The 57,341-nt window shown below is 67.3% G+C and carries 50 protein-coding genes and 4 pseudogenes (1 of these 54 only partly in view); 23 read left to right on the top strand and 31 right to left on the bottom strand.

The genetic code is table 11. The features are described 5' to 3' along the window. The 12 genes and pseudogenes from IPM60_01570 to IPM60_01515 all read right to left on the bottom strand — a co-directional run. Window positions 1-373: the 5' portion of a hypothetical protein gene (locus tag IPM60_01570; GenBank protein MBK8906627.1), read on the bottom strand. 104 nt of this gene lie to the left of the window's left edge; the window shows 373 of its 477 coding nt (coding positions 1-373); its start codon is at window positions 371-373; its stop codon lies off the left edge, out of view. 5 nt (window positions 374-378) lie between these two features. Further along, complete coding sequence (locus IPM60_01565) at window positions 379-1,533, bottom strand: ABC transporter permease (GenBank protein ID MBK8906626.1); 1,155 nt, start codon at window positions 1,531-1,533, stop codon at window positions 379-381. A gap of 22 nt (window positions 1,534-1,555) precedes the next feature. Beyond that, complete coding sequence (locus tag IPM60_01560; protein MBK8906625.1) at window positions 1,556-2,554, bottom strand: ABC transporter permease; 999 nt, start codon at window positions 2,552-2,554, stop codon at window positions 1,556-1,558. A gap of 33 nt (window positions 2,555-2,587) precedes the next feature. Then, the gene (locus IPM60_01555; protein ID MBK8906624.1) at window positions 2,588-4,510 is read right to left on the bottom strand and encodes an ABC transporter substrate-binding protein; all 1,923 of its coding nucleotides are present in this window, start codon (window positions 4,508-4,510) and stop codon (window positions 2,588-2,590) included. 58 nt (window positions 4,511-4,568) lie between these two features. Beyond that, window positions 4,569-6,458 carry an ABC transporter ATP-binding protein gene (locus IPM60_01550; protein ID MBK8906623.1) on the bottom strand — a complete coding sequence of 630 codons (1,890 nt, stop codon included), beginning with the start codon at window positions 6,456-6,458 and terminating at the stop codon, window positions 4,569-4,571. Next, window positions 6,455-6,985, bottom strand: coding sequence for a hypothetical protein (locus IPM60_01545; GenBank protein MBK8906622.1), 531 nt, complete (start codon window positions 6,983-6,985; stop codon window positions 6,455-6,457). The genes IPM60_01550 and IPM60_01545 overlap by 4 nt, the downstream gene beginning before the upstream one ends. Next, a complete protein-coding gene (locus tag IPM60_01540) occupies window positions 6,982-7,734 on the bottom strand; it encodes a polysaccharide deacetylase family protein (protein MBK8906621.1) in 753 nt (250 codons plus the stop codon). The genes IPM60_01545 and IPM60_01540 overlap by 4 nt, the downstream gene beginning before the upstream one ends. A 25-nt stretch (window positions 7,735-7,759) precedes the next feature. Beyond that, on the bottom strand, window positions 7,760-8,944 hold the full coding sequence (locus IPM60_01535; GenBank protein ID MBK8906620.1) for a glycosyl transferase: 1,185 nt from the start codon (window positions 8,942-8,944) through the stop codon (window positions 7,760-7,762). 2 nt (window positions 8,945-8,946) lie between these two features. Continuing rightward, complete coding sequence (locus IPM60_01530; GenBank protein ID MBK8906619.1) at window positions 8,947-10,083, bottom strand: glycosyltransferase family 4 protein; 1,137 nt, start codon at window positions 10,081-10,083, stop codon at window positions 8,947-8,949. After that, the gene (locus tag IPM60_01525) at window positions 10,056-11,309 is read right to left on the bottom strand and encodes a glycosyltransferase family 4 protein (protein ID MBK8906618.1); all 1,254 of its coding nucleotides are present in this window, start codon (window positions 11,307-11,309) and stop codon (window positions 10,056-10,058) included. The genes IPM60_01530 and IPM60_01525 overlap by 28 nt, the downstream gene beginning before the upstream one ends. 29 nt (window positions 11,310-11,338) lie before the next feature. Then, window positions 11,339-12,558: pseudogene (locus tag IPM60_01520) on the bottom strand (hypothetical protein). 101 nt (window positions 12,559-12,659) lie between these two features. After that, the gene (locus IPM60_01515; protein ID MBK8906617.1) at window positions 12,660-13,241 is read right to left on the bottom strand and encodes a class I SAM-dependent methyltransferase; all 582 of its coding nucleotides are present in this window, start codon (window positions 13,239-13,241) and stop codon (window positions 12,660-12,662) included. 945 nt (window positions 13,242-14,186) lie between these two features. On the opposite strand from IPM60_01515, the gene IPM60_01510 reads away from it, so the two are divergent. From IPM60_01510 to IPM60_01495, 4 genes are all read left to right on the top strand, one after another. Then, window positions 14,187-15,323: an HAD-IIIC family phosphatase gene (locus IPM60_01510; protein ID MBK8906616.1), complete on the top strand. Its 1,137-nt coding sequence runs from the start codon at window positions 14,187-14,189 to the stop codon at window positions 15,321-15,323. 10 nt (window positions 15,324-15,333) lie between these two features. Continuing rightward, window positions 15,334-17,985 carry an ABC transporter ATP-binding protein gene (locus IPM60_01505; GenBank protein MBK8906615.1) on the top strand — a complete coding sequence of 884 codons (2,652 nt, stop codon included), beginning with the start codon at window positions 15,334-15,336 and terminating at the stop codon, window positions 17,983-17,985. Between the two features lie 75 nt (window positions 17,986-18,060). Further along, window positions 18,061-18,561: a cyclic nucleotide-binding domain-containing protein gene (locus tag IPM60_01500; GenBank protein ID MBK8906614.1), complete on the top strand. Its 501-nt coding sequence runs from the start codon at window positions 18,061-18,063 to the stop codon at window positions 18,559-18,561. Between the two features lie 113 nt (window positions 18,562-18,674). Beyond that, a complete protein-coding gene (locus tag IPM60_01495; protein MBK8906613.1) occupies window positions 18,675-20,549 on the top strand; it encodes an SLC13 family permease in 1,875 nt (624 codons plus the stop codon). Window positions 20,550-20,553: 4 nt separating this feature from the next. Here the strand turns inward: IPM60_01495 and IPM60_01490 are convergent, their stop codons facing one another. Together IPM60_01490 and IPM60_01485 are read right to left on the bottom strand one after the other, a co-directional pair. Next, window positions 20,554-20,766 (bottom strand): hypothetical protein, encoded by a 213-nt coding sequence (locus IPM60_01490; protein MBK8906612.1) that lies wholly within the window; start codon window positions 20,764-20,766, stop codon window positions 20,554-20,556. 24 nt (window positions 20,767-20,790) lie between these two features. Next, complete coding sequence (locus tag IPM60_01485) at window positions 20,791-21,204, bottom strand: hypothetical protein (GenBank protein ID MBK8906611.1); 414 nt, start codon at window positions 21,202-21,204, stop codon at window positions 20,791-20,793. 111 nt (window positions 21,205-21,315) lie between these two features. On the opposite strand from IPM60_01485, the gene IPM60_01480 reads away from it, so the two are divergent. From IPM60_01480 to IPM60_01450, 7 genes and pseudogenes are all read left to right on the top strand, one after another. After that, window positions 21,316-22,530: an ABC transporter substrate-binding protein gene (locus tag IPM60_01480; protein ID MBK8906610.1), complete on the top strand. Its 1,215-nt coding sequence runs from the start codon at window positions 21,316-21,318 to the stop codon at window positions 22,528-22,530. 106 nt (window positions 22,531-22,636) lie between these two features. After that, window positions 22,637-24,502 (top strand): ABC transporter permease, encoded by a 1,866-nt coding sequence (locus tag IPM60_01475; GenBank protein MBK8906609.1) that lies wholly within the window; start codon window positions 22,637-22,639, stop codon window positions 24,500-24,502. Then, window positions 24,499-25,267, top strand: a pseudogene (locus IPM60_01470) (ABC transporter ATP-binding protein). The gene IPM60_01475 and the pseudogene IPM60_01470 overlap by 4 nt, the downstream one beginning before the upstream one ends. A 3-nt stretch (window positions 25,268-25,270) precedes the next feature. After that, window positions 25,271-25,972: an ABC transporter ATP-binding protein gene (locus IPM60_01465; GenBank protein MBK8906608.1), complete on the top strand. Its 702-nt coding sequence runs from the start codon at window positions 25,271-25,273 to the stop codon at window positions 25,970-25,972. A 984-nt stretch (window positions 25,973-26,956) separates the two neighbouring features. Beyond that, window positions 26,957-27,943, top strand: coding sequence for a peptidoglycan-binding protein (locus IPM60_01460; protein ID MBK8906607.1), 987 nt, complete (start codon window positions 26,957-26,959; stop codon window positions 27,941-27,943). 364 nt (window positions 27,944-28,307) lie between these two features. Then, window positions 28,308-30,044 (top strand): dihydroxy-acid dehydratase, encoded by a 1,737-nt coding sequence (gene ilvD, locus IPM60_01455; GenBank protein ID MBK8906606.1) that lies wholly within the window; start codon window positions 28,308-28,310, stop codon window positions 30,042-30,044. 81 nt (window positions 30,045-30,125) lie between these two features. Continuing rightward, complete coding sequence (locus IPM60_01450; protein ID MBK8906605.1) at window positions 30,126-30,290, top strand: type II toxin-antitoxin system RelE/ParE family toxin; 165 nt, start codon at window positions 30,126-30,128, stop codon at window positions 30,288-30,290. Window positions 30,291-30,432: 142 nt separating this feature from the next. On the opposite strand, the gene IPM60_01445 is transcribed toward IPM60_01450, so the two are convergent. The 3 genes and pseudogenes from IPM60_01445 to IPM60_01435 form a co-directional block, all read right to left on the bottom strand. After that, window positions 30,433-31,323 carry a Gfo/Idh/MocA family oxidoreductase gene (locus IPM60_01445; protein ID MBK8906604.1) on the bottom strand — a complete coding sequence of 297 codons (891 nt, stop codon included), beginning with the start codon at window positions 31,321-31,323 and terminating at the stop codon, window positions 30,433-30,435. A gap of 99 nt (window positions 31,324-31,422) precedes the next feature. After that, a pseudogene (gene gltA, locus IPM60_01440) lies at window positions 31,423-32,744 on the bottom strand (citrate (Si)-synthase). A gap of 2 nt (window positions 32,745-32,746) precedes the next feature. Then, a pseudogene (locus tag IPM60_01435) lies at window positions 32,747-34,185 on the bottom strand (glutamate--tRNA ligase). A gap of 193 nt (window positions 34,186-34,378) precedes the next feature. Between IPM60_01435 and IPM60_01430 the strand changes: the two are divergent. Both IPM60_01430 and IPM60_01425 read left to right on the top strand, forming a co-directional pair. Further along, entirely contained in the window at window positions 34,379-34,816 is a 438-nt protein-coding gene (locus IPM60_01430; protein MBK8906603.1) for a YjbQ family protein, read from the top strand. 29 nt (window positions 34,817-34,845) lie between these two features. Continuing rightward, entirely contained in the window at window positions 34,846-35,109 is a 264-nt protein-coding gene (locus IPM60_01425) for a hypothetical protein (protein MBK8906602.1), read from the top strand. 64 nt (window positions 35,110-35,173) lie between these two features. Here IPM60_01425 and rpoH read toward each other — a convergent pair whose 3' ends face one another. Both rpoH and IPM60_01415 read right to left on the bottom strand, forming a co-directional pair. After that, a complete protein-coding gene (rpoH, locus tag IPM60_01420) occupies window positions 35,174-36,058 on the bottom strand; it encodes an RNA polymerase sigma factor RpoH (GenBank protein MBK8906601.1) in 885 nt (294 codons plus the stop codon). Between the two features lie 191 nt (window positions 36,059-36,249). Then, window positions 36,250-37,221, bottom strand: a complete 972-nt coding sequence (locus IPM60_01415; protein ID MBK8906600.1) for an RluA family pseudouridine synthase — start codon at window positions 37,219-37,221, stop codon at window positions 36,250-36,252. Here IPM60_01415 and IPM60_01410 point away from each other — a divergent pair. The 4 genes from IPM60_01410 (at window position 37,220) to moaB (ending at window position 40,008) form a co-directional block, all read left to right on the top strand. Further along, window positions 37,220-37,561: a hypothetical protein gene (locus IPM60_01410; protein ID MBK8906599.1), complete on the top strand. Its 342-nt coding sequence runs from the start codon at window positions 37,220-37,222 to the stop codon at window positions 37,559-37,561. The genes IPM60_01415 and IPM60_01410 overlap by 2 nt on opposite strands. Next, window positions 37,558-38,022 carry a M67 family metallopeptidase gene (locus tag IPM60_01405; GenBank protein MBK8906598.1) on the top strand — a complete coding sequence of 155 codons (465 nt, stop codon included), beginning with the start codon at window positions 37,558-37,560 and terminating at the stop codon, window positions 38,020-38,022. The genes IPM60_01410 and IPM60_01405 overlap by 4 nt, the downstream gene beginning before the upstream one ends. A gap of 31 nt (window positions 38,023-38,053) precedes the next feature. Beyond that, window positions 38,054-39,406: a DUF4921 family protein gene (locus tag IPM60_01400; GenBank protein MBK8906597.1), complete on the top strand. Its 1,353-nt coding sequence runs from the start codon at window positions 38,054-38,056 to the stop codon at window positions 39,404-39,406. Between the two features lie 62 nt (window positions 39,407-39,468). After that, window positions 39,469-40,008, top strand: coding sequence for a molybdenum cofactor biosynthesis protein B (gene moaB, locus IPM60_01395; protein MBK8906596.1), 540 nt, complete (start codon window positions 39,469-39,471; stop codon window positions 40,006-40,008). On the opposite strand, the gene IPM60_01390 is transcribed toward moaB, so the two are convergent. Then, complete coding sequence (locus IPM60_01390) at window positions 39,974-41,482, bottom strand: hypothetical protein (GenBank protein MBK8906595.1); 1,509 nt, start codon at window positions 41,480-41,482, stop codon at window positions 39,974-39,976. The genes moaB and IPM60_01390 overlap by 35 nt on opposite strands. Before the next feature lie 257 nt (window positions 41,483-41,739). On the opposite strand from IPM60_01390, the gene hspQ reads away from it, so the two are divergent. Further along, complete coding sequence (hspQ, locus tag IPM60_01385) at window positions 41,740-42,069, top strand: heat shock protein HspQ (protein ID MBK8906594.1); 330 nt, start codon at window positions 41,740-41,742, stop codon at window positions 42,067-42,069. Here the strand turns inward: hspQ and IPM60_01380 are convergent. Then, on the bottom strand, window positions 42,063-42,683 hold the full coding sequence (locus IPM60_01380) for a TIGR04282 family arsenosugar biosynthesis glycosyltransferase (protein MBK8906593.1): 621 nt from the start codon (window positions 42,681-42,683) through the stop codon (window positions 42,063-42,065). The genes hspQ and IPM60_01380 overlap by 7 nt on opposite strands. 20 nt (window positions 42,684-42,703) lie before the next feature. Further along, window positions 42,704-43,378 (bottom strand): TIGR04283 family arsenosugar biosynthesis glycosyltransferase, encoded by a 675-nt coding sequence (locus IPM60_01375; protein ID MBK8906592.1) that lies wholly within the window; start codon window positions 43,376-43,378, stop codon window positions 42,704-42,706. A 149-nt stretch (window positions 43,379-43,527) separates the two neighbouring features. Between IPM60_01375 and IPM60_01370 the strand changes: the two genes are divergently transcribed. After that, window positions 43,528-44,655 carry a PA0069 family radical SAM protein gene (locus IPM60_01370; protein MBK8906591.1) on the top strand — a complete coding sequence of 376 codons (1,128 nt, stop codon included), beginning with the start codon at window positions 43,528-43,530 and terminating at the stop codon, window positions 44,653-44,655. A 109-nt stretch (window positions 44,656-44,764) separates the two neighbouring features. After that, window positions 44,765-45,166, top strand: coding sequence for a DUF3775 domain-containing protein (locus IPM60_01365; GenBank protein MBK8906590.1), 402 nt, complete (start codon window positions 44,765-44,767; stop codon window positions 45,164-45,166). Between the two features lie 94 nt (window positions 45,167-45,260). Here the strand turns inward: IPM60_01365 and IPM60_01360 are convergent, their stop codons facing one another. The 4 genes from IPM60_01360 to IPM60_01345 form a co-directional block, all read right to left on the bottom strand. Next, complete coding sequence (locus IPM60_01360) at window positions 45,261-45,803, bottom strand: DUF1013 domain-containing protein (GenBank protein MBK8906589.1); 543 nt, start codon at window positions 45,801-45,803, stop codon at window positions 45,261-45,263. Window positions 45,804-46,058: 255 nt separating this feature from the next. After that, window positions 46,059-46,997, bottom strand: a complete 939-nt coding sequence (locus tag IPM60_01355; GenBank protein MBK8906588.1) for a cobalamin-binding protein — start codon at window positions 46,995-46,997, stop codon at window positions 46,059-46,061. 56 nt (window positions 46,998-47,053) lie between these two features. Next, window positions 47,054-48,031, bottom strand: coding sequence for an NAD(P)H-quinone oxidoreductase (locus IPM60_01350; GenBank protein ID MBK8906587.1), 978 nt, complete (start codon window positions 48,029-48,031; stop codon window positions 47,054-47,056). A 147-nt stretch (window positions 48,032-48,178) separates the two neighbouring features. Continuing rightward, complete coding sequence (locus IPM60_01345; GenBank protein MBK8906586.1) at window positions 48,179-49,120, bottom strand: 2-dehydropantoate 2-reductase; 942 nt, start codon at window positions 49,118-49,120, stop codon at window positions 48,179-48,181. A 106-nt stretch (window positions 49,121-49,226) separates the two neighbouring features. Here IPM60_01345 and IPM60_01340 point away from each other — a divergent pair, with 106 nt between their 5' ends. Beyond that, window positions 49,227-50,111: an NAD(P)-dependent oxidoreductase gene (locus IPM60_01340; protein MBK8906585.1), complete on the top strand. Its 885-nt coding sequence runs from the start codon at window positions 49,227-49,229 to the stop codon at window positions 50,109-50,111. Between the two features lie 75 nt (window positions 50,112-50,186). On the opposite strand, the gene IPM60_01335 is transcribed toward IPM60_01340, so the two are convergent. From IPM60_01335 to minC, 5 genes are all read right to left on the bottom strand, one after another. Continuing rightward, window positions 50,187-50,348 (bottom strand): hypothetical protein, encoded by a 162-nt coding sequence (locus IPM60_01335; protein MBK8906584.1) that lies wholly within the window; start codon window positions 50,346-50,348, stop codon window positions 50,187-50,189. 215 nt (window positions 50,349-50,563) lie between these two features. After that, complete coding sequence (locus tag IPM60_01330) at window positions 50,564-52,135, bottom strand: DUF2914 domain-containing protein (GenBank protein ID MBK8906583.1); 1,572 nt, start codon at window positions 52,133-52,135, stop codon at window positions 50,564-50,566. Between the two features lie 220 nt (window positions 52,136-52,355). Continuing rightward, window positions 52,356-52,724: a cell division topological specificity factor MinE gene (gene minE, locus IPM60_01325; protein MBK8906582.1), complete on the bottom strand. Its 369-nt coding sequence runs from the start codon at window positions 52,722-52,724 to the stop codon at window positions 52,356-52,358. 11 nt (window positions 52,725-52,735) lie between these two features. Continuing rightward, window positions 52,736-53,548: a septum site-determining protein MinD gene (gene minD, locus IPM60_01320; GenBank protein MBK8906581.1), complete on the bottom strand. Its 813-nt coding sequence runs from the start codon at window positions 53,546-53,548 to the stop codon at window positions 52,736-52,738. 54 nt (window positions 53,549-53,602) lie between these two features. Next, window positions 53,603-54,370 (bottom strand): septum site-determining protein MinC, encoded by a 768-nt coding sequence (gene minC, locus IPM60_01315; protein ID MBK8906580.1) that lies wholly within the window; start codon window positions 54,368-54,370, stop codon window positions 53,603-53,605. Between the two features lie 411 nt (window positions 54,371-54,781). On the opposite strand from minC, the gene IPM60_01310 reads away from it, so the two are divergent. Continuing rightward, window positions 54,782-55,750, top strand: coding sequence for a D-glycerate dehydrogenase (locus tag IPM60_01310; protein MBK8906579.1), 969 nt, complete (start codon window positions 54,782-54,784; stop codon window positions 55,748-55,750). Window positions 55,751-56,032: 282 nt separating this feature from the next. Beyond that, on the top strand, window positions 56,033-57,208 hold the full coding sequence (locus tag IPM60_01305; protein ID MBK8906578.1) for a TRAP transporter substrate-binding protein: 1,176 nt from the start codon (window positions 56,033-56,035) through the stop codon (window positions 57,206-57,208). Window positions 57,209-57,341 lie beyond the last annotated feature (133 nt).

Below are 57,341 nucleotides of genomic sequence, written 5' to 3'. Positions count from 1 at the left end.
CGCACTTGCGGAGGATCGCCACATCCGCGCCGTCGGGCACGATGTCGATGCGGTCGAGTTCACGGAACACCTGGAGAGCGACGGCGAAGGTGATGCCGATGGCGCGCGCGCTCCCGGCCGCCACGAGCACGAGCCGCCCGCCGACCGCGAGACGCGGCCACGCCCACACAGCGAAGATGAGCCGGCGCTCCAACGGCCCGGCATCAACGATAACGTCGACGCTTTCCGCGTCGACATCGGCCGGGAGGCCGCAGGTATCGTCGTCCGGATGCAGATGACGCACGTCCGTCGCCGCCGCGATCCACGGCCGCACCGCAGGGGCCGCGGGGTCGGCGCCATGAACGAGCGCTTGGCCGGTCTTCGTCGATGGCATGTCCGCTAATCGTAAGGATCGGCGGCGTCGCGAAGGCCGTCGCCGAGGAAGTTGAAGGTCAACACCGTGACGATCACCGGGAACATCGGCAGGATCAGCCACGGGTAGAGGGCGACCGCCTCGATGTTCTGGGCCTCGGTCAGCAACACCCCCCAGCTCGTCACCGGCGGGCGCAGGCCCAACCCCAGGAAGCTCAACGCGGTCTCCCCTAGGATCATCGACGGCACCGACAAGGTCGCGGACGCAATCAGGTGCGACATGAAGTTCGGCAACAGGTGGCGGCCGATGATCCGCGTCGGCGCCGCCCCCATCAGCCGCGCGGCCTGGCAGAAATCCTCCTCGCGAAGCGCCAGAAGCTTGGAGCGGACGGCGCGCGCCAGTCCCGGCCAGTCCAGGAGTCCAAGAATGATGGTGATGCCGAAATAGATCAGGATGGGGCTCCACGTCACCGGCAGAGCCGCCGAGAGCGCCATCCACAGCGGCAGTTCCGGCAGCGAGCGGATGATCTCGATCAGGCGCTGCACCACGTTGTCGACCCAGCCGCCGAAGTAGCCGGCGGTTCCGCCGATGGTGATGCCGAGGGTGAAGCTGATCAGAATGCCGATCAGCCCGACGGTCAGCGAGATGCGGCCGCCGTACAGCATGCGGGACGCCATGTCGCGGCCCAGGCGGTCGGTCCCGAATATGAACAGGGTGCCGCGTTCGGCCGGGCAGATAAGGTGCAGGTCACCCGGGATCAGGCCCCAGAACATGTAGGAATCGCCCGAGCAGAAGAAGCGGAGGCGGTGGATCGTGTCCGTGTCGGTCCGGTATTCGCGCTGCAGGGTTTCCATGTTGAGCTTGAAGTCCAGCCCATAGACGAACGGACCGACGAAGGCGCCGTCGTCGAACAGGTGGATCATCTGCGGCGGCGCATAGATATAATTCGTGTGGCGGGTGTGCAGGTTGTAGGGGGCCAGGAATTCGGTGATCAGAATCGTCGCGTAAGACGCCAACAGGAGGATCCCCGCGACCACCGCGACCTTGTGACGGCGAAACCGCCACCAGATCATCTTCCATTGCGACGCCAGGTAGTAACGCTCCTGCTCGGGCGTCAGGCGCTCGACCTCTTGCGCGTCAAAGGGCGCGTCGGAGACGAAGTGTGGCAGCCGTTCGTTCATTGGGCGCTCGCTCGCCGCGCTCTCATTGCGTTGCTGTCCCGGTGAGGCGGATGCGAGGGTCCAGCATCGCCAGCAACACGTCGGAGACGAACATGCCGATGACCGTCAGCACCGCGAGGAACATCAGGAACGATCCGGCTAGGTACATGTCCTGGCTCTGCAGGGCCTGCAGCAGCATCGGCCCCGTGGTCTGCAGCGACATCACCGCCGAAACGATGACCGAGCCGGAGACGATCTGCGGGATCAGGTTGCCGATGTCGGCGATGAACGGATTGAGCGCCATGCGAAGGGGATACTTGATGAGCAGGCGCCCCGGCGGCAGGCCCTTGGCGCGTCCGGTGACCACGTACTGCTTCTGCAGTTCGTCGAGCAAGTTGGCGCTGAGCCGCCGGATCATGCCGGCGGTGCCCGAGGTGCCGATCACCAGCACCGGCACCCACAGGTGCTCCAGCACCGACAGCGCCTTGGCGATGGACCACGGCTGGTTCACATACTGCGGGTCCATCAGGGTGCCGATGGAGGTCCCGAACCACACGTTGGCGAGGTACATCAAAATCAGGGCGAGCAGAAAGTTCGGCGTCGCCAGACCGAGAAAGCCGATCAGCGTCAGTCCGTGGTCGCCCCAACTGTATTGATGGGTCGCGGAATAGACGCCGATCGGGAACGACACGACGTAGACGAACAGGATGGTAACGAAGTTGAGCACCAGGGTCAGGAACAGCCGGTCGCCGACCAGCTCGGCGACGGGCAGGTTGTGCTCGAACGAGTAGCCGAGGTCGCCCTGGATGAGGCCGAACAACCAGAAGAAGTACTGCTCGAACATGCTCCGATCGAGCCCGTACTGACGGCGGAGGAACTCGATGCGCTCGACGGGAACGAGTTCGCCCTGGCTCTGCAGTTCGGCGATGTGGCTGGAAAGGTAATCCCCCGGCGGAAGCTGAATGATGATAAAGATCAACAAACTGATGACGAGCAGCGTCAGCAGCATGGTCAACAGGCGCCGGCTCAGGTAGCTCAGCATCGACCCCCCGCGCTGTCCCTGTCGTCCACGGCCCTACTGGAACCAGAACGTGTCCGGGCGGTGAATGCCGAAGTGCGCTCCCGGCTCCCAGTTGTAGACACCGGTCTTGGGCACGTTCTGCAGGCGCTTGCTGATTACGACCGGTTGCGGCACGGCGCGCACGATGCCGATGCTGAACACCTGGTCCGAGTAGATGTCGAGCATCTCCTGCCAGATCGCGGTTTTCGCCTCGACGTCAGTTGCCGCCTCCCAGGCTTGATGCAGATCGTCGAGCGCTTTCGCCGGTTCCAGGTCGATCGCCTCGCCGGCCTGGCCCGAGGTTTCGGCGTACTGCCCCCACTGCGGCCACTGCAGCTGCATCTGGTTGGTCGGCGCCAGTTCGTGCGGCGCCATGATCGGCGTCGGCAGGGCGTTTTCCAGGCCCTTCCAGACCGACATGACGGTCGCGCCCGCAAAGATGCGATTGCGGAACACCTCCCGCTGCAACGGCTTGATGTGCAGGCGGATGCCGATTTGCGCCCAGGAATCTCGGACCAATTGCAGAACGTCGATCTCGGTCGCGCTTTCGCCGGCGGTCTCGACGACGATGTCGGCGGGCCGCCCGTCCGGCAATTGGCGGAGACCGTCCCCCTGGCGGGTGAGGCCGATGGCGTCCAGCATCGTGTTGGCGCGGGCAGGGTCGTACGTGGTCCACCGCGCCGGGAAATCCGGATCGAACAGCGGGCTGTCCGGCAGCACCGTATTGCCGCCGACATCGGCGAGGCCGTAATAGATCGTCTGGTTGATTTCGTGGCGATCGATGGCGAGCGACAACGCCCGCCGAAAATCGGGGTTGCGCAGCACCTCGCGCCACACCGGATCGGCGACCGTCAGGTTCGGGTAGAGCGCCATCTCGGAGCCGGCCGCCGTCGGCCACAGCGCCACCGTGTAGTTGTGGCGCTCCTCGCCTTGTTTGAGAATAGTGTAGTTCTCGAACCCGAGGCCACGCGCCTGCAGATCCGTCTCCCCGGCCGCCGCCTTGGCCGGGATCAGCTTGGCGCTCACCACCGCGACGGTGACGGTGTCGATGTACGGAAGTTGCCGGCCCTCCTCATCGATGCGGTGGTAGTAGGGGTTGCGCTCGAACAGAAACCGGTTGGAGGGTGGACGGGTCACGATCCGCCACGGCTGCAAGGTCGGCAGGTCCGGATCGTCGTTCTTGTACTGTTGCGCCTTGCGGAAATGAAGCGCCACCCAATTGCGCTGTCCAGCCTCCGCGATGCGCCGGTTCAGAGCGTCCGGCTCCGCGTAGCGGGCGTGGAATTGCTTCAGGTAGTGGGCCGGCTGATAGAGATACTCCGGCCGGGCTCCGGCCAGGACCGGCAGGAAGTAGAGGTTGGGCTTGTCCCAGGTGTAGCGGACGGTCGTCTCGTCGACGGCCTCGAAACGCGGCCCCGCCCCGTCGACCCGCAGAAACGCCGGCAGCCCGCCCGGCGACATTTCCGCATTGGTAAGCACGTCCTCCCAATGATAACGGAAATCCTCGGCCGTGAACGGGTGTCCGTCGGACCATTGGTGGCCCGGACGCAGATGGAACGTGAATCGGCGATCCTCTTCGACCTCAAGGCTTTCCAGAATATCCGGCGTGAGGATCCAGTCCGGCCCATAGCCGACCAGCCGGGCGTAGCCGTAGACGACCAGCATGCGGGTGTCCTGCTCCCGCCCCATCAGCGTCCGCAGTTCGCCGCCGTAGCGGCCAGAGGTCTTGCCGAGCGCTGCCAACGGGACTACCGACGGTGTCTGCGGCAGACGTTCCGCCAAGGGCGGCAACTCACCGGCCGCGACGCGCTCCGCGAAAATGGGCGGCTCCTCCGCACCCGCGCCAGCCAAGCCGGCGCTCATCCACAGAGACAGAACAGCCAGCAACGCCCTCCCGCAGAACTGCAAGAGCCGCACCTCCTTCAAGAGCCTGGTCATGGACATGGCCTTCTGCCCCCTTCATGCGGCTTGTTGGCCTTGTTCGTCCTGCTTGGCCTCATGGTACCACGTCCGCGCCGCCCGCGGGTGCCGAATGCGCCCGCACGCGGTGCCCGTCGCCCAGATCAAACAGCCCCTCCATGCCGCCCGCGTCGACATTGAACGGCGGTGGCCACGCGTGTGGGTCGGACGCCCGACCATCCATCAGCGCCGCGAAGTCGAGGCGGCGCTCGGGGTCGGGGTATGGAACCGCGGCGAGAAGGGCGCGGGTGTAGGGATGCACCGGGTTGCGGAACAAGACTTCCCGCGGCGCCAGCTCGACCAGGCGCCCGGCGCACATCACCGCGATGTGGTCGGCCATGTAGTCGACGACGGCAAGATTGTGCGAGATGAACAGATAGGTCAGTCCCAGCGCGGCCTGGAGATCCTTGAGCAAATTGAGGATCTGCGCCTGCACCGAGACATCGAGCGCCGAAACCGGCTCATCGCAGATCAAAAGCTCCGGGCGCAGCGCCAGCGCCCGGGCGATGCCGATGCGCTGGCGTTGGCCTCCGGAGAAGCTGTGCGGGTAGCGGTTGAGGTGCGTCTTTTCGAGCCCGACCAGTTCCATCAACTCCACCACCATCTCCCGGCGAAAGTCGCGGTCGCCGATGTCGTGGATCACCAGCGGCTCGCTGACGATGTCGAGGACCGGCATGCGCGGATTGAGGGAGCCGAACGGGTCCTGGAACACATACTGGATGCGCCGGCGGAACCGGGTCAGCGCCTTGCCCTGCAGCGCCAGCACGTCGATCGGGCCGTCATCGCCGTTGTAGGTCACCGTGCCGGCGTCCGGCTCGATGGCGCGCATGACCAGCTTGCTGACCGTGGTCTTGCCGCAGCCGCTTTCCCCGACGAGTCCGAGACAGGTCCCGCGCGGTACGCTGAAGCTGACATCATCGACGGCCAGGTGCGTCGTGACGCGGCCGGTGCGAAACATTCCGCTCTGCTTGCGGTGGGTAAACCTCTTGCTGAGGCCGCGGACTTCGAGCAGCGGCGGGTCTGTCGCCGCCGCCGGGCGGAGCCCCGCGTTGCCGTTGTCCATCAGCCGCCGGCCGGCGTCCTGGCTGATCTCGCGGAGCGGGGTCAGCCGCTCGCCGCGCTTCATGTCGAAGTGCGGCACCGCCTTGAGCAGCGCCTTGAGGTAGGGATGTCGCGGGTTTCCGTAGATGTCGTGGAGCGTGCCGCTTTCCACCACCCGGCCGTTGTACATCACCACCACCTCTTCGGCGACGTTGGCGACGACGCCGAGGTCGTGGGTGATGATCAAGAGCGCCATCTGCAGTTCCGCCTGCAGGTCCTGGATCAGCTTGAGGATCTGCGCCTGGATCGTCACGTCGAGGGCGGTGCTCGGCTCGTCGGCGATCAATAGCGCCGGATGACAGATCAGCGCCATCGCGATCATCGCCCGCTGGCGGAGCCCCCCCGACAATTCGAACGGATAGGTGTCGTAGGCCCGGCGCGGCTGGGGGAACCCGACCATGTCGAGCATGTCTATGGTGGCTTGCCGGCCATCGCTCCGGCTCATCCGGCGATGAAGAAACAAGGCCTCGCTGATCTGGTTGCCTATCGTGTGCAACGGCGACAGCGACGTCATCGGCTCCTGGAAAATCATCGAGATGCGGTTGCCGCGGATTGCCCGGTACTGGTCGCTGGCCGGATCGAGCGCCGCCAGATCGACGGGCGCCGGATCCCGCATCAGGATCTGGCCGCCGGAGATGCGCGCCGTGCGCGGCAGAATGCCCAGGATAGCCTGAGCGGTGACCGACTTGCCGGAGCCGGATTCGCCGACCAGCGCCACCGTCGCTCCCGGCCGGATGCGGAGGCTAAGCCCGTCGATCGCCTGAATTGGCCCGGCCTGGGTGCGGAACTCGACGCTGAGATCGCGGATCTCGATGAGGTTGCTCATTCCGCGCTCGCCGCCATGGCGATGACGGGAGCCGGACCGGGAGCGGCCGCGGCAGTCGCAATCCCCATCGCCCGGAAGTTGAAGGCGGTCGCTGCGTCGAGGGCGACTCCCTGGGCGCCGGCGGCGGCGGCGGCACGAGTCGCCAGTCCGTGAAAATCGGCGATGCGGGAATCGACGCGAAGCCGCCGCCGACCGCCGTGCAAGGTCAACTGCAGCCAGCCGTTGCCCCCATCGCGCCGCGTCGAGTAGTACGCCAGACGCACGGCGCGGAGCGACCGCCACGCCACGTCGCCGCCACGCGGGCCGCGCACGTGCACGCCGTCGTCGTCCACCTCGATGCGGGTCAGGTGGCGCACCACTGTCGTCCCGCCGAACAGCGCGAACACGGCGGCGCCCAGACCGAGCAGGACCGTCGCCGCCGGCGCCGTCGGCACCGCCACCAGCGGTCCCAGGGTGATGGCGAGGCCGGCGCCGCTCCGCGCGTAGTCGGCGATCACCGCGTCCGCGCCGTAGCGGTGTATGCTCACGGCCAAAACGCCTCGCGGGCCGTCACCCAGCGGGCGGCGGGATGGGCGCAGGTCGCCCGCAGCAGTTCCTCGATGAAGCGCCAGCACGCCTCGTCGTGGTAGCCGTGGTGGGTCATCAGACCGGTTGGCTCGTCCGGGTCCACGTCGCGGCACCGCCGCGTCGCAAGGTGATCCAGCACCTGCTCGATGGCGCGCCCGTCGCCGGCGAAGCCGCCGCCCTGCCAGTCCATGATGTCCACGTGCACGTTGGTGCGCCGCACCCCCGGCGCCGGCTCCGCCGTGCCGCGCGGCCCCAAGGTCGAGACGGCGGCGAGCCCCGCGGAGGGCAGGTCCGGGAGCAGGTCGTCGTCCATCCTGTTCCAAGGCGCGACGAAGGCGGGGAGGCCGCCGGGCAATTGAGAGATCCGCCGCCAGCCCTCGGCCAGTTCCGCCATGATCGCCGCCCGCGGCCGATCCGGGCCGTATTCCTCCTGGCGCTGGTCCGACGGTGCATGGTTGGCGTGCGCCCAGCCGTGCTGAAGCGCCGCCGCCTGCGGATGCTCCCCGATCGCCGCGCCGAGCGTCCCGTCGATGTCGCGGGGGATCACGGCGAGGGCAACCGGCGTGCCGGTGTCGCTGCTGAGGCCCAACAGGCGCCGCAGCGCCGGCGTCGCCCGCGTCGCGTCATCGTCCCGCCACCACAGGGTGGCCGTCCGCCCGTCCCGGCTCCAGGCGTCCAGTTCATCGTGCAGCGCCTGCCAAGGATCCATCCGTCTCCGCCCGGTCCGCGCCCGCTCAGAAAGGCGCCTGTGCGGCGCAGGCGGCAACGGCTCGCGCCGTCTCCCGCGCGCCATTCATGTCGACGGCGGCGGACCTCGGTTGCATCGTCAGCGCCCGTCCGATCGCCTGCGCCAATTCCTGCGCCACCTCTGCCGGGCCCGCCGCCCCTTGCTCCAGCATCTTCCACTCCAGCATAATGATCGCCCGCTGTGCAGCAAGCGTTCGCGCCCGGAACGCCTGCTCGGTCTGGTCCTTCGCCGCGAACGGCACGATTACCGCCCGTGCCCCAGCCTGCAGGATGTCCATGACCGTGTTGTAGCCGCCTTGGGAGATGCTGACGACGCAGTTGCGGAGCACCGTCGGCATGTCGTCCCGCCAGCGTTCCACCACCACCCCTGCCGGCGGATCCCACGCCAGCGCAGCGAAGTCTGCATCCGGAAGGTTGGGGCCGGTTATCAGCCGCCATGGCCGGTCGGCGAGCACGGATAGCGGACGCGCGGCCAGCGCCGCCTGCAACAGCGGCGCCCCGACGGCGCCGCCGCCGGCCGACACGATGACCTCGCCCACGCCGGCCCGGCTGCCGCGGATTGCGCCCGCCGACGGGTGCGCGGCGACGTAGCCGGTATAGCGGATCATCGACGCGATCTCCGCGGCTTCGGGAAACGTGTCTTCGAGGCGCAACAAGCCCGGGTCGCCATGAACCAGCACGCCGTCCAACCAGCGTCGGGCGAGGGCGACCATGTCGCGGCGGCGCTCCGGGTCGGCCTTCGCCACCAGCACGTCGCGAAGCGAGCACAGCACCCGCGGACGCGGCGCCGCGGTCCGCGCCGCTTCGAGAAGCGGCAGCAACTCGAAGCGGAACTGGCGGCGGCCGAACGGAAACTGCTCGATCAGCAGCACGTCGGGATGCAAAGCCTCGAACTCGACCAACAGCCGCGCCATCCGCGCGTCCCTGAGGGCGTCGTCGACCGTCCGGCCGTGCTCGTCCACCAGCGAGCTGAATGTCCCGTCGGCGGCCCGGATCGCCGGCAGGCGGATGCGGGCGCAGCCGTCGAAGTCGATCCCGGGAACATCCATCCCGCCCAGCACCACCGTAACCTCTAGCGCCGCGTCCACCATCGCTTGAGCAATGATCGACGCCCGCTTCAGGTGGCCGACGCCCAGCACATGCTGGACGTAGAACATCACGCGCGCGCCCATCGCTAGATCAATCCCTCAAGCAGACCACCGAGCTTCCGTGCCGCCCCCGGCAGGTCGTGGTCCCGGCGCACCCGCTCGGCGGCGCGCTTTCCCATTGCCCGGCGCCGTACTGCATCGTCGAGCAGAGACGCCACCGCGTCTGCAAAGGTTTCCGCATCGCCGACCGGCACGAGCAGTCCGGTTTCCTTATCGGTGACGACGTCCGGAACCCCGCCGGTGTTGCCGGCGACCACCGGGAGGCCGGCGGCCTCGGCTTCCAGCAACGCCAGCCCGTACGCCTCGCCCACCGCCGGCCAGACATAGAGATCGCACGCTGCATAGAGCGCCGGCAGTGCGGCTTCATCGACCCGTCCGAGTTGGATCGCCCGCGCGCCGAGGGGCGCCAGCGCCGCGCCGGCATCATCGGCCGCCGGGCCGTCACCGGCCACGATCAGCCGCCACGGCCTATCGCCGATGCGGCGCAAGGCCCGTCCGAGGACGCGATAGGAGCATCGTTTGGCGCCGGGACGCATCATCGCCACAGTCAGCAGCAAGGGTTCCGTCGCCGCTGTCCCCAACCGCGCCGCCAGCGCCGCCCGGTGTCGGTCCCGGTCCCGTGCGGCGCGCGCAAACGGGCGTGCGTCGATGAACGGTTTCAGCGACTGCAGCCGCGCCGGATCCGCGAGCAGCGGTCGGAGGCCGTCGCCATCGCTGCTGTTTAGGCCCACGACAAGATCGGCGGCAACGATCGCCTTGGCCGCGGCGGCATGACCCGCGGACCAGGGTCCGCGCCGTTGTTTCTCCGCGTGGGACGCTTCCGCCACCACGTAGGGGATGCCGAGCGCCCGGCTCACCGCCGGTCCCAGCCAATCCGGCGCCTTGTGGTAGAGGTGATAGGTGAACCACGTCTGCGGCCGCTCCGCCGGCGGCCGGCGGCGGTAGCGGGCGACCAGACGCCCGGCCACGCGCCCGCCGAGCGCCGCGATGCGCCGCTGACGATCGCCGTCGCCGCTCGCATCCAGGCTTCGGAACCGTGCCGCCAGCTCGACCTTGCATCCCGCCGCCGACAGCGCCGCCATCAACAGCCGCGCCATCGTGCGCTCTCCCGACGGCGTCGGATGATCGGGCGGTTTCAAGGGCGCGTAGAACGCGATGCGCATGGCGGGGATTCGCTGGCTGCAATTCCGAATCGGCGCGCCAGGCGAGCAATGCCGGCGTCCAGGGTGAACCGCGACCGCACCCGCTCCATCCCGGCCCGCCCGAGGCGGCGGCGCAGCATCGGCGCCCGGATCAACCGCTCGATCGCGTGACCGAGAGACGCGGCGTCGTCGGGCGGCACCAGGAGCCCGTTTTCGCCGTCGGTGATCAGCTCGGGGATTGCCGAGACGGTGGTCGACACGCATGCAAGCCCCTGACTCTGCGCCTCCATCAACACGTTGGGGAGACCGTCGCGGTCACCGTCCGCCGCGACGCGGGAGGCAAGCGCGAACACGTCGGCTGCGCGGAACCGTTCCAGCACCACGTCGTGGGGCTGCGGCCCCAGCCACCGCACACGCCCGCCGATCCCAAGCCGCTGCGCCAGGCGCTGCAGGTCCGCGAGCAGCGGCCCCCCGCCGATGTGGTCCAGCCGCCAATGCACATCCTCCGGCAGCCGGGCCAGCGCCGCGAGCAGCACGTCGGTGCCCTTCTTGGCGACGGCGCGGCCGACCGACAGCAGCACCGCCGGGTCGCTCGCGTCGCCCCCGTTGCGGAGGCAGGGAGCAGCGGCTGGCGGCGGCGGAAAGCGCGCGGGGTCGAGCCCATGATACACCAGGTCGACCCGCTCCGCCGTCGGCGCCAATGCGGCCAGGTGGTCGGCGCCGGCCCGCGTGCAGGTGACCGCCCAGCGGCACTCGGCAAGCTTGTCGCGCTTGTCCCACTCCGGCGTCGTCCAGATGTCCTTGGCATGGGCGGAGACGCTCCACGGCAGGTCCAGGATCATCGCCGCATAGCGGGTGACCGACGCCGGCGTGTGAAGGAAATGGGCGTGCAGCCAGCCGACTTCCGCCGGCATCTCGTGGGCCAGCACCAGCGACTGTCCGAAGCGGCGGATGCGGTTGCGGCTCCGGTCGCGGGCGAGGTCGCGGAGCCACGCCGCCCGCGCCCGCCGGTAGCCAAAGCGGCCCCGCACCGCGCGCCACGCGGTGTGGACCCGCTCCGGCTGATCATGCAGATACTCCGGCAGGGTGCGCACCGGCGCCCGGATGTCGCGGTGGATGGGGTGGACGTGCGGGTCGGTGGGGTGGCGCAGGGAATAAAGGCGAAGGTCGAGGCCCAACCGCTCCAAGGCGAGGATTTCCTGGGCGATGAACGTTTCGGAGAGGCGGGGATAGCCCTTGAGGACGATTGCGATGGCGGTCTGCACGGGCGCCGGTCCTACCCGGCGGCGCGCCGCGAGGCCGCGCCCGCTCGCCCGTCCAACCAGTCGTCGACCATGCCGTTGATCTCCGCGAGGCCGTCAAGCAGCCCCGGGATGCGGACCTCCGACGGTCGCGGCTGGCCGGGGAGGGCGCGGATCGCCGCCGCCATGCGCGCCGGATCGCGGTCGTCGTCGATCGGCAGCATGCGCGCCAGCCCGAGCGCTTCGGCGCGGGCGGCACGGATGTACTGTTCCAGGCGCGGCACCGTGCGCGGCACGATCAAGCCCGGCCGGTCGAACGACAGGATCTCGCAAAACGTATTGTAGCCGCCCATGGCGACGATGCCGGCGGCGCCGGCCATCAGCAGCTCGATGTTGGCGTCGAAGGTGATGGCCGACACCTTGTCGAGCCGCGCCACCCGCTCCATGAAACCGGCCTGGATGGAGGACAGCATGAACGGGCCGAAGACGACGATGGCGCGGTGCGGCAGTTCCGGTCGTGCTCGTAGGCGCTGAGCACCCAGTCGACGACCTCCGCACCGTCGCCGCCGCCGCCCGTGGTGACCAGGATATAGGGGTCGTCCATGACGCCCACGGCGTCCGGCGCCACCCGCGGCGACGGCGGCGCGGAACGGCGGAGATAACCGGTGAAGCGGATCTTGCGGTGGACATCCGCCGGCAGCGGCACCCCGGCGAGCGGATGGCAGATTTCGGGCAGGCCGTAGATCCAGATGTGATCGTAGAGCTTGCTCAACGCCGGGACGGCGTTCTTGCGCTGCCATTCTTCGGACAGCAGGTCGGGCTGGTCCATGATGTCGCGCAGCCCGAGGACCAGCGGCGTGCCCCGCGCCTTCAGCATGGAAAGCGTCGCGCCCACCTCGCCGCGCAGCCCGAGCGGCTCCTTGTCGACCAGAAACACATCGGGTGCGAAGGCGGCGGCGGTATGGCGGATGATCGAGGCGCGGAGGCGCAGCGTCTGTTCGATGCCGATTTCCAGGTTGAGGGGCGTGTAGTCGCCGCGGCGCAGCTTGATGACCCCCGGCACCCGCACGAAATCGACGCGGCTCCGAAAGCTGAAGCTGCCGATGATCGGCGATCCCGAAAGGATCAGCACCGACAGATCCGGCCGGTGATCCACCAGCGCGTGGGCGATGGTCCGGCAGCGCCGCAGGTGGCCGAGCCCGAACGAGTCATGGCTGTAGATCAGGAGCCGGCGGTGGCCGCTGCCTCGTGCCATGACCCCTCCCCTCCCGACACGTCCCTTCGCCCGCATGGTAAACGCCAACGCGCCAGACGGAAACAACTACAGCGACAAATCGCGCCGTTATTGTTGGATTGTCACCGCGGCGGGGTCTTGTGCCGCCGCTCCGGCGAACGCTCCGGCTGCGCTGCCATAGGCCGCGCCTCCGTCTTGTGAGTGATGGTGAGGTTGGTATCGTCTGGATTGACGTCGATGCGCCCGATCTCCCGGTAGAAGCGCGCCGCCACGGTCAACGCGTTGCCGATGTCGCGGGGCCGGCGGGTGTCGTGCAGGACCAGCAACCCGCCCGGCGCGAGCAGGCGCCACGCGGCGAGCGCGAACTCCAGACGCAGATCATCGTCGCCATCGTCGAAGATCAGGTCGAAGGCGCTGTCCTGGAAGGCGTCCAGCACGGAAAGCCTCTCGAAGTGCACGAACCTTACAGCGGACTCGGGCGCCAGCAAGTCGACGATGACGCGGGTGCGCTCGATCCACACCGCCGCCCGGTCGAGGCTGACGATGGTGGCGCCGACCCCACCAGTTTGTGCGAAGATCTGGGTCGACGCGCCAACGCCGAACTCGATGATGCGCCGATGCCGTCCCGCCAGCTCCGCCAGACAGGCTGCGTCATTCCGCGACAGATCGCCCACGTAACGAAGCGGCGAAGTCGGCAAAGGCATGGCGGCGGACATCGGGGCAAATTCTTCAACGCTGTGTGGGCCCCTGATAGGGCCTGCAGATGGCGATGTCGAATCCGGTCCCCTTCATTGTGCGGCGCCTGCCGTGCGGGCAGCCTCGCCATCACGATTTTGAAACATCGATGAAAGGCGGTCGTGCGGCGGGCGGGGTTGAAGTATGCTCCGCAAAAACCTGCCCGGATGCCACCGTGTTCGAGTTCGACCAGGTCCAGCGTGCGCTGCGTGAACGCGGGAGCGAGCCGCCGCTGGCGACGTATCGCTCGACCTCCCGCGTCACGCAGCTGTCGTTCCTGTGGTGGAGCGAGCACTGCGTCGAATGCGCCGATCCGGACTGCTACACCAGTTGCGCGCTGTTCGCACCCCGTCCGGATGGCCGTTGTCGGCGGTTCACCTACGGCATCTTCAAGAATCGGCGCTATCGCTCGTTCCGCGGGTACGGCGCCGAGGTGGCGTTCAAGCGGTGGGGCAAGCTGGAGGCCGACGGCAACGTCTGGATGGAACCGGCGGCGGCGGTGCTGCGGCGGGAGCGGGCGCTGGCGCTGAAGCGCCGGCTGGCGCGGTGGATCGGCAGCCTGGCCGCCCGCCTCACCGACAACCCGCGATGGCAGCCCGACCTGCCGGAGCCGCGCAAAATCGCCCGCCGCCTGCACCGCCGCGGTTCGCCACCCCGCCGGCCGCAGGCGTTTCTGATCGAGGTCTACAATCCGGGCGTAGCGCCGGTCGATCTGCAGGTGGTGATGCGGCTTGCCACGCTTCTGCCGCCGCAACACCCATCCGAGGCGCCGCCGCCGTTGCTGGCGACGCTTCGCCTCGCTCCCGGCTACACGTGCCACCGGATCGAGAGCACCGGCTTCGAGGCCATCGTCGCTTCGGGACTGCCGTTCAAAGGTAGCCCTGCTGCCGGCCGGCGACGAGGCGGTGCGGCTGGTGTTTCTTGCTTGCGATTTCGTTATCGAGGATGGCAGGGAAGCGGCCGCTCCGGGGGTCGCCAACCAGGTCAAGTGCGTCGTCTTCGACCTCGACGACACGCTGTGGACCGGCGTACTGCTGCACGGCGACCGCCCACGGCTGCGGCCGGGGGTGGAGCGGGTTCTGCGCGAGCTGGACCGCCGCGGCATCCTCCTCAGCCTTGCCAGCAAGAACGACTATGGGAGCGCCTGGGAGCAACTGATCCGTATGGGTCTTGATGACCTGTTCCTGCACCCGCAGATCGGCTGGCAGCCGAAAAGCATCGGCATCGCCCGCATCGCGGATCACCTCAATCTCGGGCTCGACGCCTTCGCCTTCGTTGACGACAATCCGTTCGAGCGCGCCGAAGTCGCCGCCGCCTGCCCGGAGGTCGTGGCCTTCGACGCCGCGGAGATGGAGGCGATCCTCGATCACCCGCGCTTCCGTGGCAGCGACAGCGTCGATGCCGCGCGGCGTCGGCAGTATTACCGGGACGAGATGGCGCGCAACGCGGTGCGGAAGCAGTCCAGCCACGATTACGGGGCGTTTCTCCGGTCGTGCGACATCGAACTTTCGGCCAGGACTTTCGCGTCCAAGGACCTGGACAGGACCGCCGAGCTGATCCAGCGGACCAATCAGCTCAACTTCTCCGGTCGCCATTACGGTCGCGATGATATCCTCAGGCTGGTGAGGGACTCCTGTTTCCGCATCTGCGTCATGACCTGCCGCGACCGGTTCGGTGACTATGGAACCATCGGTGTCGCGGTCGTTGCGCGGCTGGGCGCCACCCTCAGGATCGAGGACCTCATGCTGTCCTGTCGTGTTCAGGGGCGCGGCCTCGAGCGCGCCGTTTTCGCCCACCTGATCACCAGCACTGCGCCGCGGCCGGAGCGGCTGTGGGTGCGTTTCCGCCCGACTGCCCGCAACGCACCGGCGCGCCAGGCGCTGGAGGATCTCGGCTTCCGCTTGGATTGTGACGGCGCGGGGGATGTCGACGGCGCGGGCTTCATTTTGGACGTGACGCACCATGATCTGCAGTCCGACGTGATCCGCGTCATCGCCGATGATTGGGCGGGGCCCGCAGACCAACGCCCGAGCGCGACGACGCTCGCCTGAAGCACCCGCCATGGAACCGAGCATCTTCAAGTTCATCTATCGCTACAGCCTGCGTCAGCAGGTGTTTCTCGTCGCCCTCACGTTCGTCTCGTTTCCGTTCCTCTACGCGTCGCTGGAGCTTCCCAAGGTCATCGTCAACGAGGCGATCGGCTCCACCGATTTCCCCAAGCCTCTCGCCGGCGTCCCGTTTGCTCAGGTCGATTATCTTCTGATCTTGTGCTTCGGGTTTCTGTTGATGGTGCTGGGGCGGTTCGCGCTACGCTATTACGTCAACCTTTACAAAGGCGTTCTTGCCGAACGCATGCTGCGGCGGCTTCGCTACCAGCTGTTTTCGGCGGTGCTGCGCTTTCCGCTCCCCCACTTCCGCAAGACCTCCCAGGGCGAGATCATCGCCATGAGCACCGCCGAGGTCGAGCCGCTCGGCGGCTTCATCGGCGACGCCGTCGCGCTGCCCGCGTTCGAGGGCGGCACCATGCTCACCATCCTGGCGTTCATGTTTGTGCAGGACCCCATCCTGGGACTCGCCGCCATCTCCCTCATCCCGGTGCAGGCGTACGTCATCCCCAAGCTGCAACGGCAGATCAACGCGCTGGCAAAAGAACGTGTTCGCACCGTCCGCAAGTTGTCGGAGCGTCTTGGAGAAGTCGTCGACGGTATCGAGGATGTCCATGCCCATGACACGGCAGAGCTGGAGCGGGCCGACATCGCGCGATGGCTCGGCACCATCTACAATATTCGCTATAAAATATATAAGAAGAAATTTCTCATTAAATTCATTAACAACATGGTCAGCCAGCTCACACCTTTTTTCTTCTTTTCCATTGGCGGATATCTGGTCATAACGGGTCAGTTGACGTTCGGCGCTTTGGTCGCCGTGCTCGCCGCCTACAAGGATCTGTCATCGCCCTGGAAGGAGTTGCTGAGCTGGTATCAACTGAAAGAAGACAGCCGCATCAAATACGAGCAGATCATCGAGCAGTTCCAGCCGGCCGGAATGCTTCCCGAGTCCCTGCAGGCGCGCCACGAAGCGCCGGTATCGTGTCTCGCTGGCTCTGTCGTCTGCTCCAATTTGACTCTGGAGGAGGAAGGCGGCCTGAAGGTGGTCGACGGCGCGACGTTCAATTTCGACATCGGCGAACGGGTGGCGCTTGTGGGTCCCGAGGGTGCCGGCACCTCCGCCGTCGCCAAGCTATTGGCGAGACTGTTGACGCCGAGCGCTGGCAGCATCCGGGTCGGCGGCGTCGATCTGGCGTCGCTGCCGCAGGCGGTCACTGGGCGCCGCATCGGCTATGTCGGCGCCGGCGTCACATTGTTCTTCGGCTCGTTGCGCGATAATCTGGAGTACGGCCTCCGCCACCAGCCGATCGCGCCGGTGACACACGGTGATGGCGAACGGCGGGCGGCGTGGGAGAAATACGTGCGGGAAGCACGCGAGGCCGGCAATACCGACAGCGATCCCGACGCCGATTGGGTCGATTATGCGGCTGCCGGCGTGGCAGACGCGGCGGGCCTGCTCGACCGCACCATCCACGTTCTTGAAACGGTGCAACTCGACCGCGATCTATTTCTGTTCGGCGCCCACAGCACGGTCGATCCCGAAATCCACCACGACCTCTCCGTCAGAATCCTGGAGGCTCGCTTCCTGCTGCGCGAACGGCTGCAGGCGCCGGCCTACCGCGACCTGCTCGAGCCGTTTGACTACGAGCGCTTCAACTTCAACATGTCGATCGCCGAGAACATCCTGTTCGGCACGCCGGTCGGGGAAGTCTTCGATCTGCAGCACATCGCGAAAAACCCGTACATGCTGTCGGTGCTGAAACAGGTCGGCCTGGTGGACGCGTTCATCGACATCGGCCTCCAGGCGGCGCGCATCATGGTCGACCTGTTCCGCGACGTGCAGCCGGGGGACGAGATTTTCGCCCGCTTCAGTTTCGTCAGCGCCGAGGCGATTCCGGAGTTCGAGGCGATCATCCGCCGCGCCGACATCGGCGGGATCAGCGGCCTTGGCGCCGAGGATCGCCAGAGGCTGTTGTCCGTCCCGTTCCCGCTGGTGCCGGCGCGCCACCGGCTGGGTCTGCTCGATGCGGAGGGCGAGCAGAGATTGCTGGAGGCGCGGCGCGCGTTCGCCGCCGGCCTGCCGTCGGAGCTGCGCGATGCAGTCGCGTTCTTCGACGCCAACCACTTCAACGTCGCCGCGTCGGTGCAGGACAACATACTGTTCGGGCGCCTGGTCTATGGCCGGCCGCAAAGCCAGCGCGTCGTCGGCGATCTCATGGCGGAAGTCATCGACGCCCTCGACCTCCGGCGCGCCATCATCGAGCTCGGCCTCGCATGTCCGGTCGGCATCGGCGGCAGCCGGCTGTCGGCGGCGCAGCGCCAGAAGCTGTCCCTCGCGCGCAGCCTCCTCAAGCGGCCCGACCTCCTGGTGGTCGACCAGGCCATGGCCGCCCTTGACCCGAGAAGCCAAAAGGTGATCATGACCAACGTGATCGAGGCACTGGACGGCGCCGGCTTGGTGTGGACGTCCAGCGAAGAGCCGGACCTGCCCGGCTTCGATCGGGTGATCGCGATGGAGAACGGCAAGATCGTCGGCCAGAAGGACCTTCGTTCGGATCAGGCCGAGCCGCCGTTGCGGCTGGCTTCGCCGCAAGGCGACGTGTGATCCGTTCCTGAACGGCGTCAGGGTCTTGACCGTTACGGGCGCAACCGCGGCGGGGCCGGTGCAGGGAGGAGCGTGGTGCAGTACGGAGATGCGATCGGCGTCTTGCGGTGCTTGCCTCTGTTCAGCAAGCTCAATCCCAGCAAGCTCAAGTTGCTGGCCTTTTCCAGCACCTACCTCACCTTCGAGGCGGGAGAGGAGCTGTTCCAGGAAGGCGATCCCGCCGACGGGGCCTACATCATAGACGAGGGCGAGGTGGAAGTGCTGACGGCCGTGGGCGGGCGCCAAATCACGGTCGGCAGGCTGCAGCGCCAGGATCTGTTCGGCGAGATGGCGATCATTCTCAACCAGCCGCGCACCGCCAAAATCCGCGCCGCCACGCCGCTCAAGGTATTGAAGATCGATGCAAGCGTGTTCCTCAAGCTGGTGACCGAAAATCCTGATGTTGCCCTTGCGGTGATGCGGTCGTTGAGCGACAAGATCGCGCGGGTGACCGAGCGTTACCAGCACCTGGAAAGCCGCCTTCATGCGGGGCCGTCATCCTCCGGGTCCGCCGGATCCGACTCCCGAACCGAATAGTTCCCGCGCAATTCATGTTTTGGATGGAGGACACGTGCACCGCCTGACCATGCCGAATGCGTTGCCGCCCGTCTGCGCCGGTTTCCGGGTCGACGTCCGGACCTGACGCAGCAATGGGGATCGAAGCCACTATCCAGATGTGGATGACCTACGCGCTGGTGATCGGCGCGCTGGCCCTCTACGCGTCGGAAAGGCTGCCGATGGAGGTGGTGTCCATCGGCGTCGTCTGCGCGTTGATGATCTTTTTTCACTTGTTCCCGGTCATTGATGCCACTGGCGAAAACCTGCTGAACGGTCAGCGGCTTTTGCAGGGATTCGCCAACCCGGCGCTGGTTACGGTGCTCGCGCTGCTGGTCATGGGCCAGGCGATGGTGCGCGCCGGGGTGTTGGACGTGCTGGCGCGAATCGTGTTGCGCGCCGGCCGCGGCAGCCTGTGGTTCTCGGTGCTCCTGGTCCTGCTTGTGGCGATGTCGGTCAGCGCCTTTCTCAACAACATTCCGGTCGTGGTGATCTTCATCCCGATCATGCAGGGCCTCGCCACCCGGTTTGGACGAGCGCCGAGCAAGCTGATGATTCCGTTGAGCTACGCCGCGGTGTTGGGCGGGATGACGACCCTGGTCGGCTCGTCCACCAACCTCCTGGTCAACAGTGCCATGATCGAGTTGGGCGGCGAGCCGTTCGGTTTTTTCGATTTCACCATCCCTGGCCTCGTCATGGCGGCCACAGGCCTCGCCTACTTGATGGGGGTGGCGCCGCGCATCCTGCCGGCGCGCGAAAGCATGGCTGACCGGCTGCTGTCGGGACCCGGCGGCAGACAGTTCATCGCCCAGCTCACCGTCCTCGACGGCTCGCCGCTGGTGGGCAAGGGCGCCCCCGGCGGCATGTTTCCCAGCCTGCCCGACATCACGGTGCGCATGGTGCAGCGCGAGGAGGAGGCGATCCTGCCGCCGTTCGAGGCGTTCGCGGCCCGTCCTGGGGACGTGCTGGTGGTGGCGGCGACCCGCAAGGCTCTGACCGAGGCGTTGTCCCGCAAGACCGCGCAGATCGACCCCAAGTTCGCGACCGAGGCGCGGGCGCCGCGTCCGGCGGACAAGGCACGCGCCGACGATGGGGGGCTTCCGTGGGACGGCACCGCGCAGGTAATGGCCGAAGTCATGGTCGCTCCCGGTTCCCGCTACGAGGGTCAGACGCTTCGTCAGATCGGGTTCTTCAACCATACCCGCTGCGTGGTGCTCGGGATTCAGCGCCGCTCACGGATGATCCGCACCAGGATGACCGATATCCGGATGGAGGCCGGGGACGTATTGCTGGTGCAGGGCGACGCCGCCGACATCAACGACCTCAAGGCCAACCGCGAGGTCGTGCTGATCGAGTGGTCCGCCGAGGAGCTGCCGACCCAGTCGAGCGCGCCGCTGGCGGCGTTGATCTTCGTCGCCGCCATCGGCCTCGCGGCCGCGGGGTTGTTGTCGCTGGTCGTCGCTACCTTGACCGGCGCCGTGGCGGTGGTGGCCACAGGGGCGCTCAACGTGCGCCAGGCCGCCCGCGCCGTGGACACGCGCATCGTCACCACCATCGGCGCGGCGCTCGCGATGGGTGTGGCGCTTCAGGAAACCGGCGGCGCCCAGTTCGTCGCGCGGCAGATGGTCGATGCGATGCATGGCGCCGGCCCGGGCGTCGTGCTGTCGGTATTCTTTCTCACCGTCGCCGTGTTGTCGAACCTGGTCACCACCAAGACCGCAGCGGTCTTGTTCACGCCGATCGCCCTCGATGTCGCCTACGAGGTTGGCGTTCCACCAGAGGCCTTCGCCGTCGCCGTCGTGTTCGCGGCCAACTGCTCCTTCGCCTCGCCGCTCGGCTACCAGACCAACCTGCTCGTGCTCGGCCCCGGTCACTACCGCTTCATCGACTTTGCCCGCGCCGGCATCCCGCTCATCGTCATCATGTGGCTCGCCTTCAGCGCCTTCGCCCCCTGGTGGTACGGGCTTTAAGCCCCTACGCGCCACGATCGGGCGACATCCGCTGCAGGACTGCGGCGAGGTCGGCGAGCAGCGCGTCGGCCTCGGACCGATCGACGCCGAGGAGGGTCGTGAACTCCGGCAGGTCGACGGCGTTACAGACGGTGTTGAGGGCGTTGGCCAGAACCACGAGTTCGTCCCGGGTCAGGCGCAGCAGAGCCTCGTCGCTGGCGGCGCACTCGATGTCCATGGTTCGCGGCCCTGGCCTTCCGGTTCAGTTCAGGTTCTGGTAATAGCGGACGCCGCGGTCGGGGCGGAAGGCGGTGCCGCAGTCGGCAGCGCGGGCATTGTATATGACGACGGTCCCGGTATTCTCGTCCCAATAGCCATGCCGGCGGTTCGCCAGCCGCTTGTCGCGATCGGGATCAGCGAGGATGTCGGCGATGAACGCGGCAAAGTCGGCTCTCGTGTCGATGCTTGCCAAGGGAAACGCCAGCCCGTCGATCCGACGCCCGGCGCTGAACTCGCCGCTTTGGACGACGTGCTTCCGGTACGCATGGCCGTCGGCGATGGCACGGGCGATGGAGGCAGGGTCGTCGCCGGGGCAGGTGTCCGCCTCTGCACATCCGACCAGAAGCCCGATCAGGGCGCCGGCGGCGATGATGCGAAGGCAGGATGACAGAGCCATGGCACGTTGTTTCTATGCCAGACGAAGCTTCTATGCCAGACGCGGCTTCTATGCCAGACGGGGCTTTCACGCCGGACCGGCGGGCGCGCCAACGATAGAGAGGGACGATCGATGAATACACGGAAACATGTTTTGGCGGCGACGGTGGCGGCAGTCGTCGCCGCGCTGGTGACCGGCGCCACGCCCGCACCCGCCGCGGACGTCATCCGGGTCGGCGAGATCAACAGCTACACGCGCCTTCCGGCATTCACCGAACCGTACCGCAACGGCTGGCAGCTTGCCGTGGACGAGATCAACGCCGCCGGCGGGGTTCTCGGAAAACCCCTCGAGGTCATCAGCCGCGACGACGCCGGCAAACCCGGCGCCGCCGTCAAGATCGCCGAGGAACTGCTCAGCAAGGACGATGTCGACCTGATCGCCGGCACCTACTTCTCCCACGTCGGCCTCGCGGTCGCCGATTTCGCCAACCAGCGCCGGGTCCTGTTCGTCGCCGCCGAGCCCTTGAGCGACGCGCTGACCTGGCAGAAGGGCAATCCCTACACCTTCCGCCTCCGCCCCAGCACATACATGCAGGCGGCGATGCTGGCGGAAGAAGCGGCGAAGCTGCCGGCCAGGCGCTGGGCGACGATTGCGCCCAACTACAAGTACGGCCAGGACGCCGTCGAATCCTTCGTCCAGCTTTTGAAGCAGAAGCGCCCTGACATCGAGATCGTCGCGCAGCAGTGGCCGGCGCTGTTCAAGATCGACGCCGGGGCCGAGGCGCAGGCCCTCGCCGCCGCCAATCCCGACGCCATCTTCAACGTGACGTTCGGCCCCGATGTCGCCCAGTTCGTCCGCGAGGGCAAGCTGCGCCGGCTGTTCGAGGGGCGCGAGGTGGTGAGTCTGCTGACCGGCGAGCCCGAGTACCTGTCGCCGCTCGGCAGCGAAGCGCCGGAGGGCTGGATCGTCACCGGTTACCCCTGGTACGACATAGACACCGAAGCCCACGATGCGTTCCTGGAGGCCTACCGGTCGCGCTTCAATGCGCCGCCGATGCTGGGCTCGGTGGTCGGCTACAACACCTTCAAGGCAATCGGGGCGATCATCAACAAGGCCGGCTCCACCGAGACCGACGCGATGATCGCGGCGGCGAAAGGATTGACCGTCGACAGCCCGTTCGGCCCCATCACCTTCCGCGCCATCGACCACCAGTCAACCATGGGCGCCTACGTCGGCCGCACCGCGGTCAGGGACGGCGAAGGCGTCATGGTCGACTGGCGCTACGCCGATGGCGCCGACTACCTGCCGAGCGACGACGCCGTCCGCGCCCTTCGCCCAGGCAACTGAACCGCCCGCCGCGGCGCCCTGGACTGTCGCGTCGGCTTCGCCTCCAAGCGAACCGCGAGGCGGCGCGGGTTTCGACGATGAACACCGAACGTGAGCGGGAAGGCCGTTGAGCTTCATCCTGGTGCAGATCCTCACCGGCCTCTCGAACGCGGCGTCGCTGTTCCTGGTGGCGTCGGGGCTGTCGATCATCTTCGGGGTCACGCGCATCGTCAACTTCGCGCACGGCTCGTTTTACATGCTCGGCGCCTATCTGGCCCTCACCATCGCAAACTACCCAATCGCTGGCCGCATCGGCGACACGCTCACCGGTTTCGCGCTAAGCGTCATGGCCGCCGCCGCCGTCGTCGCGATCCTCGGGGCCATCATCGAAATGACGGTGTTGCGCCGCATCTACCGCGCGCCGGAACTGTTCCAGCTGGCGGCGACGTTCGGCATCGTCCTCATAGTCCAGGACGTCGCGCTTGCCGTATGGGGCCCGTTCGACGTCCTCGGCCCGCGCGCTCCCGGGCTCGACGGCGCCGTCGCGATCGGCGGCCACTACATCCCGGAATACGACCTGGCGCTGGTGGCGCTGGCGCCATTGGTGCTCGCCGGCCTGTGGCTCCTGTTCTATCGCACCCGCTGGGGCATCATCGTGCGCGGCGCCACCGAGGACCGCGAGATCGTCGCCGCCCTCGGCGTCAATCAGACCTGGATCTTCACCGGCGTGTTCGCCCTCGGCTCGTTCCTCGCCGGCCTCGGCGGCGCTGTCCGGGTGCCCCGCGAGCCGGTCAGCCTGTTGATGGACCTCAACATCATCGCCGAGGTGTTCGTGGTTGTGGTGGTCGGCGGCATGGGCAGCATCCTCGGCTCCTTCCTCGCCGCCGTGCTGATCGGCCAACTCAAGGTGTTCGGCATCCTGATCCTGCCCGAAATCACCCTCGTGCTGGTGTTCCTGGTGATGATGGTGGTGCTGGTGCTGCGCCCCCAGGGGCTGATGGGGCGCCCCGAACCGACTGCCCACGGTGGCGGCCATGGCGAGGAGCGCCCGCTGGCGCCCGCCGGGCCGCGCCTCCGCCTGGTCCTGTTCGCGGTCGCGGCGATGCTCCTGATGTTGCCGGTCGTCGCCGACCGCTTCACTCTGGTGCTGATGACCGAGATTCTGATCTTCGCGCTGTTCGCGGCGAGCCTCCATTTCATCATGGGCGGCGGCGGCATGGTGTCGTTCGGCCACGCCGCGTACTTTGGCCTCGGCGCCTACGGGGCCGGCCTGGCGGTGGTGCATCTGGCGGCGCCGATGGAGGTGGCGCTGGTCCTGGCGCCGCTGCTGTCCGGCGCCGGCGGGCTGTTGTTCGGCTGGTTCTGCGTGCGTCTCTCCGGCGTCTATCTCGCCATGCTCAGCCTGGCGTTCGCCCAGATTACCTGGTCCATCGCCCTCCAGTGGCACGCGGTCACCGGCGGCGACGACGGCCTCGTCGGCGTGTGGCCATCCGCCTGGGCCAGCCAGCCGGCCGCGTACTATTATCTGACCCTGGCGCTGTGCGGCAGCGGCGTGCTGTCGCTGCGCCGCCTGTTCTTCACGCCGTTCGGGATGGCGCTGCGCGCCGGCCGTGATTCGCCGCTGCGCGCCGACGCCGTCGGCATAGACGTTCGTCGCCAGCAATGGCTGGCATTCGCCATCGCCGGCGCCATGGCCGGCCTCGCCGGCGGCCTCTACGCGTTCTCCAAGGGCAGCGTGTTCCCGGACGAACTGGCGATCCCGCGTTCCGTCGACGCCCTGCTCATGGTCCTGCTCGGCGGCGTCCAAACGCTCAGCGGCCCCATCGTCGGCGCGTTCGCATTCGTCGGCCTGGAGGATTGGCTCGCCCGGCTGGCGTACTGGCGCCTGATCCTAGGCCTCGCCATCGTCGGCATCTGCGTCCTGATGCCCAAAGGCGTCGTCGGCGCGGCGGTCGATCTCACCGGCGACCGCGACCGGCCGCCCGCGTCATGACCCTGCTTGCGGTGCGCCATCTGCGCAAGAGCTTCGGCGGCCTGAAGGCTGTCGATGGTATCGATTTCGATCTCGCCGCCGGGGAGGTTCTCGCCGCTGATCGGCCCCAACGGCGCGGGCAAGTCCACCTGCTTCAACATGATCAACGGCCAGCTTCGCCCCGACGCCGGTTCCATCCGCCTGCAAGGCCGGGAAATCGCCGGCAAAAGTCCGCGCCGCATCTGGCGCCTCGGGGTCGGACGCACCTTTCAGATCACCGCCACCTTCCACTCGCTCAGCGTCCGCGACAACGTTCGCATGGCGCTGATCTCCCACCACCGCCGCATCCTCTCCATCGCAGCGCCCGCGAGCCGCCTCTACACCGACGCAGCCGATGCGTTGCTCGACCTGGTCGAGGTCGCGGACCAGGCGGAGCGGCCGTGCGGGGTGCTGGCCTACGGCGACCTGAAGAAGGTCGAGCTTGCCGTCGCTATTGCCCACGACCCGGTGCTGCTGCTGATGGACGAGCCGACCGCCGGCATGGCCGGCACTGAACGCGTCTCCTTGATGGCGTTGACCCGCCGCATCGTGGCCGAGCGCGGCTGCGCCGTGCTGTTCACCGAGCACGACATGGACGTGGTGTTTACCCACGCCGACCGCATCATGGTGCTCGACCGCGGCGGGATCATCGCGATGGGCGCCCCGGCCGAAATCCGCGCTGACCCGGCAGTGCAGGAGGTCTATCTAGGCAGCGGCGCCGTCTGCGCCGATCTTGAAGGCGACTGACCGATGCTCCAGGTTCGCGGCCTCAACAGCCTCTATGGCCGGGCGCACATCCTGTTCGACGTCGCCCTCGACGTCGCCGCCGGAGAGGTGGTGGTGCTGATCGGACGCAATGGCGCCGGCAAGTCGACCACCCTCAAGAGCATCATCGGCCTTGTACGGCCGGCGTCGGGGACGATCGTATTCCGCGGCGAACAGATCCAGCGCCTGCCGGTGCACGCCATCGCCCGCCGCGGTATCGGCTATGTCCCCGAAGATCGCCGCATCCTGACCGGGTTGACCGTCCTCGAAAACCTGGAGGTCGGCCGCCAGCCGCCGCGCGACGGGGTGCCCGCGTGGACGGTCGAAAAACTCTTGGAGATGTTCCCGGCCCTCGGCGACCGGCTGCACCAGCGAGGCGGCCAGTTGAGCGGCGGCGAGCAGCAGATGCTGACCATCGCTCGCACCCTGATGGGCAATCCATCGCTGATCCTCCTCGACGAGCCCTCCGAAGGCTTGGCGCCGGTGGTCGTCGATCAGCTGTGCCGCACGATCATCTCCTTGAAACGCCACGGCCTCGCCATCCTGTTGTCGGAGCAGAACCTCCGCTTCGCCGAACCCCTTTGCGAGCGCGCGTGCGTCATCGCCAAGGGCCGCATCCGGTTCGCCGGTCCGATGGCCGAATTGGCGGAAAATGCGTCGGCGCGCGCCGCATATCTGAGCGTGTGACGCGGGGGGCGACACGCCGCTGCAATGTCTGTATAATGCACGTTAAAGATGTAGTGAAAACGCACGCAATAGCTGTAAACTGGCCTCAGCAGAAACCTCTGGAGGCAGACCGGGTTGCGTGCGCATTCGACGTGGTGGACAATTCGCATGAACATAAGGGATTACAGCCGGCTACAGGACGCTTTCGCCGACTGGCATGAGAACGCTGAAGCCGACTGGTGGCCAGAGCGTCGGCGTGTTATGGACGCCACCCTCGCCAGGATCGAGGCGGGCCGGTCGCCCCTGGTGGTGCAGGGCACGGCCGGCGTCGGCAAATCGGCGTTCCTGACGAGCTTGGCGAAGGCTCTGGATCCTCACCGCAAGACCACTCTCGTGTCCGCCACCGGCGTGCCCTCTGCGGCCGCGACCGCCGCCGACGGGACTGCAAAGCCGCTCGCCCCCGACGATGCACCGGCCCACTCGGCGCAGCCGGCTGTTCTTCTGATTGACGACCTGCATCTGGCCGACGAATGGTGGGTACGGCGCGTCGCCGCGCCCTGTCCCGACTGCCAGGCGCCGGACGCGTTACAGCCGCGTGCGCAGTTGGTGGTGACGACGGACCGCCGCTCGCTCCGTGCCGGGTTGCCGGGGCTCGGCGGCGAGGACGACATCGGCGCGGACAACTGCTTTGTTCTCAATCCGATGACCCGCTCCGACGTGGAGGCGTTCGTCGCTGCGCGGCTCAGACGCGCCGGCTACGACGGCCCGTCGCCGTTCACCGAAGAGGCGATGGGGCGTATCGAGTTCTACTCCCGCGGCCTCCCCGGCCGGATCACCCGCCTTTGCCGTGCGGCGCTCTCGGTCGCGGAGGAACGCGCGGTGTGGCCGGTGGGGGAGGCGCTGGTGCGGGAGGTGGCGTGGTCGCTGTTCCTGCCGGAGTCCCTCAAGGACCGCTTGCCGGCGCTCGGGCACGGCCGGCCGGAGGCGGATGCGGCTCAGATCGAAATGGCGTCAGCCGCATCATCCCCCCATGCGGCGGGCGGCGCCGACGCGGACACAGCGGATTCAGACTCCTCTGCCGGGGTACCGGGTGCGGCGCTCTCGGAGCCCGTCGCCGCGCCGACAGGCCGCAGGCTGCGGTCTGCGGCGCGTCCGCTGGTCTTGGCGGCGGTCGCCTGTTTCGCGATCGGCATCGGCGTTGCCGTGCATGTGGCGCCGGACGGCGCCGGTCCGCCTGCACTACCGAGGCAGGTCGCGTCCGACATCGATCCCGAGACGCCGCCGGCAGTTCCCCGTGACGCGGTCGCCGACGTCGTAGACCAATCACTGCCGGAGCCCGCACCGGAGCCCGCCGTCGCGGCGGCGGCGCCCCCAGCGGAGCCGGTTGCGGAGACGCTATCGGAGGCGCCCACAGGCGGCCAGATGATGCTGCCCGAGGAGATCGAGACGGCGGCACCAGCCGGCGATCCGCCGCCCGACGTGGCGGAGATCCTGGAACCGACGGCGCCGGCGACCGCCGTCGATGCCGCTCCGCCGACCACCGCCGGCGCCGTCGCACCGGAGCGCAAGCGTCGCATCGCGGCGCGCGCACCGCGTCGCGCCCCTTCCGATCGTGTCGCCACGGCGCAGTCTCTGCTCACCCAGCTCGGCTTCTCCCCCGGTCCGATCGACGGCGCCGAGGGACCGCGGACACGCCGCGCCATCCGCGCCTACCAGACCCGGCGCGGCCTCGCCGTCACGGGCGCGGTCGATGACCGGGTTCTGGCGTCCTTGCGCCGCGACGCGGCCTCGCAGCCGCCGCGGCCAGGTTCTCCGTCGCTGCTGACTTCGGTGATCAGGACCATCAGCGCCACGGTCGGCCCCCGCGTCGACAGTGTGCGGGAGCCGGGCTCGGTGGTCCGCTATTGCCGCAACAACCGGGATACCTGGGTCTACGATTTTGGCAAGGACCGCCCGGTGTTCTGCAAGTACATCGACCAGCCGGGCGGTTGACACCGCAGAGCCTGCCGTCGCTTGAGCTTGCGGCGATCCGTCCCGCTGGCGGCGTCAAGCGCTGGTTGACGACGCCGCCTCGACCGCTTATGTTCCTTGCCTGTTCGGTTTCTTCGAAGAAATTGACCTTACAATGTATGCGGGTATTGAGTACATTTGCATACATCCGCATACATCGGCGACGCATGTTGCGGACACATTTCGTTCGATATCAAAGGCTTTGACCTGTTTCACCTGATCAAGACCGCCACAAGCCGGGCATTTTCCGTCTGAAAGCGCAGGTCTAGGCACGGCGCCACCGCTGCACTATCCTGCCCGCCGCAATCGCGATCGCAATTGCAGACGGAAGTGGAGGGGACGCGACATGCCCGATGACAGCGCACGGCCTGTGTTCGACAAGGCCAGGCTACCGAGCCGCCACGTGACCGAGGGGCCGTCGCGGGCGCCCCATCGCAGCTACTACTACGCCATGGGCCTCTCCGAGGCCGAGATCCACCAGCCCTTCGTCGGCGTCGCCACGTGCTGGAACGAGGCGGCCCCCTGCAACATCGCGTTGTCGCGCCAAGCGCAGGTGGTCAAGCACGGCGTCAAGGTCGGCGGCGGCACGCCCCGCGAGTTCGTCACCATCACCGTCACCGACGGCATCGCCATGGGCCATGCCGGCATGAAGTCGTCGCTGGTCAGCCGCGAGGTGATCGCCGATTCGGTGGAACTGACCATGCGCGGCCACTGCTATGACGCGCTGGTCGGCCTCGCCGGCTGCGACAAGTCGCTGCCCGGCATGATGATGGCGATGGTCCGCCTCAACGTGCCGTCGGTGTTCATCTACGGCGGCTCGATCCTGCCGGGCCGGTTCCACGGCCGCGACGTCACCGTCCAGGACGTGTTCGAGGCTGTTGGCCAGCACGCTACCGGCAAAATGTCGGACGGCGACCTCCACGAACTGGAGTGCGTCGCCTGTCCGTCGGCCGGCGCCTGCGGCGGCCAGTTCACCGCCAACACCATGGCCTGCGTCTCCGAGGCCATCGGCTTGGCGCTGCCGGGCTCGTCCGGCGCGCCGGCGCCGTACGAATCGCGGGACGCGCTGTGCGAAGCGTCCGGCGAGGCGGTGATGTCCCTGTTGGCGCTCGGGATCCGCCCGCGCGATATCGTCACCCGCAAATCGCTGGAGAACGCCGCCACCGTCGTCGCCGCCTCCGGCGGCTCCACCAACGCCGGGCTCCATCTGCCGGCCATCGCCCACGAGGCCGGCATCGACTTCGACCTCGACGCAGTCTGCGAGGTCTTCCGCCGCACACCCTACATCGCCGACTTGAAGCCGGCCGGGCGGTTCGTCGCCAAGGACATGTTCGAGGCCGGCGGCGTGCCGGCGCTGCTCAAGATCCTCCTCGACGGCGGCTACCTGCACGGCGACTGCCTCACGGTGACCGGCCGCACCCTGGCCGAAAACCTTGAGCAGGTGGTTGTCTCGGAGGCGCAGGAGGTCATTCGCCCGCTCACCAATCCGTTGTCGCCCACCGGCGGCGTGGTTGGCCTCAAGGGCTCTCTGGCGCCGCAGGGGGCGATCGTCAAGGTTGCCGGCATGAAGGAGCTGCGCTTCCGCGGCCCGGCCCGCTGCTTCGACAGCGAGGAGGCCTGCTTCGAGGCGGTGCAGAACCGCAACTACCGGGAAGGCGAGGTGCTGGTCATCCGCTACGAGGGCCCGCGCGGCGGTCCCGGCATGCGCGAGATGCTGTCGGTCACCGCGGCGTTATACGGCCAGGGCACCGACGGCAAGATGGCGTTGATCACCGACGGGCGCTTTTCCGGCGCCACCCGCGGCTTCTGCGTCGGCCATGTCGGTCCCGAGGCGGCGGCCGGCGGGCCCATCGGCTTGCTTCGCGACGGCGACATCATCGCCATCGACGCCGCGGCGGGCGCCATCGACGTGGAGTTGAGCGAGGCCGAGTTGGCCGAGCGCCGCGCCTCATGGGCGCCGCGGGCCCATGACTTCCAATCCGGCGCCCTCTGGCGTTACGCCCAGACCGTCGGCGACGCCTACGCCGGCGCCGTCACCCACCCCGGCGGCAAGGCGGAAACCCACGTGTATGCGGACATTTGAGGCTTGTGGCTCGAGATAATAGAGAAACTTCACCCTGAGCTTGTCGAAGGGTGAGCCTGCCACAGCCGCGCCGTCTACACCGTGCGCTTCGCCGGGGCCGTCTACGTGCTGCACGCCTTCCAGAAGAAGTCGAAGCGCGGCATCGCCACGCCGAAAGCCGAGTTGGACCTGATCGCGCAGCGGCTCAAGCGAGCGAAGGAGGATTACGAGCAATGGTCAAGAAGCGAGAAGCCGAAATCCCGGTGACCCCGGGCAGCGGCAACGTGTTCGCAGCGCGAGAGGTAGCTCGGGTAGGGCGGAATAGCGTAGCGTATTCCGCCGAATGGTTCGTGGATGTCGCCGACATGCGGCGGGTCACGCTATGCTTTAGACCCGCCCTACTCCCCTACTACATTTGAGGTGACGCACTCGGGTCCAGGTGCCGTTGGACCAGGGCGCGGTGGGTTTCCAGGCTGTCGCCGATCATGATGGCGGTCGCCAGCGCGCGGCGGCCGTCCTCGCCGCTGACCACCGGCGGGCGGCCGTCCGCGATGGCGGCGAGGAACGACTCGATCTCGGCGCGGAGGCTGTCGCCCTCCTCGAACGCCCGGTCCTTGACGTCGATGGCCGGGACCCCCTGATCCGACGTTTCGCCGGTCTTCCGCGCCTGCAGCACCTTGCGGGCGAGGAAGTCGACGGAGACGTAGGCGCTGGGCGAGAAGATCCGCATCTTGCGTTCATTCTTCAGGCTGATCCGGCTGGCGGTGATCGAGGCGACGCAGCCGTTGGCGAAGCGGATCCGCGCGTTGGCGATGTCCTCGAGCGGGGACAGCACCGGCGCGCCGACCGCGTCCACCGACTCCACCGGCGCGTCGACCAGCGACAGCACCATGTCGATGTCGTGGATCATCAGGTCGAGGACGATGCTGACGTCGGTACCGCGCATCCGGAACGGCGAGATACGGTTGGCCTCGATGTAGACCGGATGGGTGATGGTCTCGTCGATGGCGGTGCGGACCGTCGAGAACCGCTCCAGGTGCCCTACCTGTAGCACCCGCCCGCGCGCCGCTGCCGCCCGAATCAGGTCGTCCGCCGCCTCTACGGTGTCGGCGATCGGCTTCTCGACCAGCACGTGCGCCCCGTGTTCGAGGAACGCGAGGGCGATCTCCCGGTGCGCCTTGGTGGGCACGACGACGCTGACCGCGTCCACTCGACCCAGCAATTCCCGGTAGTCGGTGACGGTGCGGCACCCGACCTCCCGGGCCACCTCCTCGGCGCGCGCTCCGTCGACGTCGCACACCGCCCCGCGCCCGCTGCTCGGTGGCGCCGGGCGTGACTCCCCCCGGAGGGCCCGACGGCCGAAAGGCCGCGGGCCGTGGTCCGCCCCCGATCCTGGCGGTCAGGCCCCTCCGCGCGAGCCGCGCGCCCGCTCCGTCGCGCCGGTGTAAAGCTGGCGCGGGCGGCCGATCTTCTGGGTGGGGTCCTCTATCATCTCGTTCCACTGGGCAACCCAGCCGACGGTGCGGGCGACCGCAAACAGCACCGTGAACATCGACGTCGGAATCCCGATCGCCTTGAAAATGATCCCGGAATAGAAGTCGACGTTGGGATAGAGCTTCTTCGAAATGAAGAAGTCGTCCTCCAGGGCGATGCGCTCCAGCTCCATGGCGATTTCCAGAGCGGCTCGTCGCGCGCCCCCAATTCGTCGAGCACTTCGTGGCAGGTCTGGCGCATGATCGTCGCGCGCGGGTCGTGGTTCTTGTAGACGCGATGCCCGAAGCCCATCAGCCGGAACGAGTCATTGGGGTCCTTGGCGCGCTTGACGTACTCTGGAATGCGGCTCTGGTCGCCGATCTGCTCCAGCATGCGCAGCACCGCCTCGTTGGCGCCGCCGTGCGCCGGCCCCCACAGGGACGCGATGCCCGCGGCGATGCAGGCGAACGGGTTGGCGCCGCTCGATCCGGCGAGGCGCACCGTCGAGGTCGAGGCGTTCTGCTCGTGGTCGGCGTGCAGGATCAAGATGCGATCCATCGCCCGCGCCAGCACCGGGTTGACGATGTACGGCTCGCAAGGAATGCTGAACAGCATGTGGAGAAAGTTCTCGGAATACCGGAGCTCGTTACGGGGATACACGAAGGGCTGGCCGATCGAATACTTGTAGGCCCATGCGGCGATCGTCGGCATCTTGGCGATCATCCGGTAGGACGCGATCATGCGGTGGCGCGGATTGGTGATGTCGGTCGAGTCGTGGTAGAACGCCGACAAAGCGCCGACGACTCCCACCATGACCGCCATCGGATGCGAGTCCCTGCGGAAGCCTTCGTAGAACCGTACCAGCTGTTCGTGCAGCATGGTGTGGTAGGTGATGTCGTGTTCGAACTTGCGCTTCTGTTCGGCGGTCGGCAGATCCCCGTACAGCAGCAGATAGCAGACCTCCATGAAGTCGGTGTGTTCCGCGAGGTCCTGGATCGGGTAGCCGCGGTAGCGCAGGATGCCCTCGGCGCCGTCGATGAAGGTGATCGCCGACTCGCAGCTTCCGGTCGACGTATACCCCGGATCGAACGTGAAGAAGCCCGTGTCGCTGTAGAGGTTGCGGACGTCCATCACGTCGGGGCCAGTGCTTCCCGAGAGAACCGGCAGTTCGAACTGGCGGCCCGTGGCGTTGTCGATCACGGTGACCGTGCGTTTCTCAGCGCGGCCGGCGGCAGTGGAGTCACTCATCGTCAGGCTTCCTTATCTTCCAGGGCGGGAGCGGAGGCAGAAACGACTAGAGCGAGGCGAGCCAGCGTTTCCGTCCGTCCCAAAATCTCCATCACGTCGAAGATCGGCGGCGAAACCTTCGACCCGGTGAGGGCTATGCGCAGCGGCTGCGCAACCTCGCCGAGCTTCCGCGGCTCCGGTTGTCGTGTCGTGACGAAATCCCGCACCAACGCCTCCAAAGACCGTGCGTCCCACTGTTTATGAGCCTCCAAGGTCCGCGTCAAATCGCTTAACAACGCCAGGGCATCCTCCGTCAACAGCGCCGCCGCCTCCGCAGCCATCGCCGGCGGCGCATCCACGGCGTAGACCGCGGCGGCGTCCGCCAGATCCGCCACCGTCCTGGCGCGTGGCTTGAGGCTCTCCATCCCGTTCAAGATTCGCTGTTCGGCGTGCGCCGACAACGGCCGCGCAGCAGGACCCATGCAACCGCTCGAGCACCAGGCGGCAGAGGCGGGCGTCTTCGGCGGCGCGCAGGTAGTGGGCGCTGACGTTCAGCAGCTTGGCCATGTCGAATCGGGCCGGCGACCGTCCGACCCCGTCGAGATCGAACCACGCCACGGCCTGCTCGCGGCTGATGAACTCGTCGTCGCCGTGCCCCCAGCCGAGCCGAAGCAGGTAGTTGCACATGGCCTCCGGCAGGATGCCCATCTCCCGGTAGGCGTCGACGCCGAGGGCGCCGTGCCGCTTCGACAGCTTGGCGCCATCCGCGCCGTGGATCAGCGGGATGTGGGCGAATGCCGGCGGCTCCCAGCCGAGGGCGCGATAGAGCTGCATCTGGCGAAATGCATTGGTGAGGTGGTCGTCGCCGCGGATGACGTGGGTGACGCCCATGTCGTGATCATCGACGACCACGGCCAGCATGTAGGTGGGGGTGCCATCGGCGCGCAGAAGAATCATGTCGTCGAGCTGTGCGTTGGCGACGGTCACCCGCCCCTGGACGTTGTCGTCGATGCAGGTCTCGCCCGTCTGGGGCGCCTTCAGGCGCACCACCGGCCGCGCCCGTCGGGCGCCTCGCCCGGGTCCCGGTCGCGCCAGCGGTCCGTCGTAGCGGACCTTTCCCTCGCCGCGCCTCTTCGCGCATCGCCGCCAGTTCGTCCGGGCTGGCATAGCAATAGTAGGCGTTGCCCTCCGCAACCAGGCGCTCGGCCGCCTCGGCGTGGCGGGACGCCCGCTCGAACTGGGAGACCACCTTGCCGTCCCAGTCCAGGCCGAGCCACGAAAGGCCGCCGATGATCGCGGCGACGGCCTCCGGGGTGGAGCGCTTGCGGTCGGTGTCCTCGATGCGGAGGTGGTAGCTGCCGCCGTGGTGGCGGGCGAAGAGCCAGTTGAACAGCGCCGTGCGGGCGCCGCCGATGTGGAGGAACCCGGTCGGGGACGGAGCGAAGCGGGTGACGACGGTCATGGATGCGATCGCGAGCCAGGCTGAAGGTTGCGGCGCCGACAGTGGTTTATCACGTTTCCCTGCCACCGCCACTGCCGGAGACGACGTCAGCGACGGCGACGCCCGTTACGGCGCGACACCGGCGGCGATGCTTCGCAGCCGCAGCCGTGCTAGCATTCCTGAAAGGGCAACATCCGGAGCGAGGAGAGGAGCAATGGGCGCTGGCGATGTGGTGGTGCAATGCGGGTCGTTCGAAGTGTCTCTCGCAACCGGGCCGGACATTGCCGACATCACCGATGCCGTCGCCAAAATCGTCGCCGGGACCGGCGTCAAGGCCGGCAGCGCCCATGTGGTGGCGATCGGCTCCACGGCGTCGATCACCACCATCGAGTACGAGCCGGGCGCTGTCGCCGACCTCAAGGACGCCATCCGCCGATTGGCGCCGCCGGACCTGGCGTATGCCCACGAGATGACGTGGCACGACGGCAACGGCCACAGCCACGTCCAGGCGGCGCTGCTGGGGCCGTCCCTGGTCGTGCCGGTGCGCGCGGGCCGGTTGCGCCTCGGAACCTGGCAGCAGGTCATCGTCATCAATCACGACAACAAGCCTCGCAGGCGGCCGATCGAGGTCACCGTGATCGGCGTCGGCTGACCGCCACCGCCGGGGACCGCAGGCAATCGATGAAATCCCCGGGCAGCGCCGCCGTCGGCCACTGGTTCGCAGTGGCTCTGCGCGAGGTGGAGCGGGTGTCGGCGATCCTCTATCTGGGGTTCGGCCTCTACGTCGCAGTGGATCTGATCGGTCGCGCGTTCCGCGACACCCTATGGCTGCTGTTGCCGGCAGCCATGGTCATCGTCTCCGCGTCTGTGGTGGTGCCGACCCTGATCCGCCATCCCGACCGCGGCGTGCGCCTCGGGTGGCCATTTCGCCGCCGGCGTGCCTGACGGCGGACGCAGAAGGTTTTCCGTCAGCGCTTCGTGGCGCGCCGCCGTATCCGTTCCGTCGCCCCTAGAACGCCAGGCGCTGGTCGATGACGGTGTTGCGGACCGATTTCTGCAGCTTCTCGAAGGCCTTGGCTTCGATCTGCCGCACCCGTTCGCGGGAGATGCCGAAGCGCTGGCTGAGGTTCTCCAGGGTCGCCGGGTCGTCCTTCAGACGGCGCTCCGCGATGATCTCGCGTTCGCGATCCGTCAGCGTCTCCATGGCGCCGACCAGCAATCGCCGCCGCCGCTGAAACTCCTCGTCCTCGCCGACCCGGGTTTCCTGGTTGTCATCGGTGTCGACCAGCCAGTCCTGCCATTCGCCCTCGCCCTCCTCACGCAACGGGGCGTTGAGCGACATGTCGGGGCTGGCGATGCGGCGGTTCATCTGCACCACCTCGGTGGCCGACACCCCGAGACGTTCGGAGATGCCGGAGACATGGTCGGGCGTCAAGTCGCCCTCCTCCATCGCCTGCATCTGGCCCTTGAGCTTGCGCAGATTGAAGAACAGCTTTTTCTGCGCCGCCGTGGTGCCGATCTTGACCAGCGACCAGGAGTGCAGGATGTACTCTTGAATGGCGGCGCGGATCCACCACATGGCATAGGTGGCGAGCCGGAAGCCACGGTCAGGATCGAAACGCTTGACAGCTTGCATCATCCCAACGTTGCCTTCGGAGATCAGTTCTCCCAACGGCAGGCCATAGCCCCGGTAGCCCATGGCGATCTTGGCGACAAGGCGCAGATGGCTGGTCACCAGCACGTGCGCCGCGTTCCCGTCGCCGTGCTCGACCCAACGGCGGGCGAGGCGCTCCTCCTCCTCCGCAGGCAGCATCGGAAATGCGCGGATGCGCTGAAGGTAGCGGGACAGGTTGCGTTCGGGCGACAGATCCGTGTCGAACTCAGAGTACAGCATCGCAGTATCCCAGGGTGTCCTAACCGGCGTTCCTTCCGCCAGGGTTCTTTCTCAAAGCTTCCTTTCTGCAAACGTTGCTTCCTGCAAACGTTCCTTCATGGCCCGCGGTTCCGTTCGCCAGATGCCAACGATAAACCGCGGCGTTCCTTGAGGAAAGGATAATGTACTTCAGCGGTCGAGTATAGGGAAATCTATAGGTGCTCCAATGTGTCGATGAGCATCCTGAAGTCGCTTGGGAAATCCGACGTGAAAGACATCGCGACGCGCCGCGCCGGATGCAGAAATCCGATCAAATGCGCGTGAAGCGCCTGCCGCCCCAGGCTCACGACGGCCCCCCGCACCGCATCGCCGGTGACGGACGCCCGCCTCGGCCCGCCGCCATACAGGGCGTCGCCGATGAGCGGGTGCCCGGAGGCGGCCATGTGAACACGAATCTGGTGGGTACGCCCGGTGTAGGGCCGGCACTCCGCCAGGCTGGCGAGGCCGTCGCCGTAGCGGGCCATTACTCGGTAGCCGGTCTTGGCCGGCTTGCCGCCGGTTCGAACCACCGCCATGCGCTTGCGGTGCCGCGGATCGCGTCCGATCGCCGCGTCGATGTGGCCGTGGCGGCGCGCCGGCACGCCCCACACCGCCGCATGATAAACGCGCTGCACGCTGTGCGCCGAAAACTGGGCGACCAGGGACATGTACGCGCCGTCGGTTTTTGCCGCCACTAGAAGGCCGCTCGTGTCCTTGTCCAGGCGGTGGACGATGCCGGGACGCAGCGGGCCGCCGATCGTCGCCAGTCGACCCTGGCAATGTGCGAGCAGCGCGTTGACCAGGGTGTGATCCGCATTCCCGGCGCCCGGATGAACCACCAGACCTGCCGGCTTGTCGACGACGATCACGTCGTCGTCTTCGTAGACCACCGCGAGCGCCAACGGTTGCGGTTCGAGCGTCGCCGCTGTCGCGGCCGGCACCGCCACCTCGTACGTGGCGCCGGCGCGGACGCGAACCGCGGGGTCGCGCACCGCCGCAACGTCTGCCTCCCGCACGCCGCCCTCCTGAATGAGGGCCTGCAGCCGGGTTCGTGAATGCTGCGGCAGCGCCTCCGCGAGCAGCCGATCAAGGCGCAGACCGGCCTTGTCGTCCCCGACATGCACGGTGTAAGTGGTGTCCGACATGCAGAGACAACTCGATCCCATGCGCGCCATGAAGGGCCTCGTCATCGGCCTCGGCGCCCTCATCGTGCTCAGCTTCGTCCTTCTGTTCTATGGCTTTATCACGAATATCGCGGGGACCGAAGAAGAGCCGGCCAGCGCCGTTGCGGTTGCTCCTCGGCCGCCTCAGCCCGGCTTCGGCACGGCTCGTCTGGTCCTGCCGGCCGGCTGCAATGTGGTCGACATGCGCCCGGACGGATCGCGACTTTATCTGCGCACCGGGCCCGCCGGTCTCTGCGAGCGGATCATCGTGATCGACACCGGCACCGGCGCGGAACTGGGCACGATCCAGATCACCCCATGATCATTGTTCCCGGCGCCGTCGTCGAGGAGATAGCCGCGGCCGCCGAGGCCGCCTATCCGGAGGAGTGCTGCGGCCTGCTGATCGGTCGGACGGACAACGAAGACAGCGCCAGCGACCGTATTCGCGTCACCCGCGCCGTCGCCAGCCGCAACGTGGCCACCGAGCCGCGCCGCGACCGCTTCGAGGTGGATCCGGCGGTTCGCTTCGCCTTGATGCGGGAACTGGGGGAGGGGCCGGAGCGCATCGTCGGCCACTACCACTCCCATCCCGATCATCCGGCGGAGCCGTCGGCGCGGGATGCGGAGATGGCGTTCGAGCCGGACCTGGTCTGGGTAATCGTCTCCGTCGCGGGCGGGCGCGTCGTTGACATGCGCGCGCACCGCCCCGAGCCCGGCGGCCACCGCTTCCGCCCTGTCACGTTCGACGCTTCTTGGAGAGGGCCGCAGTCGCATGCTTCCTGAGCTCATTCCCCAGTCGAACTACCTGATGCGCATGGCCGACGGCACCATCAAGCAGGTCAACCCGTTCACCGGCACCGAGGTGTGGACGGTTCCCGGCCGCGCAAATCGTCCCCTCGGCAACAGCAACGCCAACCCCAACGCCTTGAGCCCAAACGACCACACCGCCCATTGCGCCTTCTGCAGCGGGCGCTACCTGGAAACGCCGCCGGAGAAGGCACGGCTGGTGGCCACCGAGGCCGGGTTCGTTACCCTCCGCGGTCTGCGCGCCGAGGAGCTGTCGGATACGGTCGCCGAATACCGCCGCATCCCGAACCTTTTCGAAATCGTCTCCTTCGAGTACTGGCAGAAGAATTTCGGCTACGCGATCCCCGATCTCGTGCAGTCCCGCATGCACGCTTACCTGGCGACCGAGTTGGGACGGCGCCACGTTCTCGCCATTCTGGAAGCGCGCCTGAAGGCGTCAGGCATGACGCCCCTCGATATCGAGCGCATCCCCGCCGAACAGCGGTTCCAGATGTCGAACGCCTTCTTCGGCGGCGGCCATGAGCTGATCGTCGCTCGCCGCCATTTCACCGAAGGGGCGCGCTTCGACAACCAGCTGGCCTCATCCGGATCGCTGACCCCGGACGAGCATTACGAGTACATGCGCTTCACCATCGACGCGGTGCGCGACATCTACCTGGACAACCGCTACGTCCGCTATGTCGCCGTGTTCCAGAACTGGCTGCGGCCGGCCGGCGCCTCCTTCGACCACCTCCACAAGCAACTGGTGGCGATCGACGAACGCGGCGTGCAGAGCGAGATCGAGATCCGCCTGGCGCGCGCCAACCCCAACATCTACAACGACGCCGCCGTCAACTTCGCCGCCTATCACAACCTGGTCATCGCCGAGAACGACCACGCCATCGCCTTCGCCGGGTTCGGCCACCGTTACCCGACCCTGGAGGTCTTTTCCAAGAGCGAGCGCAGCCAGCCGTGGAACCATTCCGTCGAGGCGCTGCGCGGCATCTCCGACCTGGTCCACGCCTGTCACGCGGCGACCGGGCCGGAAGTGCCCTGCAATGAGGAGTGGTACTACAAGCCGCCGGACGCCGATGTCGCGATGCCGTGGCGGGTTCTGCTCAAGTGGCGCCTGACGACGCCGGCGGGGTTCGAAGGCGGGACCCGTGTCTACGTCAACACCATCGACCCGGAGTCCATGCGCGATCGGGTGGTGCCGCGGCTGTTCCAGCTCCGCCACGACGGTCGCATCGGCGCGATGAAGATCGCCGTCGAGTGCGACTGCATCCCCAACTGTCTCAAATACAACCCCGCCGTACGCCAGGAGGAGGGCAGGGAGCCGGCGTTTCCGCCGTTGTCGCGGGATGCCCGCGGCGGACACTAGTGTGCGATGCTTTCGGATGAAATGAACGGCTGCATCAGCCGTCCAGCGAGGAGTCTTGCGCCATGGCCATGATCGAGGGCAGCCGCCCGTTTCTCCCCGTCAACATCGCGGTGCTGACCGTATCGGACACGCGCTCCATGGAGACCGACCGCTCCGGCCAGACCCTGGTCGACCGCATCGCCGCAGCCGGCCATCGTCTCGCCGACCGTCGCATCGTCAAGGACGAGCAGGCGGACATCGTGCAGCAGCTCGAGGCGTGGATCGCCGACCCCGACGTGGACGTGGTCATCGCCACCGGCGGCACCGGCGTCACCGGCCGCGACATCACGCCGGAAGCCTTCAAGGCGGTCGCCGAGAAGGAGATCCCCGGGTTCGGCGAGCTTTTCCGCTGGATCAGCTACCAGAAAGTCAAAACCTCCACCATTCAGTCCCGAGCCATCGGCGCCGTCGCCGGCGGCACCTACCTGTTCGCCATTCCCGGCTCAACCGGTGCCTGCAAGGACGCCTGGGACGAGATCCTCGTCCACCAGCTCGATTCCCGCCACACCCCCTGCAACTTCGTTGAGCTCATGCCCCGCCTGCAGGAGCACCTGAAGCCGTAGGCGCAACCCAAGCCGCTTCCCGGAGTTGTTGGCCCCGCGGCGCCACAATGATCTCGCAACATGACACAGGCGAAGGACGCTCCGGTGTGGCCAGCGGTGCGCGGGCGGCGCACGGGAGGTTCAAGGCTTCGGCGGCGCGGCGGACAGCGTCCGTGCAGACGATGCGCCCCGGTTCGGCGGTGGCGATCATCGTGCGGGCAAGGTCCGCCGCTCCGGTGCGCGCTGCGGCGCCATCGGTGTCCGCGGCCTGATCGACGACGGCGATGCGCAACGACACCGGCCCCTCCGCCGCGATCCCGTTCTGCCCCGCGTTGTGATCGTCGACGCACCGCTGAATGAGCACCGCGCATTTGACCGCAGAAGTCGGGTCGTCGAATACCGCCGCCATGCCGCGCGGCGCGTGGCCGGCCTTTGCGCCCTTGAACCGTCGGAGCACGCTGTCGCAGATGCGGTCGTGAACTTGGCGGTCCCTTGCGGCGCTATCGGCGTTCGAGTCCGCCATCGCCGCCGGTTCGTGCAGGATCTCGGTCAGAACGATCGTGACGTGCCGCCGGGGAGCCGGCTGCATCTGCGGTGCGGCGGCGCTCCAGGTCCTGAGCGCCTGCGTCAGGCTGTCGGCGCTGGGTGTTGAAGTCCTGAGGTAGGCGAGCATCGCCGCGTGCCCGAGATCAAACATGGTCCTGAACCGCGGGCTTTCCGCCACATGGACCTCGCGATCGGCTGCGAACTGAAGCGCACGCTGGCGCGGAAGCCGAAGAACCGACAGGCAGTCGGCGATGAGGCCGTTGGCGTCGGCCGCGGTCATGGGTCGGTGCTCGATCACCGCCGAGCAGGCGCCGCAAATGTAGAAGCAGAGGCCGAGGCGAATGTCGTTGTCGGCGCCGGGGCCGAGTTCCGCCATTCGATCTGCCACGCCGCGGAGAAATCCGCTGACGATCCGCTTCTGCTGCGCCCAGGCACAGGCCGGCTGCGGCGGTTTGGCAGCGAGCGTCGGTACGCGTTTGGCGGTTGTGGCGCCGGTGGCCGGGAGAGGGGTCCGGTAACGCCGGAAGCGGACCAATCGGCAGCATCCGGCGGCAAAGGCCCTTACCAGCGCCGGCAGCCCCGCCACACAATTCGACACGCCAAAACGCCGCCGACGGCGCGAAGCCTCTCGCGCGCGCGCTGCGTCCTCTCGCGCCTTGGCGCGGGCGCGCCTCGCCTGGAGCGCATCCTCGTCAATGGCGGCAGCGGCGCTGTAGCGGTAGACGGTGGTTTCCTCCGTGGCGTTGGTCGCAGGGTCGTAGGTCTCCTTGACCACCTTGACGAGCGCGACCGTCAGGTCCTGCTCCAGCGCGCGCGCCGTGTCGATGGCCAGTTCGCGCTCCGTCCCCGCAAAAGTGCCTCGGCCTTGCCACTGCCCGTTGTGCTGCTTGAACAGCACCTCGAACGTGACGACCGGGCGGCGTCGTCCATCCGGCAAGGTGTTCGGCATTGCTCGCCCCCAGGCTGTCTGCACAGCGGATCGCGCCTCGGGCGGGCGCGCCATCTGATGAAGATAGAATCTTCCACAATTGCTGAAGAAACCGTTGCTCGAGCGCTATGATCATCAGCCGGTCATGGGATGCCGCGGCCGGCGGCGGCCGGCCGGCCGCGCCGATTTGCCGCAATTCGCCGATAGTCCGATCAGCGCCCTTGAAATCCACTGGTGTTCAAGCACAACTTGATGGGTAACAGGCATGAAGGTGCGTGATGACGATTCACCAGGCAAAGTTCCAAATCGGGCAGGTCGTGCGCCACCGCATCTACCCGTTTCGTGGAGTCATCTACGACGTCGACCCTGTGTTCGCCAACACGGAGGAGTGGTGGCAGTCCATCCCGGAGCACATCCGGCCGAGCAAGAACCAGCCGTTCTACCACCTGCTCGCCGAGAACGAGGAGACGAGCTACATCGCCTACGTTTCCGAGCAGAATCTGCTGCCGGATGAAAGCGGCAAGCCGGTCGGTCACCCGCAGGTGAGCGAGATGTTCTCGGGCTGGGATGGCGGCCGCTACGTCACCCGACCGGGAACCGCTCACTGATCGCCATCGCCGGCCCGACCTCGGCGCCGGCGCCAGCGCGCCAGTCCGGCGCCGTCATCCACATCGTCCAATGTTTCCAGAATGGCGACGTCAAGCCCGTCGAGAGCGGCGAGCGTGTCGGCCAGGGTGTGGGGCGATGACCAGCGCACATCCGCAAAGGCATTGGACAGGCGCGGGCGCCGTTTCAGCCCGATCAGCCAGTAGCCGCCGTCCGCCGCCGGGCCGATGGCGGCGTCATGGGCCCCCAGAGCGTCGAACGCCGCTGCGATATGTCGCGGACAAAGCTCCGGAACATCGGTTCCGATGATCACCGCCGGGCCGGGCGGCAGTTTCGCCATCACCCGCGACATCCGCATCCCGAGGTCGCCGCCGCCCTGTCCGATTCGCCGCCAGCCGCGCGGCCACACCCGGTCCTCGCCCAAAGCTGCATCCGGAGTGACCGCGAGCCACCGCCGCCATCGCCCGCCGCCCGCAAGGGTCGTCAGCACCGCCTGCAGGGTCTGGCGGTAGAACTGCCAGGCGGCCACCGCGCCGACGTCCGCGGCGAGGCGCCGCTTGACCCGCCCGATACGGGGCGCGCGGGCGAACGCGACGAGGTGTTGGTCGAGACCCATCGCAGCTACACTTTCGGCGCTCAACCGTAGAACCGGGCGATCAGGTGCGGCGGCACGCCCGCCGTGTACAAGCCGAGGCACATCGCATTGCGTGCGGCGCGCCGCCCATATCCGTCGCGCCGATACCGCTCCGCGGACGTTACGGCTGTCGCTCCGAGTTCGACCAGCCGGCGCTTGCCGATGCGGCGCACCAGATCCACGTCCTCCATCAGCGGCATCGGCTGATATCCCCCCAGGCCCTCGTAGAACCTGCGGGCGATCAGCAGCCCTTGGTCCCCGTATGGAAGCCCGAGGCGGCGGCACCGCCAAGCGACCGCCGCTTCCAGCCGCCGCGCCGCCGCGGCGTCGTCGTCCAGCGCGAACCGGAAGTAGCCGGCGCGGCCGACGTTTTCGGGGGATTCAGCGAACGTCGCGACGACCGCGCGCCACCCGCGCGGCAACCGCGTGTCCGCGTGCAGAAACAGCAGCCAGGCGCCGACGGCGACGCGCGCGCCGGCCGCCAACTGCCGGCCGCGGCCGCGTGACGCCACGACGACCCTTGCGCCGCCCTCCACGGCGATCCGGCAGGTGGAGTCGGCCGAGCCGCCGTCCGCGACGACCACTTCCACCGCCGCGTCGCCCCCCGCGGCCACGGCCTCCAGCGTCCGCCCCAGGGTCGCGGCCGCATTGAGAGTGGGGATGACAACCGCCAACATCGTCCGCCGCCTGCAATCCGCGGCCGACCATACCGACGTCGCTCACCCTTCGACAAGGGGTCAAGGGAGAGCCCAGCCTGAGCGCCAGCACCGCCCACCCGCTGGCGGAAGTTCTTGCCTTGTTCTTTTGATGGCACTATCCTCCACCCATGAGCCACGCCTCGCAGAAACGGCCGCGGAAAGGGCGCGGCGCCATCGGGAACCCGAGCGGCCGTTTCGAGCCGCTGATTCGCGAGGCCGTGGACGATGACTGGGGCGTCGGCCGAGGCGCAGGCGGCGACGGAAGCGGTGACGGAGGCGACGCGGACGTTGTACCGCCGGCGACAGTGGTCACCGACGAGGCTTGCCGGACCATAATCGCCCGCAACGACTCTCCCGACGTGCCGTTCGACCGCTCCATCAACCCCTACCGCGGCTGCGAGCACGGCTGTGTCTACTGCTTCGCTCGGCCGACCCACGCCTATCTCGGTCTGTCGCCGGGCCTCGACTTCGAGACGCATCTGGTCGCCAAGACCAACGCCCCCGCCGTCCTCGAGCGCCAGTTGCGGGCTCCGGGATACCGACCCCAGCCGATCACCCTCGGCGCCAACACCGATCCTTACCAGCCGATCGAGCGCGAGCGGTGCATCACCCGCGGGATTCTGGAGGTCCTCTCGGATTGTCATCATCCGGTGGCGGTGGTCACCAAGTCGCGCCTGGTCACCCGCGACGTCGACCTGTTGGCGCCGATGGCGGCGCGTCGCCTCGGCAGCGTCGCCATTTCGGTGACGACCCTGGATCCTCGCCTTGCGGGCCGCATGGAGCCGCGGGCGTCGGCGCCGCGGCGCCGACTGGAGGCCATCCGCACGTTGACCGACGCCGGCATTCGCGTCTCGGTCCTGGTGGCGCCGTTGATCCCGTTCATCAACGACCACGAGATCGAGGCCATCCTCGCCGCTGCCGCCCGGGCCGGCGCCGTCAGCGCCGGCGCCGTCCTGCTGCGCCTGCCCCACGAGGTCAAGGATCTGTTCGCCGACTGGCTGCAGGCCCACGCGCCGCTCAAGGCCGCGCGAGTCCTGGCGCGCGTCCGCGAGTGCCGCGGCGGCGCCCTCTATGACGCCGCGTACGGCACGCGCATGACCGGCGAGGGCGCCTATGCCGAACTGCTGCAGCAACGGCTCCGGCTGGCTTGCGGGCGACTGGGGCTCGGCTACGGCCGGGCGGCGGATTTCGACTTGGACACCAGCCAGTTCAGGCGGCCGGACAACAGGGAAGGCAGCCAGTTATCGCTCCTTTAGCGTTGAAGCGGATGGCGCGCCCGGCCGGGCCGCTTCGGCGTCGCAGGCTGCTTTCCATCGCTGTCGATGCCCACTATTGTCGCCTGCGTTCAATGGTCTGGGGACGAAAATGCTGACGATCGATCATGAGAAGGTTTGCTACCTGATCATCAAGGCGCGCGAGTTCGACGCCAAGATGGATCCGGAAGTGCCCGACCCGGGCGACAATCCGACCGACGACGGCGACAGCGAGATCCTGTTCGATTTTCCCGACGACCCGACTGCTCTGGAGGTCCGGGCCTGCCTCGAAAGCCTCAACGAGGATGAGGCGTGCGAGGTACTGGCTCTGGTCTGGCTCGGCGGCGACTACGGGTTCGACACCTGGAAAAGCGCCCTCACCGCCGCCCGCGAAGACACCGAAAGCCGCCGCCCCGAAGCGTTGATGCAGATCCCGCTCCTCGGCGACTACCTCGAGGAAGGTCTCGCCCAGCTCGGCATTTCCTGTGAAGACGTGGAGATGGACCACCTGTAGCCCATGGCCGGTGCCACAACCGCCGCTCATGCCGCACATCGGCAGCGGCGGCCCGGCCGCGAGACACACTTCAATCCCGGCCGCGGGACACGCTTCAACCGCTGTGGACGGTGCCGGTGCGGGCGCGGGCGAGGTTGACCTGTTTCTCCAACTCCGCTTCGGAGCAGAGGCCGAGGCTGACGGGGTTTTGCGGCTTTATGTTCTGGGAGTTCCAGTGGGTACGGTCGCGGATCTTGTCGATGGTCGCCTTGGTGGTGCCGATCAGCCGACAGATCTGCCCGTCGCCGACCTCCGGGTAGTTTTTAAGAATCCAGGCGATGGCGTCGGGCCGGTCCTGGCGCTTGGCGACCGGCGTATAGCGCGCCCCCTTCTGCCGCACCTGGGCCGTCGGGATGTTGGGTTTGGCGAAGTTCAACTTGGCCTCGGGGTCAGCCGAGCAGCGTTCGATCTCGTCGCGCGTCAGTTCGCCGGCGACCAGCGGATCCCGTCCCTGCATGCCCATCGCCACCTCCGCGTCGGCGATGGCCTGAACTTCGAGGGCGTGCATTCCGCAAAAATCCGCGATCTGCTCGAACGTCAAGGCGGTGTTTTCAACCAGCCAGACCGCGGTGGCTTTCGGCATGAGCGGTTTGTTCATAATCTTCTTCCCGTCGGCGCATGAATTGAGAGCAACAAAACGGCGATCACGGGGGAGGTTGTGAAACGTCGTTCATTGCCCGTATAGCTCAATATAATCGGATGCCGCGAGCAATTAAAGCCGCGCGAGCACAACACGTTGATTATGGCTTACATCGAGAGAGGCTCCCTGCCTCATGCTCCTTGCTGCGGATACGTCTGCCACCGCGCGCCGAGTCTGCCGTGGCCAACATCTGGTGCTTTCGGAATGCGGGCGCTAGACAGCGGCAACCCAGCCATGGCCTTCACGCCTCGCGCCGGAGCCGCTCTGGCCAAAAAGATCGGCCAATATTTCTGCCGAGTCGACAAGTCTCGGCCCGGGTCTGTTGAAGAAATGGTGGCCGTCGGCGGCGTACACGCGCCCGTTGCGGACGGCGGCGAGGTCTTGCCAGCGCGCTTCGGACTCGAGTGTGCCGAGTTCTGCAAGGGTCTGGTCGATCTGGTAGCCACACGGCATCAGCACGATGATCTCCGGATCCGCCTTTGCCAGCGCCTCCCACTCCAGCCACGGCGAGTGCTGACCGGCCGTCGCGAACAACGGCTGACCTCCGGCGATTTCGATCAGTTCCGGCACCCAGTTTCCCGCCGCCATCAGTGGTTCCGTCCACTCTATTGCGGCCACGGTGGGGCGGTGCGCCGAAGTGGCGTGGCGGCGGCGAAGCATCTCGAGCCGTCCCCGGAGACCGGCGACCGCCGCATCGGCCTGTCCTTGCGCGTCTACAGCCTCGCCGACCCGCAGCATGTCGCCCCAGACATCATCCAGCGTGTCGGGCGCCAGCGACAACAGCAGCGGGTCGCTGCCGGTCCAGTCGGCCAACGCGTCCTCGAGATCGCGCGGCGTGACGGCGCAGACCGCACATTGCGACTGGGTCAGGATCACGTCGGGGCGGAGGTCACGGAGCAGGTTTACATCGACGTCGTAGACGGAAAGGCCCTGCCGGACGATTTCCTGCACCCGCACCTCGATTTCCCGCGATGACAGCCCCTTCTCGAGCTTGCTCGAGGTGCACACGGGAAGCTGCGCCACGAATGGCGGGAAGTCGCACTCATGGGATCGCCCGACGAGACGTTCCCCCAGGCCGAGGGCGACCACGATTTCGGTTGCGCTCGGCAGCAGCGAAACAATGCGCGGGTCTGACGCCGTCACGCGCTCCATCCTCCTGTTCCGATCAACGCGAGACCGCTAATGCCGCCCTTGGACACGGACTCCCCTCAGACGACGAGGACGATCTTGCCGACATGGACGGACGCCTCCATCAACCGGTGCGCTTCGGCGGCGTCGGCGAGCGGGAGGCGCGCGTGGATGAGCGGGCGGATGCGCCCGTCGGCGATCAGCGGCCAGATGCGTTCACGCAGGGCGGCGGCGATCTCGCCCTTGCGCGGGACCGACTGGATGCGCAAGGTCGAGCCGGTCAGGGTCAGGCGCTTCAGCATGACCGGCATGAGGTCGATCTCGACGCGGCTGCCACGGCGGAAGGCGATGCTGACCAGCCGCCCCTCGCGCGCCAGGCACTTGATGTTGCGCGACACGTAGTCGCCGCCGACCATGTCGAGGATCACGTCGACGCCGCGGCTATCGGTCGCCTCCTTGATCACGTCGACGAAATCTTCACGCGTATAGTCGATGGCGCGCTCCGCACCGAGCCGCCGGCACACATCGCACTTGTCGGCGCTGCCGGCGGTGGCGAACACCCGCGCGCCCAGGCGGTTCGCCATCTGGATCGCGGTGGTTCCGATGCCGCCGGCGCCGCCGTGCACCAGCAGCGATTCGCCGGACGCGAGCCGCCCCCGCTCGAACACGTTGGTCCACACGGTGAAGAACGTCTCCGGCAGGGCTGCCGCTTCGGCAGTGTCGAGGCCGTCCGGAATCGGCAAGCATTGTGCCGCCGGGACCGTACAATACTCGGCATAGCCGCCGCCGGCCACCAGGGCGCACAGCTGATCGCCCACCCGCCAATCCGGGACATCTGAGCCGAGGCCGGCCACGGCGCCGGCCACCTCCAGCCCCGGAATGTCGGTGACGCCCGGCGGAGCGGGATACGCGCCCTGTCGTTGCAGGATGTCCGGGCCGTTGACGCCGGCCGCGGCGACCCGAATCAGCACCTCGCCCGAGCCGGGCTTCGGGACCGGCCGGATCGTCGTGGCCAGCGTCTCCGGACCGCCGGGCGCAGTGATCTCGACAGCGCGCATCGTTTCGGGAACGGATGCGGTCACGGGTTGCCTGCCTCCGCAAAAAAAAGCACGCACCCGACCGGATCGTCATGACCAGATCGTCCCGACCTAACCGGAACAGCCGTGCTCAACCTCTCGGCATTTCAGGCGAAGCTTTACGGCGGGTCAAGTCCCGTATCGACGGTCTCCGTGCGATCCGCCGGCGTGAAGCTTGAGGGCGGCGGTGATGAAGGCGTGGGTCGGGGTCGGGACGCCGGACTCGCGTCCGAGGTCGACCATCGCGCCTGAGAGCCACGCCAGTTCCAGGCGTTTGCCGTGGGTCAAGTCGTAGAGCATGGACGAACCCACATCGGCGGGGGCGCCATCGAACCGCGCCATGTGGCGGGACGCCAAGTCTGCCGGCAGCGCGACGCCACGGGCGCGGGCCACCGCAACCGCTTCGTCGACCGCGGCCTCGAGCAGGGCCCGCGTATCCGCGTCCTCACGGATCGGACCGATCGGCAGGCGCGTGAGCGCCGTGACGCCGCTCAACGCCGTCAGGAAGGTGAACTTGCTCCAGATGTCGGCAGCAATGTCGCCGCTGACGACGGCGTCGATTCCCGCGCGCTGGCAGGCGTCCCGGAACGAGTCGATGCGCGCCGTCCGACCGCCGTCGAACTCCCCGAAGATCAGCCGCGCCATGGCGCCGGTCTGAGCAATGACCCCCGGCTCGGCGATCACCGCCATGATGTAGGTGACGCCGCCGAAGACCCGCTCCGCTCCCACCGCCCGGATCAAGGTCTCGGCCGCGGTGACGCCGTTCTGGAACGAGACGACCGCGGTCTCCGGCCCCATCAGCGCCGGCAGCATGGCCGCCACGCCGTCGGTGTCGTAGAGCTTGACCGCTATCAAGACCAGGTCCACCGGCCCGACCGAGGCCACGTCGTCCGTCGCCTGCGCCGGGTGCAGGTGAAGCTCGCCCTCGTCGCGGCGGATCGTCAACCCGTTCCGCCGGATCGCCGCGAGATGGGCGCCCCGCGCGACGAAGTGCACGTCCTCGCCGGCTTTGGCGAGACGCGCCCCGAATGTGCCGCCGACCCCGCCGGTGCCGATGATGGCGATGCGCATGATCTTCAGTTCCTCTCCCCTGCGTTGGCCCTGGGCGATTTTGCCTTGCGTCGATGATGCAGTCCCGCGACGCTGCACCAGGGTAACATGCCACGGCGAAGGGCGGATGACGATGGCGGCGGTGAGCGGACAGACGATCGGATTCATCGGGCTGGGGCTGATGGGCAGGCCGATGGCCATCAACTTGCACCGGGCTGGCGCCCGCATGGTCGTCTCCAACCGATCGCGGGCGGTGGTCGACGATCTTGCGGCCATGGGAATGGAGGCGGCGGCCACACCCGCCGACGTCGCCGCGCGGGCCGATACCATCATTCTGATGCTGCCCGATACGCCCGCGGTGGAGGCCGTGCTGCTCGGCGCGGACGGCGTGGTGTCCGCGCTGCGGCCCGGCAGCCTGATAATCGACATGGGCACCACAATGATGACCGAGACCCGCCGCTTCGCCGAACGCGTCGCCGCCGCCGGCGGGTCTTACGTAGACGCGCCGGTGTCGGGCGGCACCATCGGCGCGGAAAGCGGCGCGCTCATCGTCATGGCCGGCGGCAGCGACGACGCCTTCGCCCGCGCCCTGCCGATCTTCGAGGTGCTCGGCCGGCGAACCACCCATGTGGGCCCCGTCGGCATGGGTCAGGTTGCCAAGGCCGCCAATCAGGTCATCGTCGGCCTCAACATTGGCGCGGTGGCCGAGGCGCTGACGTTGGCGAAGCGCGCCGGCGCCGATCCGGCACGGGTCCGCGAGGCGCTCAAGGACGGTTTCGCAGACTCCCGCATCCTCGAGGTGCATGGGCAGCGCATGGTCGACGATACGTTCACGCCGGGCGGCAAGTGCGTCACCCAGCGCAAGGACATGAGCCAAGCCCTAGAATTGGCCGCCTCGCTCGGCTTCGACCTCCCGGCGACGCGTCTCAACCGCGACCTCTACGACAAGGTGATCGCCGCCGGCCACGGCAACCTGGACCACGCGGCGCTGATCAAGGTTTTCGAGACGTAGCCGTAGCCGTAAACGGTGTCGGCAGAGGGTCGTTCGGCTGATGCGGCTTCGCTGCCGGAGGTGGTGTGGGCGCGGTTATTTGCGCTGACGGATGCTCGACGCGAAATCCGTGGCGGCCAGCATGCCGACGGCGAGGATGATGATCCAGAGATCCAGTTCGCCGATGTAGAGCGCGAGGAAGCCGAGGAAGACGAGAAATATCAGAAGCGCGATGGACGCAATGATCTGATCGGCCATGAGCGGATTCCCTCCTCAAGCTTTCCCTTGACGCCTCAAGGCGTGATTACCCTTGACGCCTCAAGGCGTGGTTACCCTTGACGCCTCAAGGCGCCCGCCACGCGAACGACAGGCTCAGGGTGAGCCCGTTGCACATGGGTGTCAATGGAGCGCGTTGCGGCTTCTCGGCCGACGGCCGGCGGACAACGAAGGCCAACGGCCGGGACAACGAAGGCTTACGGCCGGCGGACGACGAATTCGGTTTCGGCGAGGGTCGCGCCGTCCTTCGTTCGGACCGAGACCGTCCACACCCCGTCCTGGCGTGGCGCGATCGTCTTCGTGGAATAGACGCGCCAGCGGTTGGAGCCGACCGGAAAGGTGACGTTGCCCTCGAAATGGCCGTCCCGTTCCCAGCGGTGCACCACGGCCTCGCCGGCGAGGCCCAGCAACTCAGTAAAATAGAAGAACTCCCGGCCGTCCTCGCTCGGAAAGTTAAAGCTTTCGGTGATGGTGTCGACGGGTTCGCGCCCGCGAATGCCGGTGGCGAGATATGCCCTCGCCACGGAGCCGCCGGCGTTGGTCGCCACATGATCGAGCGCCGCCACCGACGGCCGCCGCGCTGGCTCTGGAAGCGACGCAAAGTCTTGAGCCGGTTCCTCGTCCATCGATCGGACCTCATCGCGGGTCGACGACGATGTCTCCGACGGCCCTGGCGCTGCGTCAGGCTTCTTGGCCGGAACCGCGACGTCGGCCGCGACGCCGGTCCACTGCTGGACGGCGACGACGGGCGTCGCCTCTCCGTCCGCGATCGCTGCGCCCTCCTCGGCCGGGACCGAGGCGGGCCGCGTAGGCTTGTAATCGGGCACCACAGAGGCCAAAACGGTGACTGGAGCCTGTGTGTCCGGTTGGTCGTCCGCGACGGGGGCGGCCTCATCCGGCTCCGACCGGACATCCATGGAAGCATCACCCGCCGCATCGGACGCCGACCCGGCGGGCGCATCAGCGCTGTCGCCCACGGGCTGCGGCGGTGCTACGGGTGCGCCGTCTCGCGCCACCGCTTCAGCGGGAATGCCGACACTCTCAGCCAACACGTCGGTCACCGCCGGCTCCATCCGGGACGGCGCCGCGGTCCTCGCATCGGCTTCCGGCTCCATCGGCGGCATCTCGTCCGGCGCCGTGGCGTCGGCGAGCATGTCGACAGGCGGTTCCGCGTCCGGTTGCGTCGCAGGTTGGAAAGCGCCGACTGATGGTTGCGGTTCGTCGGCCGTCGGAGACTGCTCTTCACTATACGAGCCCGAGGGGCGATCAGAGAGCACGGGCGCCGCCTCGGGGGGCGGAGGCGCGTCAATCGTATCGGCGGCACCCGCTTCGGCCTCATCTCCAGCACCAGCGTCGGCGGTCACGAAGCCCGTTGCATCGCTTGTGTCAACGTCCGGTTCCGTTGGGGAGGATGCAGTTTGCAGCGAAACGGTTGCGGATTCTTCTGTGCGCGACGTCGCGGAACCCGCTCCCGGCGTTTGCGAAGTCTGCGGATCGACGGCCGCTGGTTGCGCGTCCGACTCCGCCACCTCGGTATCGACTGCCGGGGTGAGGGCTATGGCGATCAGGGCGGCAACGACGGCGATGGCGACGATGGCCACCTCCATCCTGAGGAACCGGCGACTGCGCTGCATCGTCTTCGCGAAGCCGCTCTTCCTGTCCGCCGTGGTGCCCGCCGTGGTGTCCGCCGTGGTGTCCATCATGGCGGAGGTGTCCCCATCGCCGTCCGAATTGCGGATATTGATCTTGATCTTGAAACGCTCAGTCATGGGTTCCAGGTCAGCGGATTTGCCCCGCAACGATGGAGCGGCCGCGCGACGTGGTCGTTTGGTTTGAAGTTCGAGCCCCGGCACGCCGACGATCACAGCACGAACGCACTGCTGCACCGACCAATGACTAGCATCCGTCGGTGGGATGGCACGAGACAATAATCACCGCGAAGAAGAAACTCACCTCCTTTTTCCCGACAGGCCGACCGAATTGGCATTCCTAAATGGTGTCCGCGCTCGCGCCGTCCGGCAGGATCGGGGGTTCCGCCGCCTTGCGTCGGATGCGCTTCGGCCGTTGAGGCTGCGCCGGCCGCGGCGGCGGCGGCGTGTCGCTCCACGACCGGTTCGGAAGCTCGACGTTGACCTCCAGAACGGAGACGGAGTCGATGTTCTCGAACTGCACGGTCAGTTTCTCGTCGTCGATCTCCACGTACTTGCAGATGACCTTGAGGATGTCCCGATGCAGTTGCGGCATGTACGCCGGCTGAGAGGTTCCGGCGCGCTCGTGGGCGAGCAGGATCTGCAACCGTTCCTTCGCCGCATCGGCGGATGGCCGCTTGCGAGAGCGAAAGAAGTCCAGGAGTTTCATGTCCAGGAGCCTCATGCGGTCCTCCAGAATAGCCGCTGAAACAGCCCGCGCCGGGCCTGGTTGAAGTGATGCTCGATGGTCTCGCCGACGAACCGGCCGACGGCGTCGACGTAAGCCTTGCCCGCCGGCGACGCCGGGTCGAGGACCACCGGCATGCCGAGGTTGGACGCCTTCAGCACCGTCTGGCTCTCCGGAATGATGCCGAGCAGCGGGATGGCGAGAATTTCGAGCACATCCTCGACCTTCAGCATTTCGCCGCGGTCCACGCGGTTGGCGTCGTAGCGGGTGAGCAGAAGGTGCTCCTTGACCGGTTCCAGGCCCTGTTCGGCGCGGCGTGAGCGGCTTTGCAGAACGCCGATGATGCGGTCGCTATCGCGGACGCTCGAGACTTCCGGGTTGGTGACGATGATCGCTTCGTCGGCGAAATAGAGCGCCATCAAGGCCCCCTTCTCGATGCCGGCCGGGCTGTCGCAGACGATGTAGTCGAAGGAGTTCTTGAGTTCCTTGAGGACCTTTTCCACCCCCGGCTTGGTGAGCGCATCCTTGTCGCGGGTCTGGCTGGTCGGCAGCACCGACAGGTTCTCGAGGCGCTTGTCCTTGATCAGCGCCTGACTGATACGGGCGTCGCCGTTGATCACGTTGATGAAATCGAACACGACGCGGCGCTCGCAGCCCATAACCAGGTCGAGGTTGCGGAGGCCCACGTCGAAGTCGACAACGACGGTCTTGTAGCCCCTGAGGGCGAGACCGGCTGCGAATGCGGCGGCCGACGTGGTCTTGCCGACGCCGCCCTTGCCGGACGTTATGACGATGACTTTGGACAACGATCCCTCCAATCCCATGGATCAAAAACCTGGTAAGCCGCGTCAGGACCTTGCTCAGGACAGCGGCTGGAACACGACGCGGTCGCCTTCGAGCGAAATCTGCACCGGCTTGCCGATGTGCTCTTCGGGCAAATCTTCCCGCACCTGCCACGTGCCGGCGATCGACACCAGATCGGCGTCAAGTTTGTGGCAAAAAATGCGGGAACTCTGATCGCCGGAGACACCGGCGAGCGCCCGCCCTTTCAGCGCCCCGTAGACGTGGATGTGCCCGTCGGCCAGAAGCTCGGCGCCAGGGGACGTGGAGGCCAGCACCACCAGATCGCCGCCCTGGGCGTACACCTGTTGGCCGGAACGGACCGGCTGGGTGACGACCTTGGTCTGGGTGCCGATGGGCGGCCGATCGGCGGCGGGCGGGGCGACGACGCGCAACTCGATCCCCGAGGCCACACCATCGTCGTCGAGCGAGATCGGCGCCTGCGAGCCTTCGCGAAGCACGCTGAAGCCGGCGTTGACGGCTGCCTTGTTCTGCTCCGCGGTCGCGTTCTGCACGCCGACCGGCACCAGACCGTGCTGGCGCAGCCGACGGCCCACTTCTGCGATGTTGATGGGTGGCGCCTCGGCGAGGGCGGAGAGATCGACGACCACCGGAGCGTGCCGAAAGAAGCTGGGCGCCTGGGCCACGCGATCGGCGAGCGCGGCATAGAGGGTGTCGTCCTTGGGATCGGTCATGCGGAGCACAAGCAGCGTGAAGGATGCCCCGCGCAGATCCACGTGGCGACGCCCGCCCTTGGGAAGCTCGGTGACGGTAGCGGCCGATGTCATTTGGAAGTCCATCCACGAAGTTGGGATCTGCTCATGTGCCACCCACGATGTTGCGGTCTGCGTGCCGCTCAGTCTCCACATCTGGATGTAGCTGTCATCAATTTTCGGATGCTGGCAAGGCCGGCAATGACAGCGCTCGGCCCGATTCGGCACGCCGTTGAGGTCATTGACGTTTTGCGATCGCCCCGTGCACGCCCTGTGCGGGCCGATGACGCCGGTCGATGCCGGCAGCGCCTGCGAGCCGATTCGATTCGCTGCGCATCAAGCCACTCATGTCTACGGATTGTGTGTTTGTCGCGAGCGAGCACTACCTGCTGTGCCTCAACTGGGGAAGCGGTCGCACTTGTCGCGCTCTGCGGACAAAACCGGCTAAGCTTCCGGGCGTGTTCCGGAGAGGAGGCTGGCATGGCTATGACACCTGGAAGACCTGTGGTTCTGGTGACCCGCAAGTTGCCCGACGCGGTGGAGGCGCGACTGCAGCGCGACTATGACGCTCGCCTCAATCCGGACGACCGATTGTATGGCAGCGAAGATCTCGTTGCGTTGGCCGCCGACGCGGACGCCGTGGTTCCGTGTCACACCGAGAGGTTCACCGCCGACGTGATCGCCCGTCTGCCCGATCGGCTGCGGGCGATCTGCAATTTCTCCGTCGGCTACGACCACGTGGATACCGACGCCGCCGCGGCGCGCGGCATCATCGTCACCAACACCCCGGACGTGCTGTCGGACGCCACCGCGGAAATCGCGATGCTGCTGCTGCTCGGCGCCGCCCGGCGCGCCGGCGAGGGCGAGCGGCTGGTGCGCGAGCAGCGCTGGCGCGACTGGAGCCCGGCGTTCATGGTCGGGCTGCAGGTGACCGGCAAGCGCCTCGGCATCATCGGCATGGGGCGTGTCGGACAGGTCATGGCGGAGCGGGCGAGGGGCTTCGGGATGGAGATCCACTACCATAACCGACGTCGCCTGGAGCCGGCGGCGGAACGGGGCGCGGTGTTTCACGCGAGGGTCGATGACCTGCTGCCGGGCTGCCAGTTCCTCTCCATCCATTGCCCGGCGACAGAGGAGTCGCGGGGGCTGCTGGACGCCCGGCGCCTGGCGTTGCTGCCGCGGAACGCGGTCGTCGTGAACACTGCTCGCGGCGCGATCGTCGAGGACGAAGCTTTGGTCGCCGCGCTCCGGTCGCGGCACGTCTTCGCCGCCGGGCTCGACGTGTTCAACAACGAGCCGGACATCCACCCCGGCTATCGCGAACTCGACAACGTCGTTCTGCTGCCCCACATCGGCAGCGCCACCCGCGAGACACGCGACGCCATGGGGTTCCGCGCCCTCGACAACCTCGACGCCATCTTCGCGGGTCGTGCCGCCCGCGACCGCGTCGCGTGATCGGGTGCAAGTTGCGCAAACCGCTTGCAGTCTCGGCGCGAAATAGGGATCATGACCGAAATGTTCGTTGGGCGCCCTCGAAATTCCTGCCGCGGCGGACAAGGAAGCCTGAACACCGTTATGAACGGCGGTCGTCAGGTCAAGAATAGGGCATGGGGAGACGCGTCGACGCCCGAAATTCATTTAACCTAATGTACGACATTGCGACCCGGTTTCGCCCGTCGAGTGTTGCGAGCGGCGGGTGTTGGATCTCACGTGAAGTCTTCGGGAGGAAACAACAAAATGACATCCGCGATAGAGTCAACCGAAACAAACCAGCAGAAGTCCGACCCTCAGGCCAAGCCTCCGGTGTCGCGGCGCAAGTTCATCAGGGCCGGCGGGGTCGCCGCCGGTGCGGCCGCTGCCACCGTCGCCTTCCCGCAAGTATCGCGGGCGGAGACGGTGACCTTGAAGATGCAGGGCGCCTGGGGCGCCGCCGACATCTTCAACGAGATGGCGATGCAGTACGTCGAGCGCGTCAACAAGATGGCGAGCGGCCGCCTCAAGATCGAATATCTGAACGCCGGCGCGGTGGTGCAGGCCTTCCAGGTCCAGGACGCCGTGCATGACGGCATCCTCGACGCCGGCCATCAGGTTGCGGCCTACTGGTACGGCAAGCACAAGGCCGCGTCCTTGTTCGGCACCGGCCCGGTGTTCGGCGCCGACGCCGCGCAGGTCCTCGCCTGGATCCACCACGGCGGAGGCAGGGACCTTTACCGTGAGTTGATCCAGGATGTTCTCGGCCTCAACCTCGTCGGCTTTTTCGCGATGCCGATGCCGACGCAGCCGCTCGGTTGGTTCAAGAAGGAGATTACCAGCGTCGACGAAATGCAAGGGTTGAAGTATCGCACCGTCGGCCTCGCCACCGACATCATGCAGGGCATGGGCCTGAGGGTGACGCAGCTTCCCGGCGGCGAGATCGTGCCGGCCCTGGAGCGCGGCGTGATCGACGCCTTCGAGTACAACAATCCGACCTCTGACCGCCGCTTCGGCGCCCAGGACGTGTCCAAGGTCTACATGTTGAGCAGCTACCATCAGGCCACCGAGTTCTTCGAGATCATCTTCAACAAGAACAGGTTCGAGTCGCTGCCGCAGGAATTGCAAGCGATCCTCGAGTACGGTGCGGAAGCCGCCAACACGGCGAACTTTGCTCTCGCCATGGACAGCTACTCCAGCGACCTGCAGGGTTTGATCAACGAGGACGGCGTGAAGGTCTATCGAACGCCGCAATCGGTCATGGAGGCGCAGCTCAAGTCCTGGGACACCGTGCTCGAAAAGCTGAACCAGGATCCGGTCTTCAAGAAAATCGTCGACAGCCAGAAGGAGTGGGCCAAGCGGGTCGGGTTCTTCTCCCTGATGGGCCAGGCCGATTACGAGCTGGCGTACAACCACTACTTCCCCGGCATGCTCAAGGGTTGACGGCTCAGGCGATCTTGCTCCCATGGAGATGACCGGGTGGGTGGCGCCAATGAGCGTCACCCGTTCGGCATGTCCGATATGCCGCCGGCTGGCTGGCCCCTTGACGGGCTCATCCTGCGACCGCGGCCGGGAC

The organism is Rhodospirillales bacterium, from assembly GCA_016710335.1.
Classification (GTDB): Bacteria; Pseudomonadota; Alphaproteobacteria; order Rhodospirillales; family Defluviicoccaceae; genus JADJXQ01.
Note: the sequence above shows the minus strand (reverse complement) of the source record. Positions and strands in the feature narration are given on the sequence as shown.

Bases quoted from the DNA above. Each gene is read 5' to 3' on its own strand.
- IPM60_01565 (MBK8906626.1), bottom strand. From the start codon at position 1,533: ATGAACGAACGGCTGCCACACTTCGTCTCCGACGCGCCCTTTGACGCG.
- IPM60_01560 (MBK8906625.1), bottom strand. From the start codon at position 2,554: ATGCTGAGCTACCTGAGCCGGCGCCTGTTGACCATGCTGCTGACGCTG.
- IPM60_01555 (MBK8906624.1), bottom strand. From the start codon at position 4,510: ATGACCAGGCTCTTGAAGGAGGTGCGGCTCTTGCAGTTCTGCGGGAGG.
- IPM60_01550 (MBK8906623.1), bottom strand. From the start codon at position 6,458: ATGAGCAACCTCATCGAGATCCGCGATCTCAGCGTCGAGTTCCGCACC.
- IPM60_01540 (MBK8906621.1), bottom strand. From the start codon at position 7,734: ATGGATCCTTGGCAGGCGCTGCACGATGAACTGGACGCCTGGAGCCGG.
- IPM60_01535 (MBK8906620.1), bottom strand. From the start codon at position 8,944: ATGGGCGCGCGCGTGATGTTCTACGTCCAGCATGTGCTGGGCGTCGGC.
- IPM60_01530 (MBK8906619.1), bottom strand. From the start codon at position 10,083: ATGCGCATCGCGTTCTACGCGCCCTTGAAACCGCCCGATCATCCGACG.
- IPM60_01515 (MBK8906617.1), bottom strand. From the start codon at position 13,241: ATGCCTTTGCCGACTTCGCCGCTTCGTTACGTGGGCGATCTGTCGCGG.
- IPM60_01505 (MBK8906615.1), top strand. From the start codon at position 15,334: ATGGAACCGAGCATCTTCAAGTTCATCTATCGCTACAGCCTGCGTCAG.
- IPM60_01495 (MBK8906613.1), top strand. From the start codon at position 18,675: ATGGGGATCGAAGCCACTATCCAGATGTGGATGACCTACGCGCTGGTG.
- IPM60_01490 (MBK8906612.1), bottom strand. From the start codon at position 20,766: ATGGACATCGAGTGCGCCGCCAGCGACGAGGCTCTGCTGCGCCTGACC.
- IPM60_01485 (MBK8906611.1), bottom strand. From the start codon at position 21,204: ATGGCTCTGTCATCCTGCCTTCGCATCATCGCCGCCGGCGCCCTGATC.
- IPM60_01480 (MBK8906610.1), top strand. From the start codon at position 21,316: ATGAATACACGGAAACATGTTTTGGCGGCGACGGTGGCGGCAGTCGTC.
- IPM60_01465 (MBK8906608.1), top strand. From the start codon at position 25,271: ATGCTCCAGGTTCGCGGCCTCAACAGCCTCTATGGCCGGGCGCACATC.
- IPM60_01460 (MBK8906607.1), top strand. From the start codon at position 26,957: ATGGCGTCAGCCGCATCATCCCCCCATGCGGCGGGCGGCGCCGACGCG.
- ilvD (MBK8906606.1), top strand. From the start codon at position 28,308: ATGCCCGATGACAGCGCACGGCCTGTGTTCGACAAGGCCAGGCTACCG.
- IPM60_01430 (MBK8906603.1), top strand. From the start codon at position 34,379: ATGGGCGCTGGCGATGTGGTGGTGCAATGCGGGTCGTTCGAAGTGTCT.
- IPM60_01425 (MBK8906602.1), top strand. From the start codon at position 34,846: ATGAAATCCCCGGGCAGCGCCGCCGTCGGCCACTGGTTCGCAGTGGCT.
- rpoH (MBK8906601.1), bottom strand. From the start codon at position 36,058: ATGCTGTACTCTGAGTTCGACACGGATCTGTCGCCCGAACGCAACCTG.
- IPM60_01410 (MBK8906599.1), top strand. From the start codon at position 37,220: ATGCAGAGACAACTCGATCCCATGCGCGCCATGAAGGGCCTCGTCATC.
- IPM60_01415 (MBK8906600.1), bottom strand. From the start codon at position 37,221: ATGTCGGACACCACTTACACCGTGCATGTCGGGGACGACAAGGCCGGT.
- IPM60_01405 (MBK8906598.1), top strand. From the start codon at position 37,558: ATGATCATTGTTCCCGGCGCCGTCGTCGAGGAGATAGCCGCGGCCGCC.
- IPM60_01400 (MBK8906597.1), top strand. From the start codon at position 38,054: ATGGCCGACGGCACCATCAAGCAGGTCAACCCGTTCACCGGCACCGAG.
- moaB (MBK8906596.1), top strand. From the start codon at position 39,469: ATGGCCATGATCGAGGGCAGCCGCCCGTTTCTCCCCGTCAACATCGCG.
- IPM60_01390 (MBK8906595.1), bottom strand. From the start codon at position 41,482: ATGCCGAACACCTTGCCGGATGGACGACGCCGCCCGGTCGTCACGTTC.
- hspQ (MBK8906594.1), top strand. From the start codon at position 41,740: ATGACGATTCACCAGGCAAAGTTCCAAATCGGGCAGGTCGTGCGCCAC.
- IPM60_01380 (MBK8906593.1), bottom strand. From the start codon at position 42,683: ATGGGTCTCGACCAACACCTCGTCGCGTTCGCCCGCGCGCCCCGTATC.
- IPM60_01375 (MBK8906592.1), bottom strand. From the start codon at position 43,378: ATGTTGGCGGTTGTCATCCCCACTCTCAATGCGGCCGCGACCCTGGGG.
- IPM60_01370 (MBK8906591.1), top strand. From the start codon at position 43,528: ATGAGCCACGCCTCGCAGAAACGGCCGCGGAAAGGGCGCGGCGCCATC.
- IPM60_01365 (MBK8906590.1), top strand. From the start codon at position 44,765: ATGCTGACGATCGATCATGAGAAGGTTTGCTACCTGATCATCAAGGCG.
- IPM60_01360 (MBK8906589.1), bottom strand. From the start codon at position 45,803: ATGAACAAACCGCTCATGCCGAAAGCCACCGCGGTCTGGCTGGTTGAA.
- IPM60_01355 (MBK8906588.1), bottom strand. From the start codon at position 46,997: ATGGAGCGCGTGACGGCGTCAGACCCGCGCATTGTTTCGCTGCTGCCG.
- IPM60_01350 (MBK8906587.1), bottom strand. From the start codon at position 48,031: ATGCGCGCTGTCGAGATCACTGCGCCCGGCGGTCCGGAGACGCTGGCC.
- IPM60_01345 (MBK8906586.1), bottom strand. From the start codon at position 49,120: ATGCGCATCGCCATCATCGGCACCGGCGGGGTCGGCGGCACATTCGGG.
- IPM60_01340 (MBK8906585.1), top strand. From the start codon at position 49,227: ATGACGATGGCGGCGGTGAGCGGACAGACGATCGGATTCATCGGGCTG.
- IPM60_01335 (MBK8906584.1), bottom strand. From the start codon at position 50,348: ATGGCCGATCAGATCATTGCGTCCATCGCGCTTCTGATATTTCTCGTC.
- IPM60_01330 (MBK8906583.1), bottom strand. From the start codon at position 52,135: ATGACTGAGCGTTTCAAGATCAAGATCAATATCCGCAATTCGGACGGC.
- minE (MBK8906582.1), bottom strand. From the start codon at position 52,724: ATGAAACTCCTGGACTTCTTTCGCTCTCGCAAGCGGCCATCCGCCGAT.
- minC (MBK8906580.1), bottom strand. From the start codon at position 54,370: ATGACATCGGCCGCTACCGTCACCGAGCTTCCCAAGGGCGGGCGTCGC.
- IPM60_01310 (MBK8906579.1), top strand. From the start codon at position 54,782: ATGACACCTGGAAGACCTGTGGTTCTGGTGACCCGCAAGTTGCCCGAC.
- IPM60_01305 (MBK8906578.1), top strand. From the start codon at position 56,033: ATGACATCCGCGATAGAGTCAACCGAAACAAACCAGCAGAAGTCCGAC.